Source organism: Methylobacterium sp. WL64, from assembly GCF_008039945.1.
Lineage (GTDB): Bacteria > Pseudomonadota > Alphaproteobacteria > Rhizobiales > Beijerinckiaceae > Methylobacterium.
The window spans coordinates 1-57671 of the sequence record NZ_VRVA01000010.1 but is presented as its reverse complement, the minus strand read 5'-3'; the positions used below and the strand labels follow the sequence as shown (position 1 = coordinate 57671).

Here is a 57671-nt window from a genome sequence, read left to right as displayed (position 1 = left end):
ATCCGATCTGCGACATCATCGGCGAGCCCGATTGGAAGACCGACCCGAACTACGCCTCCCCGAAGGCGCGCCTGCCGCACCTCAATGAGATCTTCACGCGCATCGAGGCCTGGACGATGAAGATGTCCAAGTTCGAGGCCATGGACATCCTGAACGGGCACGACATCCCGTGCGGCCCGATCCTGTCGATGAAGGAGATCGCCGCCGACGAGGCGCTGCGGGCGACCGGTACTATCGTGGAGGTCGATCACCCGACGCGCGGCCGCTACCTCTCGGTCGGCAACCCGATCAAGCTCTCGGCGAGCCCGACCGAGGTCGTGCGCTCGCCGCTCCTGGGTGAGCACACCCAGGAGATCCTGCGCGACGTGCTCAAGTACTCGGAGGAGGAGGTCGGCGAGATCTCCGGCTCCGGCGCCATCGGGGGCGTACAGAAGATCGCGGCCGAGTAAGGCCCTCAGGCGATTCCGGGCCGAGCGTCCGGGATCGCCGCCGACTGCCCGCTTAACGTCGTAGTCCAACTCAAGAAATCCCGCCTCGCTTCGGGGCCGGACGACGCCAGGGATCGCCCATGCGCATCGCCGTCATCGGTCAGCAGGACTTCGGCAAGGCCGTCCTGGAGGCATTTCTGAAGCGCGGGGATACCGTGGCGGGCGTGTTCTGCGCGCCGGAGAAGCCCGGTGCCAAGCCCGACGTGCTGAAGACCGCGGCGGAGGAGCACGGGCTGCCGGTCTTCCAATTCCCAAGCCTGAAGAGCCCGGAGGCCGAGGCGGCGATGCGCGGCCTCGAGGCCGATATCGGCATCATGGCGTACGTGCTGCAATTCGCGCCGCAGAGCTTCGTCACCATCCCGAAGCACGGCACCATCCAATACCACCCGAGCCTGCTGCCGCGTTATCGCGGTCCGTCCTCGATCAACTGGCCGATCGCCAAGGGCGACCTCCAGACCGGGCTGACGATCTTCCGCCCCACTGACGGCCTCGATGAGGGCCCGGTGATCCTGCAGAAGGTCTGCGAGATCGGCGGGGATGCGACCCTCGGAGACATCTACTTCAACAACCTGTTCCCGATGGGCGTGGACGCCATGCTGGAGGCGGCTGACCTCGTGGCGGCCGGCCAGCATATCGAGATCGACCAGGACGAGGACGCGGCGAGTTACGAAGGCTGGTTCCGTACCGCGGAGGCCGAGATCCGCTGGTCCGCCCATGCCGAGCAGATCTACAACCTGATCCGCGCCGCGAACCCGGCTCCGGGCGCCTGGACCACCCTGGCCGGCAAGAAGCTGCAGATCTTCGATGCGCGCCTGCACCCGGTCCGCCGCCTGGGCGACGTGAAGGGCAAGCCGGGAGAGGTCATCGCCGTGGACGACGACGGGTTCAGCGTCTGCGCGCAGGGCGGCCGGATCGAGGTCCGGAAGGTCAAGCCGGAGGACGGCAAGAAGGTCTCGGCCGCCGAGTTCGCCGCGTCCGGCGGCATCGCGGTCGGGCAGTTTCTCGGGCGCTAACTGCCGACCGAGCGCCGATATCAGTCGGTGGCATTGAGCCCGTAGCCGCGGAAGCGCTCGACGGTGTTGGCGATCTCGTGGTCGGACAGGACGTTCGGAGCCCCGACCTGAAGCGCCACGGCATATTGCCAGCACAGGGTCTCCAACTCGACGGCCAGCCACACGGCCTTCTCTAGGCTGCCGCCGGCGGCGATCATGCCGTGGTTTGCCAACAGGCAGACGTTTCGGCCTTCGAGGGCGGCGAGCGCCAGTTCCGACAGCTCCGCGGTGCCGTAGGGCGCGTAGGGTGCGCAGCGCACGTTGGGGCCGCCGAAGGCTGCGATCATGTAGTGGACCGCCGGGATCTGCCGCCCGCAGAGGGCGAAGGCGGTGCAGTGGATCGGGTGGGCGTGGACGATGGCGCCAACCTCGGGCCGCGCCGCCAGGATATCCCGGTGGAAGCGCCATTCCGAGGACGGCTTGAGCCCCGCCGGGTAGGTCCCGTCGAGGGCCATCGGCACGATGTCGTCCGGGCCCATGCGCGCCGTCGGCACCCCCGAGGGGGTGATCAGCAGGCCGTCGCGGAACCGCACCGAGACGTTGCCCGAGGTGCCCCGGTTCAGACCCTGCGCGTCGAGATCCCACGCCGCCGCGACGACGCCCTCGCGCGCGATCCGTTCGTCCTTGTCCATGCCCGGTCTCCGGTTGCAGCCGGCATCCGGTACGCATGAAGGCCCGGCGCCGTAAAGCGGCGCCGGGCCTCTGAGCGGATGGGTCCTGCCGTTACTGGGCCAGAACCGGTGCCAGGCTCGTCTGCGGGGCCTTGGTGTAGGCTGCGCGCATTGGCTTGAGGACGAACAGGGCCAGGAGCGCCGCCAGGATGTTGAGACCGGCCGCCACCAGGAACACCGTGTGCCAGCTTCCGGTCATGGTCGTGAGCACGCTGGTATAGGGCACGATCAGGGCCGCGGTGCCTTTGGCCGTGTAGAGCAGGCCGGCATTGGTCGCCGCGTATTTCGACCCGAACGTGTCGCCGCAGGTCGCAGGGAACAGCGAGTAGATCTCGCCCCAGGCGAAGAACACCAGGCCGGTGAGCAGCACGAAGGCGATCGGGTTCTCACCGAACTGGCTCAGCGCGTAGATGCCCAGACCTTCGATGGCGAAGGAGATGAACATCGTGTTCTCGCGGCCGATATGGTCCGAGACCCAGCCGAAGAACGGCCGCGTCACGCCGTTGAGCACGCGGTCGAGGGTCGCCGCGAAGGTAAGCGCCGGCAGCGTGATCCCCAGCAGCGAGACCGGGACGTCGGCGATCTTGAAGTCCTTGGCGATCGGGCCGAGCTGCGCGGTGGCCATCAGGCCGCCGGCGGCCATCATGACGAACATCGCGTACATCACCCAGAAGATCGGGGTGCGCACCATCTCGCCAGGCTTGAAGTCGCGCTTGGACTGGCTGACCCGGGCGACGTCCGGGACCTGGCCCTTGGCCGGCGACCGCAGGAACAGGGCGATCAGCATCACGATCACGCCCTGGCCGATGCCGAAGTAGAAGAACGCGGCCTCGTAGCCCTGCGACTTGATCATCGCCTGGATCGGCACGACGGTCAGTGCCGAACCGGCGCCGAAACCCATCGCGGTGATGCCGGCGGCGAGACCGCGGCGGTCCGGGAACCACTTGAGCGAATTGCCGACGCAGGTGCCGTAGACCGCTCCGGCGCCGGTGCCGCCGATCGCGGCCGCAACGTAGAGCATCGTCAGCGTTTCGGCGTAGGAATTCATCACCCAGGCGATGCCGCACAGCAGGCCGCCGAACAGGGTGACGATCCGCGGACCGTACTTGTCCACGAACCAGCCTTCGATCGGGACCAGCCAGGTCTCGGTGACGACGAACAGCGTGAACGCGATCTGGATCGCGGCGCGATCCCAGCCGTGACGCTCCTGCATCGGGTTCACGAAGAAGGTCCAGCCGTACTGCATGTTGGCGATCATGCACATGCAGACGACGCCGAATGCGAGCTGCAGCCATCGGCCCGCCCCAACCGGTTTGCGAATCTCGGACATACGCTTCCCTCCTCGCTGGATTTATTATTCTGTATCTAATCCCGGCGGTGTTTATGCCCGGACACGGCCGCCCTTGTCAGAACAAAGCGAACGGCATGCTTTGAAAAATTCTTGACCGACAGACAAACGAAAACTCTGCCGGTGTTATCACTGACCGTCGCACCCCGTCACCGAATACATGCTGGTGTACGGTATGCCAGAAGGATGGTGCTGGCGGCGGGAGATTCTGTCAATCGATCCTGCACAAAAATACACGAATATGCCGCTGGATTAATGCGCGCCGTCATTCGTATGGGCCAAATCCGGAACTACCGTTCCAGATAGTGCTCCTCGACGACGCACAGGCCGGACTGCGCTCAGGCCCAAGGGTCTGTGGGTCGGCTCGTAATTGACTAGGATCGGGAAAAGGTTTGCGTTAGTTCGTTTTACGAGCGCACGATAGAGAACACGTGCGAGACAATATGGGCGTGGGCCGGCTGGACGAGGCATGTCGAACTCAGAACCGTTGAGCGTTAAACCGATCGTCGCCAGCTCCAGTCTACGGACCTTGGCTTATGAAGCGCTCAAAACTGCTATAACCAACATGGATATCTACGGGCGGCCCGATGAGGTGCGGCTCGATGAGCGGAAACTGTCGCAGGATCTCGGGGTCAGCCGCACACCCGTGCGCGAGGCGCTCACCGTGCTGGAGCAGGAGGGGTTCGTCCGGTCCGAGGCGCGCCGCGGCGTGTTCGTCATCAAGAAGAACAAGGGCGAAATCGTCGGCATGATCCACGCTTGGACGGCGCTGGAGAGCATGGCGGCCCGGCTCGCCTGCACCCGGGCCACCGACGCGCAGCTACGTGCCCTGCGTGAATCATTCCCGGAATTCTACGAAGGACAGCCGTCCGAGCACATCGACGAATATTCGGATGCCAACATCCGCTTCCACCAGCGGATCATCGCGCTCGGACATTGCGAGCCGATTGCGGAGCTCACCAGCAATCTGCTGATGCATGTGCGGGGGATTCGCAGCACCGCGTTGCGGCAGGGCGACCGCGCGCAGCATTCGATCCGCGAGCACGTGGCGATCATCGCCGCGCTGGAGGCCCGGAACGCCGACATGGCCGAGCGGCTCGTGCGCGAGCACGGTCTTGGGCTGGCGCAACACGTCGACACCTACGGCGATTATCTGGACTGACCGTCCGTCCCAAGCGGGGATTGGCGCGACAACGCTTAGCGGTCCGTTCAACGCCACGGCACGCTACAAGCGACCTCAATCCTCAGCCGTGCCTGTGATTGCAGCCGCGCTTGCGTTGCAACACGTCGCTCGCGGATCGCACGAGGCTGTCGCTTAGAAAGTGGCGATCCCCTTCGGAAATGCTTCGGCCGGTCGGTTTCACCGCCTCGGCGAGGGCATGCGCTCGCGACATATTGGGCATTCGGTATTTGGCATACCAGTTTGCGTTGCGGCATGGCATTTCTTGCATCGCACCATTCAGCGTCCAGCCGAGCCGTACCGGAGCCTTCCGATGATCGCCAACTTCGTCGTCGTATTCACCGCCTTCGCCGCCTGCCAGGCCCTCCTGGCCGTCAAGCTCGCCGACGTACTGAGCCCGGCGTCCGATGCCGGCAAGCCCGTCGCGCAGCAGACCCGACAGGACGGCGCCGTCAGCCTCGCGTAAACACTGTTTTTCGGCGCCTATACGCCGGCAGATTGCGTAGGGTTAACACTTTGCTCAAAGGTTTCCGTTAACGTCAACATATCGTTGACCATGCGGACCGGGGAGCAACCGCGTTGGCCCTCGGCATACAAGCGCAGACCGCAAACAGCCCGTTCGTGCTGTTGATTTCGGATCGCCCGACCGAGCGGGCGGCCCTGGAGCGCGCCATCGCGCTGGTCATGGATTGCCGGGCGGTTGCCGCCGGCTCGGCGATCCCGGCGGGGCGCCCGCACCTCATCATCCTGGATTTGCATCCGGCGCAGGCCGCGGCTTTCGAGCCGGCCCTGACCCATCGCGGCCGTCCGATCCCGCGCCTGGTCCTGGTCCGCGGCGAGCCGCTCAGCCCGGCGCCGCATCTTCGGCAGTTGCCCGCCGCCGCACCGCGCCAGCTCGTGCTGGCCAACGTCTTCGCCATGATCGAGGCGGTGACGCGCTCGGTGGAAACCCGCATGCAGCGCCTCGTCGGCCGCGTCACGGATGCCACCGGGATCGTGGCCGAGCTGTTCGACAGTGCGGCGCTCGGGGCGGGCCTGCAGCGCGCCGATGTCGAGCGCGGCATCGAACTGGTTCTGGCTGCCGTCTCGGAGGCCGGGATCACGGCCTGGCTCGCCGAAGTCTGGCGCCATGATGTCGGCGTCTACCAGCACACCCTCGGGGTCGCGGGACACGCTGCCAGTTTCGGGGCGCAGATCGGCTTGAGCCGGATCGATCTCGCCCGCCTCGTGCGATCCGCCCTGCTCCACGACATCGGCAAATCGCGGATCCCGACGGAGATCCTGAACAAACCGGGCCATCTGGATCCGGAAGAGCTGCGGCTGATGCAGCGGCATCCCGTGATCGGCGCTGACCTGCTGCGAGCACAGGGCGGCTTCGAGGCCGAGGTGATCGATGTCGTCCTGCATCATCACGAACGGCTGGACGGCAACGGCTACCCGGACCGGCTCTCCGGCCGGACGATCTCCGATCTCGTGCGGATCGTGGCGATCTGCGACGTGTTCTCGGCGCTGACCGAACGGCGCGCCTATCGCCAACCCGCCAGCCCCGCCGAGGCGCTGGCGATCATGGTCGACGGGATTGGCCATCTGGATCCCGATCTTCTGCGCGTGTTCGCACCGGTCATGCTCGGGGGTGACGCGCTCGCGGCATAAGACCCGTGGCCGTCGTGCCACGGTCGGGCTGTTGCGCCTGCGGGCGTCTCCCAGCGCCGCGCTTTCGCCGCAACCGGTCCCGAGGGAGACGCATCCCTCCCGGAACTGCGATCGACCGTGTCCAAAGCTCTCCTTCCTCTCGCCGCGGCCCTGGCGCTGGCACTTGCCGGCTGCGGCGGCCTGTCCTTCACGCCCGAGCCCAATGTCGAGAACGCGACCCATACCGCGATCCTCGACGAGGTCGCGGCGGCGGCCGCGATCTCGGCCTATCGGGTCCAGCACGGATTGAGCCCGGTCGTCGTCGACGGCGGCCTGGTGAAGGCGGCCGCGTTCCAGGCCGGCAACAACGCGCGCAACGGCCAGCTCAGCCACGATGTCGGCGGCAGCTTCACATCGCGGATGGCCTCGGCCGGCCTGGCGAAGTCCTACGCGGCGGAGAATCTCAGCGCCGGCTCGGAGACCTTCGAACAGGTGCTGGCGCGCTGGAAGGCCAGCTCCGAGCACAACAAGAACATGCTGCTCCCGCAGATCCGCAGGATCGGCATCGCCCGGGTCGATGCGCCCAACACCCGCTACAAGCGGTTCTGGGCACTGGTGATGGCAGGAAGCTGAACGATCAGCGCATCGTCATTGTCGGTAAGCCGGCGGCCACCTTAGGATCGATGCGTCAGGCTTCGGCCGGAGCCAGATCGACGATCCGTACTTGCGCCCGCTCGGCACCGCGCCAGCGGTCGCAGGACAGGGTACCGGCGACGTGCATCTCCTGGCCGATGCCCCTCAGCAGGGCTTGGCCCAGCGGCCGCTCGGCGGCCCGGAAGCAGATCGCACCCACGGCCTGTCCGTCGCGACTGCGCAGGCGCGCCCGGACGTGCCCGGTGCCGACCACGGCGGCGTCGACCAGGCGGTGACGGCCGAGCGCGAAGACCGGCTCCGGGGCGCCCTGACCGAACGGTCCGGCGCGCTGGAGCAGCCGGACGGTCTCGGCGGTGGCGCCGCCGGCACTCAATCCGCCGTCGATCAGCAATGCGTCGGCGGCCCGCGAGACGGCGACGCTGGCGCCGAGCAACGCGGCCAGATGTGTCTCGAAGCGGGGGATGTCGTCGGCCCGAAGAGTGACGCCCGCCGCCATGGCGTGACCGCCCCCCTTGCTCGCGAGCCCGGCCTCGACGCAGGCCCGGACGGCCAGGCCGAGATCGGCCCCGGGGATCGAGCGCCCGGAACCGGTGGCGCTGCCGTCGGGCCTGATCGCGAACGCGAAGGCCGGCCGGTTGAAGCGCTCCTTCAGCCGCGCCGCGATCAACCCGACGATGCCCGGATGCCACGCGGCGTCCCCGGTCACCAGGACGGCGCGTGCGGGATCGTGGGTCAGGGCGCGGTCCATCTCGGCTTCAGCCTCCGCCACGGCATGGGCCTCGATGGCCTGACGCTCGCGGTTGAGCCGGTCGAGGTCCGCGGCGATGCGGGCGGCCTCGGCGGGATCCGCGGTGGTGAGCAGGCGCGCGCCCAGCGCCGAATCCCCGATGCGACCGCCAGCGTTGATCCGCGGACCGAGCACGAAGCCGAGATGCCACGCTTCCGGGGGCTCACTGAGCGAGGCGGCGTCGAGCAGAGCCGCCAGACCGGTCCGGCCCCGGTGGCGCATCACCGTCAATCCCTGGGTGACGAAGGCGCGGTTCAGGCCGACCAACGGGACGACGTCGGCGACGGTCGCCAGCGCCACGAGGTCGAGGGCGTCTGTGAGCGCCGGCTCGGGGCGATGCGGCCCGAAGAAGCCGTCCCGGCGCAGGGCGCGGTTTAGGGCGGCGAGCGTCAGGAACACCACGCCGGCGGCGCAGAGATGGCCGAGCCCGGAGAGGTCGTCGAGGCGGTTCGGGTTCACGATGGCCCGGGCCGGCGGCAACACCTCGGCGGCGGCGTGGTGATCCAGGACGATGACGTCGAGACCGGACTTTTCGGCCTCCTTAAGAGGCCCGTGGCCGCTGGTGCCGCAATCGACGCAGACCAGCAGGGTCGCCCCCTCGGCTGCGAGCGCGGTGATCGCCGCGACGTTGGGTCCGTAGCCCTCTGTGATCCGGTCGGGAATGTGGATCGGGGCCCGAAGGCCGAGCTGGCGCAGGTAGCCGGCGAGCATCGCTGCGCTGGCCGCGCCGTCGACATCGTAATCGCCGAACACGGCGACGATCTCACCGCACCGGATCGCGCGGACCAGTCGGCGCACGGCCACATCCATGTCGAGAAGCGTGTCCGGATCCGGCATCAGGTCGCGCAGGCGCGGCGCCAGATGCCGAACGGCCTCGTCCGGGGCCACCTGCCGACCGGCCAGAACACGGGCCAGCAACTCGGGCAGGCCGTGTGCCTGGACCATCTTGGCGATGTGGTTCTGCACTGCCGAGCCGGCACAGCGCTCCTGCCAGCGCCGCCCTGTCACAGATGCGGATACCCCCAGGAACGGCGGCGGTTCGGAGATCAGCGAGGCGGGGGCGGCGGACACGGATGGCACCCTACACCGTGTCGGCCCCGGACGCGCGGGTGCATCAGCAACAGCGGCCGCGATCGAACGGCGAGCCGGTACGACAAAGGGGCGCGCATCACTGCCCGCCCCTCGCCGAAACCACCCTGTAGAGGGCCTCAGAACGCCTTGAGGATGTTGTCGACCACCTTCTTGGCGTCGCCGAACAGCATCATGGTGTTGTCGCGGAAGAACACCTCGTTCTCGACGCCAGCATAGCCGGAGCCCATGCCGCGCTTGATGAACAGCACCGTCTTGGCCCGCTCCACGTCGAGGATGGGCATGCCGTAGATCGGCGAGGCTTTGTCGGTCTTCGCGGCCGGGTTGGTGACGTCGTTGGCGCCGATCACGAAGGCCACATCGGCCTGCGGGAACTCGCCGTTGATATCTTCCAGCTCGAACACCTCGTCGTAGGGCACGTTCGCCTCGGCGAGCAGCACGTTCATGTGGCCCGGCATACGGCCCGCCACCGGGTGGATGGCGTATTTCACATCGACGCCCTCCTTCTTCAGGAGGTCGGCCATCTCGCGCAAGCTGTGCTGCGCTTGCGCGACCGCCATCCCGTATCCCGGGACGATGATGACGCGCTCGGCGTTCTTCATGATGTAGGCGGCGTCGTCGGCCGAGCCCTGCTTGACCGGGCGGGTCTCGACCTGGCCCGGACCGGCTGCGGCGGTATCGCCGCCGAACCCGCCCAGGATGACCGAGATGAACGACCGGTTCATCGCGTGGCACATGATGTACGACAGGATCGCGCCCGAGGAGCCGACCAGGGCGCCGGTGATGATCAGCGCGAGGTTGCCGAGGGTGAAGCCGATGCCGGCCGCGGCCCAACCCGAGTAGGAATTGAGCATCGACACGACGACCGGCATGTCCGCGCCGCCGATCGGGATGATCAGCAGGCCGCCCAACGCGAAGGACAGCAGCACGATCAGCCAGAACACCGCCTTGCTCTCGTTGCCGATGAACAGGGCGATCAGCACCACCAGCGCCACCGCGATGCCGATGTTGATCAGGTGCCGCTGGGGCAGCATGATCGGCTTGCCTGACATCCGCCCGTCGAGCTTGGCGAAAGCGATGACCGAGCCGGTGAAGGTGATCGCTCCGATCGCGGCGCCGAGCGCCATCTCAAACAGCGACTGCTTGTGGATGTGGCCGTTCTCGAGGATGCCGACCGCCTGCGGCGCGTAGAGCGTCGCCGCAGCGCCCGCGACGGCGGCAAGGCCGACCAGCGAGTGGAACGCCGCCACGAGCTGCGGCATCGCCGTCATCGGGACGCGCTTGGCGATGACCGCGCCCGCGCCGCCGCCGATGCCAATGCCGAGGATCACGAGGATCCAGGCGCCGAAGCCCGCGGGCGGATGGCCGATCAGCGTGGTGAGCACGGCAAGCGCCATGCCGATCATGCCGTAGAGGTTACCCTGCCGGGACGTGGTCGGGTGCGAGAGCCCCCGCAACGCCATGATGAACAGGACGCCGGAGACGATGTAGAGAAGGGCGGAGACGTTCTGGGACATCGTCTCAGGCCTTCTTCTTGTACATGCCGAGCATGCGCTGGGTCACGAGGAAGCCACCGAAGATATTCACGCTGGCCAGCACGATGCCGATGAATCCGAAGGCACGGGCCCAGCCGGTGCCTTTCTCCAGGAGCGGCACGCCCGCCGCCAACAGCGCACCGACGATGATCACCGACGAGATCGCGTTGGTGACCGACATCAGCGGGGTGTGCAGCGCCGGGGTCACCGACCAGACGACGTAGTAGCCGACGAGAATCGCCAGCACGAAGATGGCGAACTGGAAGACGAAGGGGTCCACGGCGCCGCCGGTGGCGGCGCTGATCCCGTGGCCCATCCCGGCCGCGATGGCCTGGGCTTGGTCAGCGGCGTTGCGGGCGACATCGGCGGCTGCACGCGCCGCGTCGGCCAGGACGCGGGTCTGATCAGCGGCCTGATCGGGAGGGACAACAAGGTTTGCCATACTGCTTCTCCTCGCGATCGGTCTTCAGCGGGCGTCGGATGGGGCCGGGGCGGGCTCGGCCTTACCCGTTTCCGACTTGGCCAGACCCACGGCCGCAGCCTCCGAGGCCGGTCCGTCGGTCTTGGCCTGGAACGAGGCGTGGACCACGGAACCGTCACGCGTCAGGTTGGTGGCCTTCACCAACTCGTCGTCCCAGTTGATCGCCAGAGCCTTCGACTCCTTGTCGATCAAGGTCTCGACGAAGGCGTAGAGGTTGCGTGCGTAGAGACTCGACGCCGTGGCGGCGAGGCGCCCCGGCACGTTGGTGTGGCCGACGATCTTCACGCCGCGATCGGTCACCACGACCTCGCCCGGTTTGGCGCCCGCTACGTTGCCGCCGCGTTCGACCGCCAGATCGATGAGGACCGAGCCCGGCTTCATCGAGGCGACCATGTCCTCGGAGACCAGCTTCGGGGCCGGACGGCCCGGGATCAGCGCGGTGGTGATGACGATATCCTGCTTGGCGATGTGGCCTTTCACCAGCTCGGCCTGCTTGGCCTGGTAGCCCGCCGACATCTCCTTGGCGTAGCCGCCTGCGGTCTCGGCCTGCTTGAACTCGTCGTCCTCGACCGCGACGAACTTGGCTCCGAGCGACTCGACCTGTTCCTTGGTGGCGGGGCGCACGTCGGTGGCGGTCACCACCGCGCCCAGACGCCGGGCCGTGGCGATCGCCTGGAGGCCGGCGACGCCGACGCCCATGATGAACACGCGGGCCGCAGGCACGGTGCCGGCCGCGGTCATCATCATCGGCATAGCGCGGCCGTATTCGGCGGCGCCGTCGACGACTGCGCGATAACCGGCAAGGTTCGCCTGCGAGGACAGTACGTCCATCACCTGCGCGCGGGTGATGCGGGGCATCAGCTCCATGGCGAATCCCGAGACGCCGGCATCGGCCATCGCCTTCAGCGCGGCCTCGTTGCCGTAGGGATCCATGATCGCGACCACGGTGGCGCCGCGCTTGAGCATCGACAGCTCGTCTTCGGCCGGCCGCCGAACCTTCAGGACGAGGTCGGCATCCCGTGCCGCGTCTGCGGCACTGCCAGCGATCTCGGCCCCGGCCGCCTCGTACTCGGAATCCAGGACTCCGGCCTTCTGCCCGGCCCCCGCCTGCACGGTGATGTCGACACCGAGCGCCTTGAACTTTTTGACGGTCTCCGGGACCGCGGCCACCCGCGGCTCCGCAGAGTCCGTCTCAGACAGCACAGCGATGCGCATGCGAGGCTTCCCCTGGATAAGCTTGGCCTCCCGAATGCGCGAACCGGCACGGCTTTTCGAGACGCGAAAGAAGATTGCGCTGATGGAATAAGTGGGAATGTAACCCGCGGCCTGCCGACGAGACGGCCGCGCTTCAACGCGTCATCAGACAGCTCGTCCGATGGGGCGAGCCGTTATCTTTTGCGAACTCAGGCGAAGGCCAGGTAGAGGAACAGGAGAATCGCCACCACGAGGGGGCCGCGCCAGCCGATCGCGGGGGCAAGCGCCCCAACGGCGCCGGCCACGCCCGACACGATCACGCTGAGAATCGCCAGCAGCCAAGCTTCGCGGATACCGCCCACTGCAAGGGCCAGCACCCAGCAGATCACCACCCCGGTACCGATCTCGACGAAGCGAACGAAGCCGCGATAGGTCTGCTCGTGGGTGCTTGCGTCCATCGCCGGGCTGTAGGTGTGCCCGCCCACCGTCTCACTCTCGGCCATCGTGCGCTCGTTTCCCTTGGATGCGACTTCTTGTGGTCGCATTGGGATGTAGCTCAAGCGTTTTCCTGCCGCAATCGGACGCACGCAAGTTGATTGGCCCCTCGGTGGACTCCCGTGGAGCCAACTAGGCCGGCATCGGCAATCCGGCCTGGGTCAGGATCTGAGCCTGCCGCTGCGCCAGCTCCTCCAGCGAGAAATGCTCGATCTCGGCCTCGAACAGCTGGTGATAGTTCAGCTCCGAGCGAAGATGGAGGAACACCGCGCCGAGGCCCACGGCGGCGCGGTCCATGAACACGAATTCCTGCGGCACCGTCACCGGACCCCGCTCCTTCAGCGCCTGGTGGACCTGGAACGCCTGGCGCCGGCCGTATTCACCCGGCTTGACCCCATCGGCCACGGTGCGGGTGCGATCCTCCAGGAGCGGGCCGTAGATGAACCGCGCCCAGATGTTCAGGATCTCGATCTTTTCCTTGTCGAGGTTCTTGAAGCCCCAAACCTCGTAGGCGTGGACGATTCGGGCGGCGTCATCCTCCAACAGGCCCCGATACAGATCGACGACGCCGCCGACGAAGCGGGGATGGAAGATCCGCACGCAGCCGTAATCCAGCAGGTTGATGCCGGCCGCCTCACCGCCCTCGGAGAAGACGGTGTAGTTGCCGAGATGCGGGTCGCCGTGGATGACGGCCGCGCGGCTGAACGGATGCCACCACGCCTTGAACATCGACTGCGCGATGCGGTTGCGGACCTCGACGGGCTCCTCGGCAAAGCTCAGGATCTTGTCGCCGTCGAGCCAGCTGAGGGTGAGCAGGCGCTTGGTCGACAGGTCCGGATAGACCCGCGGTACGCGCACCGCGTCGATATCCTTGAGGACCTCGCCGTAGAGGCTGGCGTGCTTCGCCTCGTGCTCGTAATCGAGTTCCTCGCGGACCCGGGCGCCGATTTCCTTGGCGATCTCGCGGGTATCGAGCCAGCTGTTCATGCGCCGGTGGAGCGCGAAGGCGATCTCGAGTTGCTTGAGATCGGCCTCCACGGCCGATTGCATGTCGGGATACTGGAGCTTGCAGGCCAGCAGCTCGCCGTCCGTCGTCGTCGCCCGGTGTACCTGACCCAGCGAGGCGGCGGCTGCGGGCTTCAGGTCGAAGCTGCCGAAACGACCCTGCCAGGCGATGCCCAGCTCGGATTGCATCCGGCGCTTCACGAACGCAGCGCCCATGGGCGGCGCGTCGGCCTGTAGCTTTTGGAGCTCCGCCGCGTATTCGGGTGGCAGCAGGTCGGGAATGGTGGCCAGAAGCTGCGCCACCTTCATGATCGGGCCCTTCAGCCCGCCGAGAGCCTGCGCCAGGGCCGCTGCGCTGGTCGTCCCCTCCTTGCCGAACAGCCGGGACATCGCCATCCGGGCGGCGACGCCACCGACATTGGCGCCGACGCTGGCGTAGCGCCCGGCGCGGGCGGAAAAGCGATTGGCTTCGCGGTCGGTCTCGGCCATTGTCCAGGATCTTCCTCGGTGCAGGTCCGGACATAAGCCTTCGGGGCCGGCGCGCCAGAGCGCCGGGTCGCTGCGCCGCGGCGTCTCAAGTGGCCGGCCAGTTATCCCGGATCCAACGGGTCAGGCCGGATTCGTCGATTTCGCCCGCCGCGAGGCCGAGGATAATGGCGGTCGCTTCCGCTTGGTCCGGAGCAAACCGCACATTGTTCAGCAGTAAGAAGCCGAGCATCGCCAAGAACCCGGCGCGCTTGTTACCATCGACGAACGGATGATTGCGGACGATGCCGAAAGTATAGGCTGCAGCAAGTTCTGGAAGCTTCGTACCTTCGTAGCGCCACCGGTTGATCGGTCGGCCCAATGCAGATTCGAGTGCGCCTGGATCCCGAATCCCGGACGCCCCGCCGAAGATGCGGAGCTGTTTCGCGTGTGCGTTGATGACGTCAGCGGTCGTCAACCATTCCGGTTCGTCATCGGTCCGATTCTCGATCATTTCGCCAACTCGGCGAGAGTGTTCCGGTAGCGATCCATGATGTCATCCATGATCGCTGCCACCTTCTCGGCGTGGCTTCCGTTTGGCTCAGCGGGCATCTCCCAGATCGTGCCGGACTTGACGAATTTCGCTTTCCGGACGCGGCCACGGCGCTTTTCGCCACGCGCGTCCCGGGCGATGCGGAATCCTCGTGCCGTTAGTAGATCGCCGATCAATGCGCCGGTCGATTGGATCGCGTGATTACGTGTCGCCGGATCAAAACTTTCGATGATCGGCTCGATGTCCCAAACCACCGCCTGCACGGCCGGGATCTCCAGGCGGCTCAGCAGTTCGTATTGCGGGATTTTTTCGGGACCGGTCAGGATCCTCCTGATGGCGGCGGCTTCGGGACGGTCGAAGAAGGCGGCATGACTTGCGTTCATGAGAATCTCCTAGAGACTCATGTAACGGCTTAGCGGCGTCAGTCAACGTTGCGCAGCGCGACGTTGACTGACGCCGCTAGGCAATCAGTCCATCCCTTCCAGCTCGACGATCATCCCTTCGATCATCCCGAGCCCGATCTGCCAGAAACCCGGGTCCCGGGCGTCCAGGCCGAATGGTGCGAGCAACTCGCCATAGGGCTTCGAGCCGCCGGCTGCGAGCAACGCGAAGTAGCGGTCCACGAAGCCGGATTCGGCCTTCGCGTAGACTCCGTAGAGCGAGTTCACGAGGCAGTCGCCGAACGCGTAGGCGTAGACGTAGAACGGCGAGTGGATGAAGTGGGGGATATAGGCCCAGAACGGCTCGTAGCCGGCATCGAGGGTGATGGCCGGCCCCAGCGATTCCGCCTGGACCGAGAGCCAGAGGGCGTTGATCTGGTCGCTGGTCAATTCCCCCTTGGCGCGGGCGAGGTGGACCTTCCGCTCAAACGAGTAGAACGCGATCTGGCGCACCACCGTGTTGATCATGTCCTCGACCTTCGCGGCAAGCATGGCCCGGCGCTGCGTCGTGTCAGTGGTCTCGGCCAGCAGCTTGCGGAAGGTCAGCATCTCGCCGAACACGCTGGCCGTCTCGGCGAGGGTCAAGGGCGTTGGTGCCATCAGGGCGCCGTTCGGACCGGCCAGCACCTGATGGACGCCGTGACCGAGTTCGTGGGCGAGCGTCATCACGTCCCGCGGTTTTCCCTGATAGTTCACGAGGACGTAGGGGTGCACAGAGGGCACGGTCGGGTGCGCGAAGGCGCCCGGCGCCTTGCCGGGCCGCGTCGGCGCGTCGATCCAGCGCTCGTCGAAGAACCGCTTCGCGATCCCGGCCATCTTCGGCGAGAACGCGTCGTAGGCCGACAGCACGGTGTCGCGCGCCTCCGTCCAGGGAATCGTACGCTGCTCGACCTTCGGGAGCGGCGCGTTGCGGTCCCAGTAGGGCAGCGCATCCTGGCCGAACCACTTGGCCTTGAGCCGATAGTAGCGGTGCGAGAGGCGCGGATAGGCCGCCTGCACGGCGTCGACCAGGGCGGCGACCACCTCGGGCTCCACCCGGTTGGCGAGGTGGCGCGCATCGGCGACGTCCTTGAACCCGCGCCAGCGGTCGGAGATCTCCTTATCCTTCGCGAGGGTGTTGGTGATCAGCGTGAAGACACGGAGATTGCCACGCAGAACCTCGCTGATCGCGCCCGCGGCCTCGCGGCGCACGGCGCCGTCCGGATCCTGCAGCCTGTTGAGCGTCGGTTCGAGCGGCATCTGCTCGCCCTGGACGGTGAAGCGCAGGGCCGCGATCGTCTCGTTGAAGAGCCGGTCCCAGGCGGCGTTGGCCGTGACCGACTTCTCGAGGAACAGCTTCTCGGTGCGGTCGTCGAGCTGGTGCGGCTTCTCGCGCCGCAGATCCTCGATCCAGGGCGCGTAATGCGCCAGCGGTCCCTGGGACATCGCGGCATCCATCACCGCATCGTCGACCCGGTTCAGTTCAAGGGCGAAGAACAGCAGGTCGGCCGAGGCATCGGTCAGGCGCTCGCGGGTGTCTCCGTAGAACTTGGCCCGCGCCTCGTCGGTCGTGTCCCCGGAATAGATCAGGCCGGCGAACGACATCAGCTTGCCGAGCAGATCCTCGATACCCTCGTACGCCTGAACCGCCTCGACGAGGCGGTCGGACGCATTCGGCGCAGCGGCCAGCTCGACGATCCGGCCGGCATAGCGCTCTGAAAATCCGCGGCACATCTCCTCGGCTCGGACCATGTCGGCTGCGAATTCCGGGGCATCGAGACCGGAATAGAGGTCCGACAGGTCCCATTCCGGGAGATGGCCGAGGTCGACGGCCTTGGCGGCGGCGCGTGCGGCGCTCACGCCCTCCGGCAGACGGACGTTCACCGGCGAAGCGGTGGTGCTCGGCATCATATCTCGCGATCCTCTTGGGGGCTCAGCCTCGTACCGTGATATCGAGCGCGCGGCCACGCGTTCAACGGCACGGGTCGCCCCGACGCGATGACGACCGAATGCAAACGTCGTTAAGCGCCACTTTACGTCTCTCCGGCACTCTACGGTTCGAAACGAAACAGTCGCCGACTCGGGCGGTGCGGTGCGGGCCTGTCCCGAGCCGTGTCCAGGCCTGACTCGCCGATCAGGGAGCCGCCATGTCCACCACCGTTCTCATCGTGGACGACGATCCGGTTCAGCGGCGCCTCGCCGAGGCGGCGGTGCGCCGGTTCGGTTTCAACGCGCGCGTGGTCGAGACCGGTGCCGACGCGCTGACCGTGCTGAAGACCGAAGGTGCGGACGTGGTCCTCCTCGACCTGGTGATGCCGGGTCTCGACGGGCTCGGCGTGCTCGCCGAGATGCGCAGCAGCGGGCTCGACACGCCCGTCATCGTGCAGACCTCGAACGGCTCGATCGACGCCGTGGTCAACGCCATGCGGGCGGGCGCCGTCGACTTCGTGGTCAAGCCGGCCGGGGCCGAGCGCCTCCAAGTCTCGATCAAGAACGCCCTGCGGGTGGACGTGCTGGAGGAGGAGGTGCGCCGCATGCGCCGCCGCGCCTCCGGGGCGCTGACCTTCAAGGACCTGACATCCAAGAGCCCCGACATGGAGCGGGTCATCCGCCTCGCCGAGCGCGCGGCCAAATCGAACATCCCGGTTCTGATCGAAGGCGAGTCCGGCGTCGGCAAGGAGGTGCTGGCGCGGGCGATCCAGGGGTCGGGCGACCGGCGCGGCAAGGCGTTCGTCACCGTCAATTGCGGTGCCATCCCGGAAAACCTCGTCGAGTCGACCTTGTTCGGGCACGAGAAAGGCGCCTTCACGGGCGCCACCGAAAAGCATGCCGGCAAGTTCGTCGAGGCGTCGGGGGGGACCCTGTTCCTCGACGAGATCGGCGAATTGCCCCTCGACGCACAGGTCAAGCTGCTGCGCGCGCTTCAGGAAGGCGAGGTCGACCCGGTGGGCGGCAAGCGCTCCGTGCGCGTCGACATCCGCCTCGTCTCCGCCACGAACCGCTCGCTGCTCGACCTCGTGAAGCAGGGCAAGTTCCGCGAAGACCTCTATTACCGCCTCAACGTCTTCCCCATGACGCTGCCGCCCCTGCGCGCCCGACGTGAGGACATCCCGGATCTGGTGCGCTCGTTCTGCGCCCGGTTCTCAGCCGAGGAGGGCAAGCGGGTCCGTGCGGTCACCCCGGAGGCGATGGCGCTGCTCACCCGCTATCCTTGGCCCGGCAACGTCCGCCAGTTGGAGAACGCCCTGTTCCGCGCCGTGGTGCTTGCCGATTGCGACGAACTGACCGTGGCCGAGTTCCCGCAGATCGCCGCGCAGGTCGAAGGTTTCGACGTCCGCATCCCGGCAGCGCCCACCCAGCCGCAGATGCCGGCCTACGCCCCCGAGCCGGTGCGCGAGATCGTCCGGGTCGAGGTCCGCGACCCGCATGCCATGTCGCTGGTCACCGAAGAGACCGGCGAGATGAAGACCATGGATGTGCTGGAGGCCGAGATCATCCGCTTCGCGCTGCAATTCTATCGGCAGCGCATGTCCGAAGTGTCCCGCCGCCTCGGAATTGGCCGATCCACCCTCTACCGCAAGCTGAAGGACCTCGGTCTGGAAGGCGACGAGAAGACCGAGGACGCCGCCTGACCCGCGCTGGGTGCGCTAGCGCACTGCGCGGTTCCTGGAGCGACGGCCGGACGAACGACTTCCCGGCTCGGTCGAACCCATGAGCGTGACCAAGCGACACCATGTCGTTTGCTATTCCAACCAGATGTCACGACGCAGAAACTGAAGACTAGACGACGAAGACTGCAGTTGCTCAACGCCACGCTTGAGCGGATAATCACAATCTGAGCGTGCGGCCCTGCCGCCGCGTCCCGGGAGATCACGATGCGCGTCCCGCGCTCCAGCCTCGTCGCGCTGGCCGCCCTACTGACCGGATCGCTGGCATCGGCTGGCGCGCTCGGCGCCGAGACGGTTGCGCTGGACCCGCAGGTCCTCGGCACGCCTGCGCACCCGGTCGAGCCCGCGCAAGCGGCACCGACCGGCTCCGATCCAGTGTCGACCGCCCTGCCCGATTACAAGCCCGAGGCGCCGAAGCCCGAACCGGCTCCGGCGCCGGTGGTGACGGCGCCCGTTGCGCCGGCCGATCCGCTCGGCGCCGCGATCTACGCAAGGTTCGCCGACACCGCACCGCTGCTGCTTCGCCTCACCGGCAAGGACCGTGAGGGGATCCGCGCGTTCTACGAGGCGCGGGCCGACAAGCCGCTCTGGATCGCCGACGGGGGCTGGACCGAGGCGGCCAAATTGGTTTCGGCGCGCCTTGCCGCTGCCGCTGAGGACGGGCTCGACGCCAGGGCCTACACGGTCCCCACCCTTGCCGGAACGCCCGACGCGAAGGCGGTGGCCGATGCCGATCTCCGGCTTTCGGCGGCGGCTCTGCTGTACGCCAAGGACGCCCGGGGCGGCCGCATCAACCTCGCCTCGATCTCTCGTCTCATCACCCCGCAGCTCGATCTGCCCGATGCCAGCGCGGTGCTGACCAAGCTGTCCGAGGCGGGCTCCAAGGCTGGCGAGGCCCTTGAGGCGTACAATCCCTCCACGGCCGGCTATCAGGCTCTCAAGACACGACTCGCCACGCTGCGCGGGCCAGCCCCCACGGCTGTGAAGCCGTTGCGCCTGGCCCCGGGGCCGGCCCTTAAAACCGGCATGCGGGATCCGCGCGTGCCGCTTCTGCGTACCTATTTCGCTCTCGAGACGCGCCCGCCCGGGACGCTCGACCGGGCGCCGGGCGAGCCGGAGGAGTATGATGCGGCGGTGGCCGATGCGGTGGCGAAGTTCCAGCGCGGCCGCGGCCTGCCGGGGAACGGCGTGCTGAACGTGCAGACCGTCCTGGCGCTCGCCGATGCCGGCCGGCCTGCTCGCGCGAGCGGCGGCGAGGCCGAGGTGATCGTCAACATGGAGCGTTGGCGCTGGCTGCCGGGCGACCTCGGCCCCGACTACATCCTGGTCAACATCCCGGAATACCGCCTGCGTGCCTATCGGGGCGGCAGCCTGCGCGACGAGGCCCGCGTGATCGTGGGCAAGCCGGAATCGCGCACGCCGCTCTTTTCCGGGTTGATGGAATACGCGGTGGTGAACCCGTCGTGGTACGTGCCGCCCTCGATCCTGAAGACCATGGCGCCGAAGCTCGCAGGTTACGGCGGCAAGACCTGGGGCGGATACGAGGTGGTGCGCCACGGCGGCCACATCTCGCTGCGTCAGCCCCCGGGCGAGCGCAACGCGCTCGGCTTCATCAAGTTCATGTTCCCGAACCAGCACGCGGTCTACCTGCACGACACGCCGAACCGGTCGCTGTTCTCCGCGGCGAAGCGTGATTTCAGCCATGGCTGCGTCCGCGTCGACGACCCCTTCCGCTTGGCCGACGCCGTGCTGCCGGACTGGTCCGAGGCGCGGCTCAAGAAGCTGATCGGCAAGGGCGAGCGCACGATCCGGCTGCCCGCGAAGCTGCCGGTGCATCTGGCCTACTTCACCGCCTACGTGGACGACGGCGGCACGTTCCGCACCCTCCCCGATCTCTACGGGTACGACGCGCCGATGCGCGCCGCGCTCGGCCTGCCCGGTGGCGGCGGACCTGCGATCGCCAAGCTCCCGGAGGAGAAGGCGCGCAGGAAGCCCGAGGCCGCGCCGGTGGCCCAGGCCCATCCGGCCCCGCGCCGTGAGGCCGCGCGCGCCCGCCGCTACTCCGACGTTCAGCCCAGCGACCGTTACGACGACTATGATTCGCCGCGTCGGAGCGTGCGCCGGGCCGCCCGCGCGGACGGTGCGCCGGAATACGGGGAGCCCGGGCTGTGGACGCCCGCCCCCGCGCCTGTGTCGCGGGGCTGGTGGTAGGCGCGCCACCGAACCGCGCCTTCAACTCACAGGTGCGCGGCCGCACAGCCGGGCACGATTTCGCCACGGTCCAGCCTTAGCCGTTCCCATCGCAGACTCGGCGAAGGGAAGCGATGTCGGCCGTCACCGGCCAGCCGCCGCGACCAGACATCCGCCGAGCACCCTATGCGGGTTCGGGAGAGGATCAGGACCACCGTGCCGAGCCTTCGCAGAACCGCCCGACACCTCGTCCTCGCCTTGTGCGGCACGGCCCTCGGCTTAATCGCCGGAACGGTCGAGACCGAGAACGCGGTGGCCAACGGCGATACCCGCACGCTCACGATCTACCACACGCATACCAAGGAGAGCGCGACCATCACGTTCAAGCGCGATGGTCGGTACGACCGCGCGGCCCTTGAGCAAATGAACTGGCTCCTGCGCGATTGGCGCGTCAACGAGCCGATCAAGATGGACCCGCGCCTGTTCGACACGGTCTGGGAGGCCTACCGGCAGGTCGGCGCGACCCAGCCGATCCACGTCGTCTCGGCCTATCGCTCGCCCGGCACCAACGCGATGCTGCGCCGCCGCTCCCGGATGGTCGCCGAGTTCAGCCAGCACATGCTCGGCAAGGCGATGGACTTCTACCTGCCTGAAGTCTCGATCGACCGGATTCGAGAAGTCGGGCTGCAGATGCAGCGCGGCGGCGTCGGCTGGTATCCGCATGCCGGCACGCCCTTCGTCCATCTCGACGTCGGCTCCGTGCGGATGTGGCCGCGCATGACCCACGACCAGCTCGCCCGTCTGTTCCCGGACGGCAAGACCGTCCACCTCGCGAGCGACAACCGCCCGTTCCCACGCTACGAGGAGGCGAAAGCCGAGATCCTGGCGCGCGGCGGCACCGTTGCCGGCCTCACCACCCAGATGGCGAGCGGCGAGGAGGAAGACGGGCCGGGCCTGTTCGGCTTCCTGGCGAGCCTGTTCGGTGGCGGCTCCTCCACACCGGAGCCAGTCGCGCCACCGCCGCCGGCACCCGTTGCGAAGAGAGGCCGCCAGGCCCCCGTCGTCGCGGTGGCCAGCGCAGATCCGCAGGATCCGGTCGGCACCCGCGCCGCCCTCGCCTACGCCGCACCGAACGCAGACGACACGCTTCGCAACACGCTCACCCGCCAGGACCAGGCCAGGACCGCTGTAAGCCCGCCGGTAGATGCCCGGGCCCTGCTCACCGTGGAGAAGCCGTCTACGGGCGCCGACGAGGCCGTGGCGGGGATTCTCGCACCCCTGCCGCCGCGCCGGCCCTCCGGGTTCGCCGTCGTGGCCGCGGCCGCCATCACCATGCCGTTGCCGCCGCCGCGTCCTATTCAGTTCGCCTCGCTCGCGGGCGGCATGGCCAACCTGTCGGCTCCGACCGCAACGCGGGCTCTGGCAAAGGATGCTGCCGTCGAGCCGGCCCCGCGGCGCCCCCTGGTGGCGGCCGATGCAGACGCGAAGGCGCAGTTGCGCTCCCTGTTCGAGGCGGCGTCCACCGGTCCGGTCACCGCGCCGGCAAGCCGCAACGCCCCGGTTCGCGTCGCAGCCACGCGTCTACGCGAGGCCGCTCCGGATGCAGTCGTGGCGGCAAGGCCGGGACCGGTGGCGACCAAATTCAGCGCGAAGAGCCCCGGCGACGAACTCACGGCGGCGCGGTTCACCGGCTCCGCTACGCGCACGACGGCCGGAACGCGCTGAGACCGGGATGGGTGGAAAAGCCTGAGCTCAGCGCAACGGCTTCGAGAGGTTGATCGCCAGGGCGGAGACCAGGGTCGCGGCGTAGCCGTCGTCCTGCGTGTCGGCGATACGCTCGGCCTCGCCGCCGCTATTGGCCGCGACCGACATCATCAGCATCACGGCGGTGGTGATCGCCCCGAGGCCGGCGACCGTGGCGACGTAGGCCCGCACGGCCGCCCGCGGGACGGGAGCCGCCTGGCCGGCGTCGACGTAGAGCGAAGGTGGGCTGCGGGGAATCATGGCTGGTGATTCTGGCGCCTGACACTGGGCCCGGCACGGAGCGATGTGCATCACGCGCGACCGGCCGGATCAATTAGTAAACGTGCCGTTCTAGGCCCGGTTCAACAGCCGCAAACGCTTTTTCAACAGTGTTTCATCGGTCCTGGTTGACGGCCGGTATCGACGGCGGCGACCCGCCCCCGATACCGGCCGCGGATAGCCGGCTTAGCCTTCCTTGCCTTGCACCTTGCAGAGGGCTGCCTGGGCCGCCGCGAGGCGGGCGATCGGCACCCGGTAGGGCGAGCAGGAGACGTAATCGAGCCCGACCTCCTGGCAGAAGCCGATCGACGCCGGGTCGCCGCCATGCTCGCCGCAGATCCCGAGCTTGATGTCCGGACGCGTGGCCCGGCCGCGCTCGACGCCGATGCGGACCAGCTCGCCCACGCCCTCCTGGTCGATGGTGATGAACGGGTCGGCCGCCAGGATGCCCTTCTGTGTGTAGGGACCCAGGAAGGTCGCCGCGTCGTCGCGGGAGATGCCGAGCGCCGTCTGGGTCAGGTCGTTGGTGCCGAACGAGAAGAACTCGGCGGTCTGGGCGATCTCACCGGCCTTGAGTGCCGCCCGCGGCAGCTCGATCATGGTGCCGACCTGGTAGTCCAGGGTGGCGCCCTTCTCCTCGGACACCGCCTTGGCCATGGCGTCGATCCGCGCCTTCACGATGTCGAACTCCATGCGGGTGAACACCAGCGGCACCATCACCTCGGGGGTGACGGGGCTGCCGGTATCGGCGGCGGCCTGCACGGCGGCCTCGAAGATCGCACGGGCCTGCATCTCCGCGATCTCCGGGAAGGCGATCGCCAGGCGGCAGCCGCGGAAGCCGAGCATCGGGTTGTGCTCGGACAATTCCCGCATCCTGTGGCGGATCTTGTCCTCCGATACGCCGGTCGCCTTCACGACCTCGGCGACCTCGGCATCGGTATGCGGCAGGAACTCGTGCAGCGGCGGATCAAGCAGGCGGATGGTCACCGGCAGGCCGGACATGATCGTGAACAGCTCGACGAAGTCCTGGCGCTGATAGGGCAGGATCTTCGCGAGCGCCGTCCGGCGGCCCTCGGCGTCGTCGGCCAGGATCATCTCGCGGACCGCGATGATGCGGTCGCCCTCGAAGAACATGTGCTCGGTGCGGCACAGGCCGATTCCTTCCGCGCCGAAATTCCGCGCGGTGCGGGCGTCGGTCGGCGTGTCGGCGTTGGCCCGCACCTTCATGCCGCGGAACTGGTCGGCCCATTCCATCAGGGTCGCGAAGTCGCCCGACAGCTCGGGCTCCAGCATCTTCACCTCGCCCTGGATCACCTGGCCGGTGGAGCCATCGATGGTGATCCGGTCGCCGGCCTTGAGGGTGGCGTCGCCGACCTTCATGGTCTGGGCCTTGTAGTCGATCCGGATCGAGCCGACGCCGGAGACGCAGGGCTTGCCCATGCCGCGGGCGACCACCGCCGCGTGGCTGGTCATGCCGCCGCGGGTGGTCAGGATACCCTCGGCGGCGTGCATGCCGTGGATGTCCTCGGGCGAGGTCTCGATGCGCACGAGGATGCACTTGCGCTCGGCCTTGCGCAGGGCCTCGGCGTCCTCGGAGTTGAACACGATCTCGCCGGTGGCCGCCCCGGGGGAAGCCGGCAGGCCGGAGGCGATGACCTTGCGGTCCGCCTTGGGGTCGATCGTCGGGTGCAGCAGCTGGTCGAGGGCGGAGGGCTCGACCCGGCCGATCGCCTCCTCGCGGGAGATCAGCCCCTCGCCGGCCAGATCCACGGCGATGCGCAGGGCCGCCTTGGCCGTGCGCTTGCCGTTGCGGGTCTGGAGCATCCAGAGCTTACCCTTCTCGATGGTGAACTCCATGTCCTGCATGTCGCGGTAATGCGCTTCCAAGATCCCGTAGATCCGTGTCAGCTCCGCGTAGCTCTCGGGCATGGCCTTCTCCATGGAAGGCTTGTCGCTCTCGGCCTCGATCCGGGCCTTTTCCGTGATATTCTGCGGGGTGCGGATGCCCGCGACCACGTCTTCACCCTGGGCGTTGATCAGGAACTCGCCGTAGAGCGCCTTCTCGCCGGTGGAGGGATTGCGCGTGAAGGCGACGCCGGTGGCCGAGGTGTCGCCCATGTTGCCGAACACCATGGCCTGGACGTTGACGGCCGTGCCCCAGCTTTCCGGGATGCTGTTCAGCTCGCGGTACTTCTTGGCCCGCGGGATCATCCAGGAGTTGAACACCGCGCTGATCGCCCCCCAGAGCTGGTCCTCGGCGACCTGCGGGAAGTCGGAGCCGTGCTCGTCGCGGACGATCTTCTTGTAGGTCTGGATCAGGGTCTTCCAGTCCTCGGCGCCGAGCTCCGTGTCGAGGTCGTAGCCCTTGCCTTCCTTGTAGTGCTCCAGCGCCTCCTCGAAGGCGTGATGCTCAACGCCGAGCACGACGTTCGAGTACATAGTAATGAAGCGGCGGTAGGAATCGTAGGCAAAGCGCTCGTCGTCGGCCTCCTTGGCCAGCGCCAGCACGGTCTGGTCGTTGAGGCCGAGGTTCAGCACCGTATCCATCATGCCCGGCATCGAAGCGCGGGCGCCGGAGCGGACCGAGACCAACAGGGGGTTCGCTGCGTCGCCGAACTTACGCCCGGTGAGGGTGCCGATCTGGTTCAGCGCGGCGGCGACCTGCTCCTTCAGCTCCGGCGGATAGGCCTTGCCGTTGTCGTAGTAGGACGTGCAGACCTCGGTCGTGATGGTGAAGCCGGGGGGGACGGGCAGGCCGAGGTTGCACATCTCGGCCAGGTTGGCGCCCTTGCCGCCGAGGAGGTCGCGCATCTGCGACTTGCCCTCCGCCTTGCCGTCGCCGAAGGCGTAGACCCACTTCGCGCTGCCGGTCGCCATGTCGAACCCGTCCGTGTCTGATGCCCGGCACAGGCCGAGCTGATGGGCGCGGGTTGGACCATCCCGCAACGCAACGCAAGATGAACGCATTGCGGGCTTGTGCGCGCACGACTGACGCGCAGCGAAGTCTGTCAGGAATCGCGTGTGCAGACCGGCTTTACGAGAAGCCGCGCAGCAGGCCGAGACCAATCACGCCGACGACGATCAGGTAGATCGCCACGATGTAATTGAGCAGACGCGGCGCGATCAGGATCAGGATGCCGGCCAGGATCGCGATGATCGGCTGAAGGTTTGAGATGGTGATCGTCACGGGCGCCTCCAGGGGCCGAGCTCGGCCGTACACAATCGACGTCCCTACAGCGCGGCGGTTCCCTGTAGCTGGAGCGCGACGAAGCGCCGGATCGTCTCCGGCGCCTCGTGCGGTCGTGTCAGGGCTTCGACGGCTTCAGGGCCGGCGTATTGGTACCCGGGATCGGATCCTTCGCCTCGCCGGTGGGCAGGCTCGCCTCGATGGTCGGATGCGAGAGTTCCGGATAGGGGCCGATCACGTTGGCTCCGTTGAGCGGCTTGTTGGCGCCGTTGTGGCAGGTGGCGCAGTTGATTTTCGGCACGTCACCCATCGCGCCGAGCCTGTTGCGCGGGAAGGTCGAGGTCAGCGGTTCCATGAAGTCCTGGTTCAGGTCCCGCACCATGCGGATGCCATACCAGGCATGGACCCGGTTGGGCGTGCTGGTGTCCCATTGCGCAACCGACCGGGTGTTGTGGCAGAAGGTGCAGTTCACGCCGAGCGATTGCGACATGCTGATCATGATCGCGAAGGTCTTCTCCGCGTCCTGGATCGGCTTGCCTTTGGTCACGGGCAGCACCGTGGTGCCGTTGACCCGCACCGCGTCCTCGGACGTGTCCTTGTGCTGGTAGAACGCCTGGTAGACGTCGTAGGGCAGCGAAGTGTTGCCAACCTCCGCGGACGCCATGTTCTGGCTGTTGTTGCGCGGGATGAACCGGCCCTCGCCCTGGACGGGACGGTCGAACCAGATGTTGGCCGGAACCGGATTGCCCCGGTGGCAGGTGTAGCAGGTCACGCCCGCCTCGTGGACGTGGTTCTCCTTCCAGGACGTATTGATCGTCTGGGTCATCTGCAGCATCCGACGGGCGACCCGCTTCTGGTACAACTCGTCGGAGGCCATGTTCTCGGTGCTATGGCAGTAGGTGCAGCCCTGCTGGGGCGCCACCCACTCGGTGATCGACACCATCAGCCGGTTGAACTGCTCGGCCGAGAGATCGCCCAGGACCTGCACGTTCTCGTAGACCGCCGAGGCCTTGTCGCCGCCGGCCTCGGCCGGGTCGGCGGGGGCCGGGGCGACGTTGGCCGCCGCGAGCGCCTCGTTGCCGGCCCGGGTGCGGATCAGGTCCATGCCGGTGCCGCGGAAGCCGGTCTGCTTGGCCGCCATGGGGGGGTGGGTCCAGCCCGCGCCCCCGAACATCGCGATGGTGAGGAACAGGGCGAGGGCCCCGCCGACCACCGCCAGAATCGTCTTCATGACGGCCTCCTCACGGCTTCATGCCGGGTGCGAGATGGGCGGGGTCGACGATCGGGCCGTAGACCTGCGGATAGGACGGGGCGACGCCGTGCTTGACGGCCCAGAGATACCAGTTGTCGACCACGGTGCCTGTGAGCAGGATCCCGATCCCGCCGGTCAGCGTCGTCAGCACCGCGAACCACCAGGCCCAGCGGTGGATCGATTCCATCGTGGCGTTGAAACCCATGGTCCAGCGCCAGAACAGGGCGGCGCGCTCGGTGGCGGTGCCGCGATCGACGATCTGGTCGATCTCACGGTCGGCACCGTAGCGGGAGCAGGCCAGGATGGTGCCCCCGTGCATCGCGAACAGCAGCGTCGATCCGTACAGGAACGTGATCGAGAGCATGTGGAACGGGTTGTAGAACAGGTTGCCGTAGCGGAGCGAGAACGCCGCGGTCCAATCGAGGTGGGGGAAGATCCCGAACGGCACCGCCTCGGACCAGGAGCCCATCAAGAGCGGCCGGATGAAGCCGAGCACGAGGTAGAGCCAGATCGCCGAGGCGAACGCCCACGGCACGTGGGTGCCCAGCCCGAGCGCCCGCGCCCGGCGGTAGAGGTGGACCCACCACAGCAGGATCGAGGCGGTGAGGAAGAAACCGGCGATCAGCCACCAGCCGCCCTCGTTGAGCGGCGGCAGGACCTTGAGCCCGTATTTCGGCAGTGGCGGTTCCAGGGCGAGCCAGGGCAATTGCCGCACGAACTGAACCGGATCCCAGTTCACCGAGGCCCACATGTTCAGCCCGATGATCTCGAAGGCGATCAGCCCGCAGACCATCGACAGCGCCGCGACGTAGCCGATGTAGATCGGACCGACCTGGCTGTTGCCCAGCAAGCCGAACAGGTAGCTGTTGAACGGCTTGCCGACCCGCTCGTTCGAACTCACCGGGACGCCGTTCTCCGGCTCCAGCGGGCGCACCTGAACCTGTGTGAAAATATTTTGGTAATAGGTCATCGCCCGCCCTCCCCCCGGTGGGCCGCATGGTTCATGCGGAGCCGGCCTGGATCATTGGTATCGGTTCGCCCGATTCTCGGCGGGCGACGGGAATCTCAGCGCCAGACCGGCAGGTTGAGCCACCAGCCCCACCATTGCGGCCAGCCCTGCGTCCAGAACGGCCCGCTGATCACGATGCAGACCGCGCTCCAGAAGCCCGCGGACAACGCCAGGAACAAGCCGAGGCGGTGGATGCCCAGCGTGCCGATCGAGTAGCCGATCGTGTCGCGGAAGAACGTGTCCTCATGCTCGGGGGTCTTCACGGTCTCGCCCTTCTTCGGGTTGGTCGCCGAGAGGATGAGGCCGCCGTGCATGGCGAGCGCCAAGGTGGTCGTGAAGAAGAAGGTCACGGCCAGCATATGCGCGGGATTATAATGGAAGTGTAGGTACTGATATCCGGTGTTCGACACCCAATCGAGGTGACTGAGGATGCCGTACGGGAACCCATAGCCCCAGGCGCCCATCAGGAACGGCCGGACCACGACGAGGGTGAAGTAGGCGAAGATCGCCATGCCGAAGGCCGCCGGCACGTGGTAGCCGATGCCGAGCTTCCGGCAGATCTCGACCTCGCGCATCATCCAGGAGACGAACGACCCGAGCGCGCAGAACGTGATGATCTGCCAGAGGCCTCCCTCTTTCAGCGGCGCGAGCTTCAGCCCGTAACTGATGTCGGGCGGCGCGATGTTGATCTGCCAGACGTTCCAGGTCGGCCCGATCGCTGCGCCGTAGATCACCAGCGCGGTGCCGAGCACCGTGAAGAACAGCCCGGTGACGCCGAAGAATCCGACGAAGAACGGCCCGACCCAGAAGTCGAACAGGTCGCCGCCGAGCAGCGTACCGCCCCGGATCCTGTACTTTCGCTCAAAGCTCAGCATCGCCATGGCGGACACTCCTCAGCCCGGCCGCAATTTTTTGGGATTTTTTGGACCGCGGCCCCTTGGAGCCGCGGTCCCGGCCAGCCTGGGTCAGGCGGGCATGCTGGGCAGCACGAGCGTGATGTTGCTCGCCGCCTTGTTCTGCCGCGGACCTTCCAGCCAGTTGAACCGGTCGGTCGAGAGCAGGATGAAGTGGATCAGCAGCGCCAGGATGAAGAGGAAGGTGAACAGAGCCACCAGCGTGCGCCGCGGATCGAACAGCAACCAAACCTTATGCATGCGATCCTCCTCAGCCGATCATCGTGACGAAGGCGCGGGCCGCATCGGTGACGCCTTCGAGAGAGGCGTAGCCTTGCGGTCCGGGAAGCCACGGACGCCACATCCACACGAGGATGTGGGCGACCACGGCGATCGCCGTGAAGATGAGGAAGCTCGTCAGGAAGATCGCGTGGAACTCCTTGGCTTCCGGTTCCGTCAGCCCGGACAGGCTGCTCGGTCTTTCTGTTGCAACGGGTCCACCGGCCATCGTTCAGACCTCCGTGTGTTGGCCGCACTCCTTGCGAAGGGCGACGGGTGCTGCCGTGGTGCTCAAGGCGGTCACGGCTTGACCTCCCCCCGCGTCACCGGACGGAAGCGTCTCGATCAGGGCGTTCAGCCCATGAAGGCAAAGGGGATCGCCTGAACGGCCATGGCGCGCGCCTCGCCGAAGACGGAGCGGCGCGCCGGCGCGAACGCGGGGCGCGAGGCCCCATGGGCCGGCCGGACGCGGTTGAAGGCGGCGGCGGCGAGGAAGCACGGGTAGGTCACGGCCAGGATCAGCCGGAACTGCAGCGCCTCTTGGTGCAGGCGCGCGGTCGGGACCATCGTACGCATCGTCAGGTCTCCTCTCAGGGGAACGGAAAGGCGGCTCATGCGGGGATTCCCCCGGCAAGGTCTGCGCGCGCGCGCGCCACGTGGGCGGGGGCGACGGCGGTGGATTCAGCGGTGCGTGCGGCGCGCTCGGCGGCGTCGCGAAGGCGTTTGGCGGCGGAGATACGGGCCAGAACGGGCTGCGCCTCGACCAGCTCGTCGAGGGCGGCGCGCGCCGCCTCGTCCCACGGCAGCTCGCGATGGATGCGGGCCGGTGTGGCCTCGACCTTGTCCATGTCGCGGGCGAGCGGCAGGATGTGGAAGAGGGTATCGAACAGCGCGTTGCAGACTTCCTGGACCAGATAGGTCGCCCCGGCGTAGCCCATGAACGGCGTGCCGGTATGCCGCCGGATGATGGCGCCGGGGAACGAGGCCGGGATGTAGGTGGCCCGGGCGCCGCATTCGGCGAGGTACATCCGCTCGTTGAACGAGCCGAACAGCACGAGCGGCGTCTTCTCCGCGACGGCCTTTCGCACGGCCTCGTTGTCGGGCTTCTGCCCTGCCGACCGGCTGAAGGCGAAGTTGCAGGGCAGGCCCATCTCGTCTTCGAGGAAGTGCCGGACGCCGCGGGCGTAGGTCTCGGTTGCGGCGATGCCGAAGCTGGCCGTGCCGAAGAAATCCTGCGTGACCGAGCGCCACAGATCCCAGACCGGCTTGATCGTGGTGTGGCGCTCGCGCTCGATGAATGGCTCCGGGTCGAGCCCGAGGATCGCACCGAGCGAGCGGAGGAACTTTGTGGTCGATAGAATGCCGATGGGTGCCTGCAGGTAGGGCCGCTCCAGATCCTCGCAGAGGAGACGGCCGAACTCGCGGTAAAGACAGATATTGGCGTCGGCGTTGACGAGCTTGGGCACGTCCGCGAGGTGCGAACCCAGCGGGAAGGTCAGGTTCACGTCGGCCCCGATCCCTTCCACCAGGCGCCGGATCTCGGCGAGGTCGGAGGGCATGTTGAAGGTGCCGTAGGCCGGCCCGATGATGTTCACCCGCGGGCGCTCGCCGGGCTTCTTCTCGGGGCGCACCGGAATGCCTTTCTTGGCGAATCTCTTCGCTCCGTATTCCTGCCAGAGCCAGCGAATGGCGCGGTCGGCCGCCTGCCACTGGTCCTCGTCGATGGTGCGCGGCAGGAAGCGCTGGAGGCCGGTGCCCTCGGGCGTCACGCCGCCGCCGATCATCTCGGCGATCGAGCCGGTGACCACCACGCTGGGCTGGCCCGGATCGAGGGTGGCGTGGGCGCGCTTCATCGCGCCCTCCGTGCCGTGGCGCCCGAGCTCTTCCTCGGCGAGGCCCGTGACGACGATCGGCAGCTCGTGCGGCGGCAGCGCGTCGGTGTAATGCAGCACCGAGGTCACCGGCAGGTTCTCGCAGCCGACCGGGCCGTCGATGACGACCTGCAGGCCCTTGATCGCCGTGAAGACGTAGACGGCGCCCCAGTAGCCCCCGGCCCTGTCGTGATCGAGGATCAGCATTACACCATCTCCCCGATCGGCTTCATCGGGCCTTCGATCTTCGGACCCTGCCGCCGCTGCGGCGTGTCCTGCCAGACGCCGGCGGAGAAGCCGGTGCCGACGCCCTCGAAGAAGTCGCGCATGGCATCGAAGCGGGGCTTGTTGGCCAGCGCGGCGTTGATCACCCGCGCCAGGGAGCCGGCTCCTGCCGCGCCCATGAGCGGGCGCGCCGAGATCAGGTTGGTGAAGTAAAGGGCGGGCGTGCCGCGCTCCTTGGCCTTCTGCACCACCGGCGTCGTGCCGATGGCCAGGTCTGGCTTCAGCGCGTCGAGGGCATAGAGGTCGTCCTCGAGGGAGGCCCGATAGCGAACTTGGGTACCGCGGGCTTCCAGCCAGTCGCGATCGGCCTCGGACCACGGCGTGCGCGGACAGGCGGTGCCGACATACGGCACCTCGGCCCCGCTCTCGATGAGGAGCCGTGCCACCAGCAGTTCCGAACCCTCGTAGCCCGAGAGCGTGATCCGGCCCTTGATCGGCATTGCGGCAAGCGCGCCGCGGATGCCGGGCAGGAGCTGGTTCTTGGCCGCCTCGACGGTGGCCCGGGCGACGCCGCAGGCCTCACCGATCCGGTCGAGCCAGTCGGCGGTGCCGTCGACACCGACCGGCGCGGAGCCGATGACCGGCCGGCCCGCCGCTTCGAACTCCCGGATCGAGGCGGTGTAGAACGGGTGGATCGCGGCGACCGCGGCGCAATCCAAGGCGGCGTAGAGTTCGCGCCATTCGCGGGTGGGGACCACCGGCCCGGCCGCGAGGCCAAGAGGCTCCAATAGCCCGGCGATCACCACCGGGTCGGCCGGGAAGATCTCGCCGAGCAGCGCCACGCTCGGGCGTTCCGACCGGCCGCCGCGCGGGGTCGCGACCGGACCCTGCTCAGCCTCGGTGCGGGCGACCTTCAGCATCGCGCCCGCGAGCACGTCCTTGGCCTCGGCATGGGTCGGAACCCCGAAGCCCGGGACGTCGATGCCGATCACCCGGACGCCGTCGATCTCCTTCGGCAACAGGCGGAGGGGGACGCCGGAGGCGGTGGGCACGCAGAGGTTGATGACGACCACGGCGTCGTAATCCGCGGGCTTGGCCGTGGCGAACACCGCATCGCGGATGTCCTCGAACAGCTTGCCGGTGACCAGCGTCTCCGAGTTGAACGGCACGTAGCCGACGCTGCGCCTGGCACCGTAGAAGTGCGACGTGAAGGTCAATCCGTAGACGCAGCAGGCCGACCCGGACAGGATCGTGGCGGTGCGCCGCATGCGCAGGCCGACGCGGAGCGAGCCGAAGGCCGGACACATGCTCTGCGGCTGATCGTGCGGACCTTGCGGATAATCCTCTCGCAGCTGCGCGAGCGTGTCCGACATGCCGGCTGCCTCGGCGGCCGCCCGCATCGCGTCCTTGCCGGCATGGCAGCCGAGCCCGTCGCCCTGGGTGGCCGCGAGGTCGACGGGTGCGGATGCCTTGCGGGCGCGCAGATCGGCGATATCGAGGGAGACGGCCATGCCCTAGACCTCGTCGTAGACGACTTCGAGGGACGGCTTGGTCACGTGGGCGACGCCGCACATGTCCTCATGGGTCGCCGGGACCAGGACCACGTCGCGGCCGGTCACGTCGCTCGAGAACAGGCTAAGCAGCCCATCCTGCGTGAGCGGAGTCGGCCGGTGCGGCGCCGCCGTCGCGACGTTGGCGGCCAGGTCCGAGAACAGGCTGCCCCAGCGGCTTTCCGGCCGGCCGATGATCTCGTAATTCGCGCTCTTGCGGCGGATGTCGTCGTCGGCCGGGATCGAGGCCAGGACCGGGATGCCGGCGGCGTCCGCGAAGGCTTGGGCCTCGCCGGTGCCGTCGTCCTTGTTGATCACCAGACCGCCGACGCCGACATTGCCGCCGAGCTTGCGGAAATACTCGACGGCCGAGCAGACGTTGTTGGCGACGTAGAGCGATTGCAGATCGTTCGAGCCGACGACGATCACCTTCTGGCACATGTCCCGGGCGATCGGCAGGCCGAAGCCGCCACAGACGACGTCGCCCAGGAAGTCGAGCAGGACGAAGTCGAAGCCCCATTCGTGGAACCCGAGCTTCTCCAGCAGTTCGAAGCCGTGGATGATGCCCCGGCCACCGCAGCCGCGCCCGACCTCGGGGCCGCCGAGTTCCATGGCGTAGACGCCGTCGCGCTTGAAGCAGACATCGCCGATAGCGACCGGCTCGCCGGCCAGCTTCTTACGCGTCGAGGTCTCGATGATGGTCGGGCAGGCCTTGCCGCCGAACAGCAGGGAGGTAGTGTCGCTCTTCGGGTCGCAGCCGATCAGCAGGACCTTCTTGCCCTGCTGGGCCATCATGTAGCTGAGGTTGGCCAGGGTGAACGACTTGCCAATCCCGCCCTTGCCGTAGATCGCGATGATCTGCGTCTCTTTCTTCACCGGCGCGGTGGAGACCGCATCCGGCTCGATCGCCGCCTCGGCGCGGAGTTGGGTGGCCTGGTCGAGGGCGGCCTTGTTGAGCTGAACGTTCACGCGGCGTCCCTCCAGTCGAGAATCATCTTGAGGCAGGCGGGATCGGCGAAGGCGGTGCGGTAGGCGTCCTGGGCTTTGGCCGCCGGGGCGCGGTGGGTGATCAGCCCATCGAGGGACAGTCGGCCGCTCTCGATCAGCGCCGTCACCGAGGCGAGATCGTCGGGGCGGAACTCCGCCGAGATCCGGATCCGTGCTTCCCGCATGAAAGCGGGCGGGAACGCGAAGGACAGCGGCGCCTCGTAGAATCCGGCAAGCACGATCTCGCCGCCGGGGGCGAGGCGGGCGATCAGCCCGTCGAGGCCGGATGCGTCACCGCTGACATCGGTGATCACAGCGTAGTCGCGCCGGGCATCCTCGTCCGGCGCCAGAACCGCGTAGCCGGCGGCACCGTCCCGCCGCGTCGGGTCCATCTCCCAGACGGTCGGCTCCGCGCCGGCGGCGACGGTGAGGCGAGCCAGCAGCCGCCCGAGCACGCCGTGCCCGACGATCAGCGGTGTGGCTCCGGCGACGAGGCCGCCGAGCGCCCGGTAGGCCGTAGCGGCGAGCGCGATCAGGCAGGCCCGGTCACCCAAAGCCGGATCCACCGTCACGAGACGAGAGGCGGGGGCCACGAGATGGGAGGCGGCGCCACCGAACAGGCCGCGGACGGCGCCGAAGCAGCGGGCACCCGGAACGAAGACGGTTTGGCCGACCCGGACTGGCGCGTCGGCGGCGGCTTCGACCACCGTACCGACAGACTCGTAGCCCGGAACCAGCGGGTAGCCCATGCCGGGGAACGGCGGCATGCGGCCCGACCACAGGAGGCGCTCGGTACCGGTGCTGATGCCGCTCCAGCTAACCGCGATGATCGCGTCCGCCGCTCCGGCGGGTGTCAAGGGCAGGCGAGAGACCGCCAAGCGCTCCGGACGTTCGAGGATCACGGCGAGAGCGTCCATAACTGGAATATTCCGCCCGCTGTTTGTGCGACTCTCGCTTATGCGGAACCGCGATGTGTCATCCTAGATAGACACATTGCTGCGTCAAGTCATTCTTACTTTAACGCGCGTCTTTCTGCCCGACGATCAAGCGGGTGAGCAGCGGACGGCGCGTCCGAAGTTCCCGTGAGCTCGTGAAACCAGCCGTGCGTAGCATCGCCCGGAGTTCCTCGGCCCGGCGCGGCCGCCCCGAGCCCATGGCGAGGAGGTAGAAGCCGAAATACGCGTCGCCGACCGGTTCGGCGCCGGGCGTGCCGGCCATGGGCTCGGCCAGGATCAGGGTCCCGCCGGGGGGAAGCGCCGCATGCGCCGCGGCGAGGAGCGCCAGGGCCGGGCCATCGTCGTGATCGTGGACGATCCGCACCAGGGAGATCGTGTCGGCACCCAACGGTAGGCCGTCGTGGAAGCTACCGCCGCGGCAGGCGATCCGCTCGGCCAGGCCCGCCTGCGCGAGCCGATCGTAGGCGCGGCCGGACACCGCCGGAAGGTCGAACAGGGTCAGGGCCAGGCCGGGGTGCCGGGTCGCGACGGCCTGCAGGAAAGCGCCCTCGCCGCCGCCGACATCCATCAGGTGCCGGCTCCCGGACAGGTCGCAGGCATCGAGCACGTCGTCGGCGATCAGCGCCTGCGAGGAGCCCATCAGACCGCCATAGGGCGCCACCGCGTCGGCGTCGGCGGCCTTGCCGGCGGCGTAGGGCCAATAACGCGCAAGCTTCGTCGGCTCCGCCGTCCCACGCAGGAGCGCTACCGGATCCGCGAGGTCGGCGTAGAGCAGCGCGTGGTGCTCGATCATCGCGGCGATACCGGGATTACCGGTCAGGGCGGCGCCGAGATCGGCGAGGCCGAAGCGCTCGTCGGGGAGCGCCCGGACGAGGTCGAGGGAGACGGCGGCGCGCAGCAGGCGGCGCGCGTTCTCGACCGGGAGATCGAGGCGGAGCGCCAGCACGTCGAGGGCCAGCGGTCCCTCGGCCAGGATCCGGAACAGGTCGAGGCGGACGCAGGCCGTCAGCACCTGGGCGTAGACGAAGCCGGCGCAGAGATCGAACAGCGCCCGTGTGTTCTTCCGGGCGATGCCCCGGGTCAGCGGGAAGCCCGCTGCCCAGCGTTGGAAGCGTGGGCTCGCCACCAAGCGGTTGCGCATGCCGAGCCAGCGGTCTCGGAGCGTGGGCGCAGCCGCCAAGGCTGCGCCGGGGCGCAAGACCGAGCCGGCGGTCAGGCCGCCACCGCGCGCAGGCTCGCGGGCAAGAACAGCCGCGCCTGCGCCTCGATCTCGGCGGTGAGTTGGGCCACGCCCGGGCAGGCCGGGATCGCCGCCACCGCTTCCCGGGTGAGCCGGGACAGGCGGTCCAAGGCGCCGTCGGTCCCCAGCAGGGCGGCGGCGTTGGGACGGCCTAGGGTGGCGTCGCGGCCGGCGGGCTTGCCGATCTCCTCCTGGCGGCAGGCGACGTCGCGCAGGTCGTCGGCGACCTGGTAGGCCTCGCCCAGGCATTCGCCGAGGCGCCGCCAGGGTTCCGGATCGGCTCCCGCGGCGGCGGCGCCCAGCACGGTGGCGGCGGCGAACAGGGCACCGGTCTTGGCCTGCTGGTAGTCGCTCAGGCTGATATGCGCTTCGGATTCCCAGGCCTGACCGGCCGCGATGCCGCTGGGAGAGCCGGCGGCGCGCCCGAGGAGGCCGACGAGGCGGGCGAGCCGCACCGGATAGGGGCCGGCGGCCCGGGCCAGGGTCTCGAAGGCGAGCACGATCAGGGCATCGCCGGCCAGCACCGCGACCGGCTCGCCGAAGGCGATGTGGACGGTGGCTTTCTGCCGGCGCAGGGGGGCGTCGTCGAAGCAGGGCAGGTCGTCGTGGACCAGCGAGGCGCAGTGCAGCAGCTCGATCGCCGCGGCGGCGGCCTCCGAGGCGGACGGATCGTCGTCGCCGCAGGCACGGGCCACCGACAGGCACAGGCGGGGCCGGATGCGGTGTCCACCGGGAAAGACGGCGTAGCGCAACGCCTCGGCCAACAGGGGCGGCGCACCCGGCGCCTCGGCATAAGCCACGGCGCGATCCAGCGCCTGTTCGATCCGCCGACCCGACTCCATGGCGCGCCTCCCGTGTTATGATCGGTTGTCAGCGACAAGTGTCATTTCTTATTGACACTGCGATGACCCGAGATCAATCCCAATCGGTGGCGTAAGCGCGAGGGTGAACGTGGCGCAGGAACGCGTCGTCGTGATCGGGGCCGGGATCGGCGGTCTGGCCGCCGCCTTACGGTTGGCGCATGCCGGCCTATCGGTAACGGTGGTTGAGCGCGCCGCACGGCCCGGCGGCAAGATGGCCAACGTTCCGGTGGGCCCACTCTTCGTGGAAACCGGTCCGACCGTGTTCACGATGCGGTGGATCTTCGAAGACCTGTTCGCCGAAGCCGGCGCAGACTTCGCGGACTACGCGCAGTTAACGCCCGCGCATCTCCTCGCTCGGCACGCCTGGTCGCGAACCGCGCGTCTAGACCTGTTCGCCGATCCGGACGCCTCGGCGGCGGCGATCGCCGAGTTCGCCGGCCCCCGGGAGGCCGACGGCTACCGCCGGTTCTGTGCCCGCTCGGCCGAGGTCTACCGGACCCTGGAGGGGCCGTTCATCCGCGAGGGCCGGACCAGCCCGACCGGCCTGGCGCAGAGGGTCGGGATCTCGGGTCTCGGCGACCTCTGGCGGATCCAGCCGTTCGCGACGCTGTGGTCGGCGCTGGGGACGTACTTCCGCGATCCGCGGCTGCTGCAGCTGTTCGGGCGCTACGCCACCTATTGCGGTGCCTCGCCGTTCACCGCGCCCGCGACCCTGATGCTGGTGGCGCATGTCGAGCAGGCGGGGGTCTGGACCGTGGCCGGCGGCATGAGCGCGCTCGCCGGGGCGGTGGCGGACCTCGCCACGCAGCGCGGCGCCACGTTCCGATTCGGCGCGCATGTGGACCGGATCCTCACCGAGGGGGGCCGGGTCTCCGGCGTGGTCCTGTCCGACGGCGAGCGGATCCCGGCGGACACCATCGTCTGCAACGCCGACGCGGCGGCGCTCGGCGCCGGGCTGTTCGGCCCGGAAGCCGCGCCGATGGGCGAGCGGCTGGCGCCGGCCGAGCGCTCGCTCTCCGCCGTCACCCTGTGCCGGGCCGCGGTCCCGCGGGGATTTCCGCTGGCCCACCACAACGTGTTCTTCTCGGACGACTACCGGGCCGAGTTCGACACGATCCTGCGGCAGCGCCGCCTGCCCGACGACCCGACCATCTACATCTGCGCGCAGGACCGGACCGAGGCGGGCGCCGCGCCCGCCGGGCCGGAACGCCTGCTGATGCTCGTCAACGCTCCGGCGGACGGCCGCGAGCGCCCGCTGACGCCCTCGGAGATCGCCCGATGCGAGACGAATCTGAACCGCCGGCTGGAGGCCTGCGGGCTGACCTTCGCGGACACCCTGCCCCCGGTGGTGACGAGCCCAGCCGGGTTCGAGAGCCGGTTTCCCGGGAGCGCGGGGGCGCTCTACGGCCGGGCGCCGCAGGGCTGGGCCTCGACCTTCAAGCGGGCGGGCGCCCGGACGGCGTTGCCGGGCCTGTACCTCGCGGGGGGCACGATCCATCCCGGCCCGGGCGTGCCGATGGCGGCGCAATCGGGCCGGCTGGCGGCGGCGGCGATCCTGCAGGACCGCGATTCGACGGCCCGGTCACGCAAAACGGCTACGCGTGGTGGTACGTCGATGCGGTGAGCGACGACGGCCGCCAGGGGCTGACGATCATCGCGTTCATCGGCAGCGTGTTCTCGCCCTACTACGCCTGGAGTGCCGACAAGAACCCGTTCGCGCATTGCGCCATGAACGTGGTGCTGTACGGCGACCGCAGCCGCTTCGCCATGACCGAGCGCGGCGCCGGGAGCCTGTCGCGCAGCCGCCACCACATCGCCATCGGCCCCAGCGCGATGGAATGGGACGGCACCGCCCTGACGGTCCGGATCGACGAACGCGGCGCTCCCCTGCCCCACCGCATCCGCGGCACGGTGCGCCTGGAGCCGCGGGGCTTCACCCCCGGGCCGTTCCACCTCGATCCGGGCGGGCGCCACCGCTGGTGGCCGATGGCACCGTCCTCGCGGGTCGAGGTCGCCTTCGACCGGCCAGGCCTGCGCTGGACCGGCAGCGGCTATTTCGACACCAACGATGGCGACGAGCCCCTGGAATCGGCCTTCACCCGCTGGACCTGGTGCCGGGCCGACCTGCCGGACGGGGCGGCGATCCTGTACGACGTGCGCCACCGCGGCGGCGGCGGCCAGAACCTGTCGCTGCGCTTCGACCATGACGGCAGCCGCCGCGAGATCCGCCCGCCGCTCGCCGCGGCGCTTCCGGCCACCGGGTTCTGGCGGATGCCCCGGGACACCCGCAGCGACGACGGCCGGTCCCGGGTGCTCACCACCTTCGAGGACACGCCGTTCTATTCCCGCTCCCTGCTGGCCTCCACGCTCGGCGGCGAGCCCGTGCGGGCGGTGCACGAGAGCCTCTCCCTCGACCGCTTCCGCAACCCGCTGGTGCGGCTGATGCTGCCCTTCCGGATGCCCCGTCCGCATGAGGGGTGACGTTTTCCGGATCGGACTGCGTCGGATCTGGGTCGGCGCCGGCTCGACGGGCACGTCATCCCGAAGCCGCCAAACGAAGCCCGGGACTCAGAACCGTCGACGCGCCAAGTCCTTGCACAAAAGATGTTTCTGGATTCCGGGCTCGCCTGCGGCGCCCTGGAATGACGGTCTGGGTTATTCCGTATCAGGTATCGATCCTCGGGAGATGCCTCGTCCGACCTGTATGTCCCGGAGCCCGTATGGGAGAGCGGCTACGTCGCGTTCCGGCATCGACCCCGAACCGTCGGGGGACGTGCCCTCCCGGCTCGCCCCCGGACGGACCTTGCGGGGAGCGCCGCGTCGTCCGTAAGAATCTCGAACCTATAGGGTTGCGGGAGAGGGTCGGAATCTCTCTCCGTTGGACCGGCCCATCGATGAGAACCGCACGGTCGACCCGTCTCGCCGGTTGTTCCCCCGCTACAACCGACCCAAAGCCTTCGCCTGCGGCGCGTGGAGGCTTGTCCAGAGCGAGATGCCCTTCGACCAGGACGGCATGCCCTCGACATGGACCGATGCGCCGTCGTGTGCGTAGGCCTTCGCCTTCTCGAACTCGCCCCAGGCTTTGACGAAGTGATCGACCACGCGATTGCCGGTCTCGACGCCTGACGCCGCGCGGCCCGTGTGCAGCGCCGTCGCGAGGCCCTGATACCGGACCTGCGCCGCAGCGCGCTTCTGCGCCCAGTCGAGGGAGGCCATCTCCTCCGGGCCGGCTCCGTCCAGGACGGTGACCGTCGCCCTGGCGGCAGCCATTTGATCGGTACCGCGGGGATTGGCAGCCTTGGACGCACGCGCCTCGATCGACGTTACCTCGTCTTTGGCCGCCTTCGCCTCCGTGGCGGAGAATAGGCCGCCGTGATCGGTGGCGATGGCGTAGAGGGCCCGGCGGTCGAGAACCTGGATGCGGATCGCGCCGTGCCAATCCTGGTCCGAGGTGCCGGCATCGGCGACCTTGCCAAGTTTCAGATAGCCGGCATCCAGGAATTTCCGGGCGTCGACGGCGACCTGTGAGGCGGATGTCTGGCCCGCGTTCCCCGCGGTGGACGCACGCGTGGCTGTCGCCCTGGCGTATCGATCCGAGCTGGTCGGCGTGGCGGATTTCGCCGCCCCCGCGTGGGAGTGGTAAGAACTGGCTACGGATCGAAAGAAGGCTGAGAACATAGCGATTCGCCCTATGAGCTCAGCGCGAGATCAATAGTCCGATCCGAGAATCGATGAGCTGAAATAAACTCGGATCCGTCGAAATTTTGACTTCGATAAATTTTGGGCTTCGTTCGACTTTGTTTCTGTAACGCAAGACTTCCGGCCACGACGTCGCGTCGCTGTCAAGCGCGGGGTCACGGCGCGGGTGCTGGCGGCGGTCCGCTCAGGCCAGGGCACGTCCCCGTCCGCCTGGGTATCCCCACGGGCGGATCCGTTCGGCGATGCAGGCCAGGGTCGCAAGGCCCAGCGCGAGCCCGAGCGGGAATCCCGTCAGCCCGGCGCATTCGCGCAGGAGCGCGAACAGCGGTGTCGCCAGCAGGAGCGCGCGCTCGTGGCGGCGCAGGCCGCCGGCGCGGTGCGCGGCCAGCACCAGCAGCAGCGTCGCCGGGACCAGCGGGACGAGGTCGTAGACCGGCAGGTAGGGCGAGAGCAGCGGCGCGGCGGCGAGCAGGGCGGCGGCCCGGAGGTCGGCGGCGGCCGGCAGCGTCCAGGCGCGGATCGCGAGGGCGAGCGCCAGGGTGGCGACGAGCGCCTGCAGGGCCCAGGCGGCGGCGATCGGGCCGCCCAGCAGCCGGACGGCCCCGAACGCGCTGGCGTTGAGTTCGAGCCCGGCCGCCGCCTGCTGGAGAATGATGCGGTTGGTTTCCGACAGGGTCCCCAGGAAACCGATCCAGGGCGCGGTGCCGAACAGGGCCAAAGCGGCCAGGCACAGGGCCAGTACCGTGCCCAGGCAGGCAGCCAGGCATGTGCCGCGGCCGGTGATCAGCAGCAGCAGCGGCGCCAGGGCGGCGAAGTGCGGCTTGTAGGCCAGCAGGCCGAAGCACAGGCCCGCGAGCCAGGGGCGGCGGTCGACCAGCACGGCCCCGACGGTCATGAGCGAGGCCGTGAACAGGCCGTTCTGTCCGTAGGTGAGGTTGCAGAACACCAGCGGATGGGCGAGCGCGATCCAGGCGGCGTCGCGCCGGCCGGCGGCGAACCGCATCGCCCCGGCGAAGACCGCCAGCGACAGGGCGGTCCAGAGCCAGAACGCCGGCTGCGGCTCCAGCGTCGCGAAGGCGGCGGCGGGAATCAGGAACACCGGCGGGTAGTGCCACGCGAACCGGCAATCCGGCCCGAACGCGGCCTTGAGGTTCTCAAGATGGACCGGGAGATCGTAGGGCTCGCCGCCCCGCCCCTCGAGCGCCGACCGGCCGGCCACCCAGATCTGGCTGAAATCGTTGCCCAGCATGTCGCCGTACCAGTTGCGGCGCGGCTCCGGGCCGGTGCCGAACACGACCGCGACGATGAGGAGCGTCAGCGGCACCAGCACCCAGGCGGCCCGCTGGGCGAAGGCGAGGAGCCGCGCGTCGCTGCCGACGAGGTCCTTGAGATCGGCCCGGAGCGCCGCGAACCGCGACGCCGGCGCTTCGATCGGGATGGGCGCGGACATGGCGGCCTTCGGCAGGGTGCTGGAGCGCGAGCCGCCGACGTAGAGACCGGTTCGGCGTAAGCGAGCGCGTTGCTTCAAGGACTGGGAGCCACTTCTAGGCGACGGCGGTTCCGGCGCCGTTAACGGCGGGGTTTGCCGAACGCGGCGGCTTGTGCGAGACGAGCGCGGCTGCGACATTCGCGCCGTCAACGGGGGCGGCGATGACGATGCGAGCGGACGAGGCCTCCCCCGCCCCCCGGATCCTGATCTACAGCCACGACACGTTCGGGCTCGGCCACCTGCGGCGCTCGCGGGCGATCGCCAACGCCATCGTGGCCAGCAGCCCCGGTGCGCGGGCCATGATCATCTCGGGCTCCCCGGTGGTGGATTGCTACGCGTTCGCGCCCGGCGTCTACACCGTGCGGCTGCCCCCGGTGACGAAGTTCTCCGACGGCGGATACGCGAGCCTCGACGGCACCACGCCGCTCGCCAGCACCGTGGCGCAGCGCACCGCGATCATCGGCCGGACCGACGCGAGCTTCGAGCCGGACCTGATCCTGGTGGACAAGGAACCCGCGGGCTTCCACGGCGAACTGATGCCGGTGCTGGAGCGCGCCGCGGGCCGGGGCACGCGCCTGGTGCTCGGCCTGCGCGACGTGCTCGACGACGCCGACCGCCTCGTGCCCGAATGGGAGCGCAAGGGCGCCGCCGAGATCATGGCCCGGTTCTACGACGAGATCTGGGTCTACGGCCTCAGCCGGATCCACGAGCCCTTGGCGGCCCTGCCGATGGACCCCGAGATGGCCGCGCGGATCGCCGAACGGCTGATCTATACCGGCTATCTCCGCCGGGAGGTCCCTGCGATGCAGGCCGGCCGCGAGGAGCCGGCCGTCGCCCGCGCGCCGTTCGTGCTGGTCACGCCCGGCGGCGGCGGCGACGGCGCGGCGCTGATCGACTGGGTGATCGCGGCCTACGAGGCCGATCCCGGCATCCCCCTGCCCTCGCTGATCGCGTTCGGTCCGTTCCTCGACGATTCGACCCGGGGCGGCTTCACGGCCCGTATCGCTCGGCTCGGGGGCCGGATCGCGGCGATCACTTTCGACAGCCAGATCGAATTCCTGATGCGCAAGGCCGCCGGGGTCGTCGCGATGGGCGGCTACAACACCTTCTGCGAGATCCTGTCCTTCGACCTGCGGGCGATCCTGGTGCCCCGGACCGAGCCTCGCCGGGAGCAGGCGATCCGCGCGCTGGCGGCCGAGCAGCTCGGCCTCGCCCGGGTCCTGCTGGAGGCCGACGGCCGCGCCCCCGAGCGGATGGCCGCCGCGTTGCGCGCCCTGCCGGACCAGAGCGAGCCGTCGCGGGTGCTGGTCCCGGGCCTGCTCGACGGGCTCGACGCGGTCGCGCGCCGGGTCCGGGCCCTGGCCGCGCCGGGCGTGCTGCGGACCCGCGCGCGGGCCTATTCGTGACCGAGACGCGCATCGCGGTGGTGCTCAAGGGCTACCCGCGGCTGTCCGAGACCTTTATCGCCCAGGAGCTGCTGGCACTGGAGCGGCGTGGCCTGTCCCTGGAGATCTGGTCCCTGCGCCGGCCCACCGACCGGGCCCGCCACCCGATGCACGCGGCAATCCGGGCGCCGGCCACCTACCTGCCCGAATATCTGCGCGACGCGCCCCTGCGGGTGTTGCGCGGTCTCGGCTCGGCCCTGACGCGGCGGCGCCTCCCGGCCCTGCTCGCCCTGTTCGCCCGGGACCTTGTCCGCGACCCATCGGCCTCGCGCCTGCGCCGGCTCGGGCAGGCGCTGGTTCTCGCGCGGGAGCTGCCGGCCGAGGTCGGCCACATCCACGTGCACTTCCTGCACACGCCGGCGAGCGTCGCCCGCTACGCCGCGCTGCTGACCGGGCGGCGCTGGAGCTTCTCCGCCCACGCCAAGGACATCTGGACCACGCCGGCCTGGGACCTCACCGAAAAACTCTCCGACGCGGCCTGGGGGGTGACCTGCACCCGCGACGGGCTCGGCCGCCTCGACGCGCTGGCGCCGGGCCGGACGCGGCTGGCCTATCACGGCCTCGACCTCTCGCGCTTTCCCGCCCCGCCGCCGGCGCGGGAGCCCCGCGACGGGACCGACCCGGCGGCACCCCTGCGGCTGCTCAGCGTCGGCCGGCTGGTCGCCAAGAAGGGCCACGACGACCTGATCGACGCGCTGGCGGCCCTGCCCCCGGGCCTGCACTGGCACCTCGACCTGATCGGCGGCGGCGACCTGCGTGGCGCGCTCGAAGCCCGGATCCGCACGCTCGGGCTCCCGGACAGAGTCACCTTCCGGGGCGCCCAGGCGCAGCCCGCCGTGATCGCGGCGATGCGCGCGGCCGACCTGTTCGTGCTGCCGACCAAGCCCGCCCCCGGCGGCGACCGGGACGGGCTGCCGAACGTGCTGATGGAGGCCGCGAGCCAGGCGCTGCCGATCCTGGCCACCGCCTTCGCGGGCACGCCGGAATTTCTGACCGACGGCAGCCACGCCGTCCTGGTCCCCCCGGGCGACCCGGCGGCGCTGTCGGCGGCCCTGGCGCGGCTTTCCGCCGACCCGGCCCTGCGGCTCCGGCTCGGCGCCGCCGCCCGGGTGCGGCTGGTTCAGGACTTCTCCGAAGACGCCGCCATCGACCTGATCGCGGAGGCCCTGTGCACCTCCGCGGGCCTCGCCGCGCCGGTGAAGGTCCGCGAACCGGATATGGCCGCGTGCGGGTCCTGATCGCGGTCACGCATCTCCTCGGCGCCGGGCATCTCACCCGCGCCGCCGCGCTGGGGCGCGCCTTCGTGGCCTCCGGCCACGACGCGCTGCTGGTCTCGGGCGGCGTCCCGGCCCCGATGGTGCGGCTCAGCGATGTCCGCCTGGTGCAGCTGCCGCCGCTCCGCGTCGCCGGCACCGACTTCGCCCGGCCCCTGGGACCGGACGGCAGCCCGGCCGATCCAGCCCTGTTCGCGCGCCGCCGCGCCCTGATGCTGGACGCGCTGGCGGATTTCGCCCCCGACGCGGTCATCACCGAGCTGTTCCCGTTCGGCCGCCGGGCGCTCGCCGCCGAGTTCCTGGCTCTGGTCGAGGCGGCGCAGGCGCGTCGGCCGCGCCCACGGGTGCTGGCCTCCCTGCGCGACATCCTGGTCGCCTCCGCCAAGCCGGAACGGATCGCCGAGGCGCATGAAAGGGTCGCGCGGCTCTACGATGCCGTGCTGGTCCACGGCGACCCGGCGCTCGTGCCGCTCGACGCCTCCTGGCCGCTCGATGCCGGAACCGCGGGCAAGATCCGCTACACGGGCTACGTCGATGACGGCTCCCGAACCGTCCCGGCGGCGACGCGCACCGGCGTGCTGGTGGCGGCCGGGTCCGGGCCGGCTGGCCTCGGGCTGTTGAGCGCCGCGGCTGCCGCGGCCCGGATGCGCCCGTCGCTCGGCTGGCGGATCCTGGCGGGGCACGGCGTGCCGGACCCCGAACTCGCCGCGATCGCCCATGGCTTGCCCGAGGGCACGATCGGGCGCGCCCGGCCCGATTACCGGAGCCTGCTCGCCGGGTCGGCCCTGTCGGTGAGCCAGTGCGGCTACAACACCGCCCTCGACCTCCTGGCGACCGCGACCCCGGCGGTGCTGGTGCCGTTCGAGGCCGGCGGCGAGACCGAGCAGCGGCTGCGCGCGGAATGCCTCGCAGGGCGCGGGCTGGGCCGGGTCCTGCCGGAATCCGAGTTGACCGTCGAATCGCTGCTGCGCGCGGTGGATGCTCAGCGCCAAGCCACGCCGCCTGGGCCGCATGGGATCGATCTCGGCGGGGCGGCGCGGACGGTCGCGATCGTCGAAGATTTGTTCAGGCTCCACGGGCGGCCGGAGGTGCTCGGTCAGGCGCCGGTCCCCCCTCCCGCACGGGAGGAGGGTTTCGTCGCGCCCTTTGAGAGCCGAGGTTTGAACGTCGTAGCCCGCAATGGGGGGAGGGAGAGCGCCCGGTTGGGCTTCGTCGCCCTCCGAAACGCCCTCGACGAAGCCGCGGCAGGCGGCCGGGGTGTGCGATTCTGGTGGCGGGACGACGATGCCGTGGCGGCGTCCCCTGCCCTGGACCGGCTGATCGCCCTCGCCGAAGCGCACGGCGCGCCGCTCCTGCTCGCCGCGATCCCGAGTGGGATCGAGCCGTCCCTCGGAGAACGGCTCGCCGTGGCAAAGTCCGTGAGCGTCGCCGTGCACGGACTAGCCCACCACGATCACGCCCCGCCGGGTGAGAAGGCCGCCGAGTTCGGCCCGCACCGTCCGCTCGACGCGCTCGTGGCGGATGCCGCGGCCGGGTTGCGGATCGCCCGCGCGCGCCTGGCCGAGGCGCTGCTGCTGCCGGTCTTCGTGCCGCCCTGGAACCGGTTCGCCCCGGACCTCGCCGCCGCCCTGCCGGGGCTCGGTTATCGTGGGCTCTCGGCGGTGCCGGGACCGGCGATCCCGGGGCTCGTCCGGGCCGACGCCACGCTCGACCCCATCGATTGGCGCGGCACCCGCTCGGTGCGCGACCCCGACACGCTGCTGCACGACCTCGCCGCCGGCATCGCCCGCGATCCGTCCCGCCCGGTCGGCCTGCTTACCCACCACCGCGTCCACGACGCAGCGATCTGGGCCTTCGTGGCCGACCTGCTCGCGGTCCTCCGCGACCATCCGGCCGTGACATGTCTCGATCCCCAAAGCCTATTTTCCGGTGCCATGGTGGAAACCGGCGCTGCGGCATCTAATCTTCCGGTCTCACCCGCTGCGAGGACAGGTTGAGCCCGCTGTTGTCCATCCGCGACCTCGCGGTCACCTTCCGCACGGAGACGGGACCGTTCGCGGCGCTGCACGGCCTGTCGCTCGACGTGATGCGGGGGCGCACCCTCGCGCTGGTCGGCGAATCCGGCTCCGGCAAGTCGGTGACCGCCCAGGCGATCATGGGCATCCTGCCGAGATCGGCCGCGATCGCCGGCGGACAGATCCTGTTCCGCGACGGGCCGGCGGAGATCGACATCGCCCGGCTGGACACCGAGGGCTCGGCGATGCGGGCGATCCGCGGGCAGCGGATCGCCATGATCTTCCAGGAGCCGATGACCTGCCTGTCGCCGCTCCACACGATCGGCGACCAGATCGGCGAGGCCCTGCGCATCCACACCGGTGCGGACCGCCGGGAGGCCGATGCGCGCACGCAGGAAGCCCTGGCCCGGGTCGGCTTTCCGGACCCGAAGCGCGCCTTGAGGACCTACCCGTTCGAGCTGTCCGGTGGCCTCCGCCAGCGCGCCATGATCGCCATGGCGCTGATCCTCAAGCCCGCCCTCCTGGTCGCCGACGAGCCGACCACGGCGCTCGACGTCACCACTCAGGCGCAGATCCTCGCCCTGCTCGCCCGGCTCCAGGACGAGACCGGCATGGCGATCCTGCTGATCACCCACGATCTCGGGGTGGTCGCCAACATCGCCCACGACGTCGCCGTGCTGTACCGCGGCCGCCTGGTCGAGGCCGGCCCGCGCGAGACCGTGATGCGCAACCCCGGTCACGCCTACCTTCGCGCGCTGCTCCAAGCCGTGCCGCGGTTCGACATGGCGCCGGGCGAGCGCCTGACCCCGATCCGCCCGGCGCGCGCCGAAATCCCCCCGGTCCGGACGCCGGTGAAGCCCGCCGGGCCGCTGCTGCGGGTCGAGGGCGTCAGCAAGAGCTTCACCCTGCGGGCCGGACGCCTGTGGCAGAAGCCCCGGATCGTCCGCGCCGTCTCCGACGTGTCGCTGAGTCTCGCGGCCGGAGAGACCCTGGGGCTGGTCGGTGAATCCGGGTCCGGCAAGACCACGGTCTCGAAGATGATCATGCGGGCGCTGCCGCCCGATTCCGGCAAGATCCTGTTCGATGACGGGGGTGGTCCGCGGGACGTCCATGCCCTGTCCGGCGACGCGCTGTTCGCCTACCGGCGCACGGTCCAGTTCGTGTTCCAGGATCCCTACGCGTCGCTCGATCCGCGGATGACCGTGCGGCAGATCCTGTCCGAGCCCATGGAGATCCACGGCGTGCCCGCCGCCGAGCGGCGCGCGCGCTGCCGGGAGCTGATGGCGATGGTCGGCCTGGAGGCCAGCGGCCTGGGCCGCTACCCGCACGCCTTCTCGGGCGGGCAGCGCCAGCGGATCGGCATCGCCCGCGCCCTGGCGCCGCGGCCGAGCCTTCTGGTGCTGGACGAGCCGGTCTCGGCGCTGGACGTCTCGGTGCAGGCGCAGATCCTGAACCTGCTCAAGGATTTGCAAGCGGCCCTCGGGCTGTCCTACCTGATCGTCTCCCACAACCTGGCAGTGATCGACTACATGGCGGATACGATCAGCGTGATGTGCCGGGGCCGGATCGTCGAGGAGGCGCCCCGCGCCGCCCTGTTCCGCCGCCCGGTCCATCCCTACACCCGGGCGCTGCTCGCCGCCGTGCCCGACCCGAGCCTCGACCGCCCGCTCGACTTCGCCGCGATCACCGGCGACCAGAACGACCCGACCCGCTGGGCGGAACCCTACCGGCTCGGCCCCGACGAGGCCGGCGCGATGCGGGTGATCGAGGCGGGCCACCGGGTCCGGTTCGGCGCCGCCCAGGACGCGGAGGCCGCGTGATGCAGGGCCGCCCGCCCGTGATGCTCGAACGGCTGCGCCGCAAGGTGCTGGCGCCGCTGTTCGACCGCCTCGGCTACGACCTCGTCCCGGCCGCTCCCGACTGGAGCCACCGCCCGACCTCGCCGCGCGAGGTGACGATCCTGCTCGAATCGGCCGCCGCGATCCTGGAGCGGGATTTTTCCGCCGCCGGCCTCGCGTCGGACGGCGATCTCCTGGACTGGGTCCGGGAGTTCTGGTCCCTGATCCCCACCGCCCCCGTCCGGCAGCGCCGGGGCGGCAGCGGCTTCAACGGCGCGCTCCAGCTCTACGTGACGATGCGGGCGCTGAAGCCGGATGTCGTCATCGAATCCGGGGTGTTCCGCGGGCTCACCACCTGGGTCATCCGCATGGCGCGGCCCGGTGCCCGGATCTTCTGTCACGACCCGAACCTGTCCGGGCTGCAGTACCGCGATCCGCAGGCACGCTACAGCACCGCCGACTGGTCCACGGTGGACTGGTCCGGCATCGATCCCGCCGTCACGGTGGCGTTCTTCGACGACCACGTCGCCCAGGGACGCCGGGTCGTGGAGGCGCAATCCCGCGGCCTGACCCGGCTGTTGTTCGACGACGACGCCGCCGGCCACCGGATCCACGCTCATGGCGGCCCCGCGCACCCGACCATCGCGATGATCACCAGCCCGGACCCCGGCTCCGAGCCGATCCGCTGGACCCGCAACGGCCGCCCGTTCGAGCAGCCGGCCAACGATCCGCTGGTGCGCAAGGCCGGCCGGCTGATCGCCCGCGCGCATGCCTTCGACGACCTGCACCGGGCCACGGGGTACTCGCCGGCGCGGCTAACCTACGTGGCGCTGCATCCGGTGGCGGGGGGCGGGTTGTGAGCGCTTTCGAGACCCGCGGGGGCCTCCCTGGCCGACTGAACTCTGGCGTGTCCGAACGAGGCGCGGGCCCCTTCTCCGGCACGGGAGAGGGGGGCGGTCGCGGCCTTCTCCAACCGGCACGCGAAACCGATCGCGGCTTTGCGGGGGGAACCGGCGTCTCCCGCCGCGCGCTGATTGCCGGTCTCGGTGCCGCGGCCCTGCTCTACCGCCCGGGCAAGGCATTCGCCGAAAGCCCGCCAGCCGACGCCCCAGCCCCGCCCGAAAAACCCTTCGTGATCGACCTCGCCGCCCGGGGCCGCCGCACCGGCACCGCCGGCGGGACGATCCGGACGCTGATCGCGAAGGCCCGGGACGTCCGCTACCTCTCGGTCTACGGCTACACGCGGCTCGTCGGCTACAATGCCGCCCTGCAGCTGCGGCCCGACCTGCTGGAGCGGATCGACGTGGAGGGCGGGGTGTTCACCTTCACGCTGCGCCAGGGCCACCGCTGGTCGGACGGGCATCCGTTCACCAGTGAGGATTTCCGCTACTACTGGGAGGACGTCGCCAACGAGAAAGCCCTGAGCCCCGAGGGGCCGCCGGTGTTCTTCCTCGTGGACGGCAAGCTCCCGAAGGTCGAATTCCTCGACCCGGTGACGATCCGCTTCAGCTGGGACCGGCCGAACCCGATGTTCCTGCCGGCGCTCGCGGCGCCGCGCGATCCGCTGATCTACCGGCCGGCGCACTACCTCAAGACCGTCCACGCCCGCTACCTCGGCAAGGAGGCGGCCGACGCGAAGGCCAAGGCGCTGAAGCTGCGCGGCTGGGCGGCCCTGCACAACCGCCTCGACGACAATTACGAGCTGAACAACCCGGATTGCCCGACCCTCCAGGGTTGGGTGCCGCGGACCCGCTCGCCGGCCACGCGCTTCCGGTTCGAGCGCAACCGCAGCTACCACCGGGTCGACACCGCGGGGACCCAGCTTCCGTACGTCGACGCGATCGTGATGGACGTCGCCTCGCAGGGACTGCTGGTCGCCAAGACCAATGCCGGCGAGGCCGACCTGATGTTCCGCGGCCTGTCGATGCCGGATATCCCGAGCCTCAAGGAGGGCGAGAAGGCCCACGGCTACCGCACCAACCTGTGGCCGGTGGCCCGCGGCTCCGAGATCGCGCTCTACCCGAACCTCACCACCCGGGATCCCGGCTGGCGGGCGCTGAACCGGGACGTGCGCTACCGGCAGGCCCTGTCGCTCGCCATCGACCGGCGGACGCTCAACAACACGCTGCTGTTCGGGCTGGGCACCGAGGGCAACGACACGATCGTGGCCGACAGCCCGCTCTACACGCCGGAGCTGCGCACGCTCCACGCCGGCTACGACCCGGCCGGGGCCGCACGCCTGCTCGACGCGATCGGGCTCACCGGCCGCGACGACTCCGGCATCCGCCTGATGCCGGACGGGCGCGCCATGGAGGTCGTGGTCGACAGCGACGGCGAGGCCGAGATGGTGCTGGACGCGCTCCTGCTCATCACCGAGTTCTGGCGCGAGGTCGGCATCCGCCTCGTGACCAAGCCGCAGGAGCGGACCAACCTGCACCGCCGCTCGATCGGCGGCATGACCGTGCTGGTCGCAGCTCAAGGCCTCGACCTCGCGGTGCCGACCGCGATCATGCCGCCGACCGAGCTGAGCCCGGCCCAGCCCGAGCACTATGCCTGGCCGCTCTGGAGCGCCAACGTCGAGAGCCGGGGCAAGTCCGGCGAGGCCTGCGACGTCCCGGAGGTCCAGCACCTGCTCGACCTCGACCGGGAATGGCGCCACACGGACGACGCCGAGCGGCAGGCCGCGATTTGGCGCGAGATGCTGATGAACCACGCGCAGAACACCTGGGTGATCGGCACGGTGGCGGGCGCGCTCCAGCCCGTGGTCGCGGCCGACCGCCTCGCCAACCTGCCCGGGCGCGCCCTGTACGCCTGGGATCCCACGGCCCTGATCGGCGTGCAGCGCCTCGACGAGGTGTTCTGGGACAAGGGCGCCGACACGCGCGCGGAGGTCCGGTGATCATCCAGATCCTCCGCCGCATCGTCACCATGGCGCTGACGCTGCTCGTCATCTCCGCCTTGGTGTTCCTCATCATCAAGCTGCCGCCGGGCGACTACCTGACCAACCGGATCATGGAGCTGCGCGCCACCGGCGAAGCGGGCTCCGTGGCCAAGGCCGAGTTGCTGATCCGCCAATACGGGCTCGATCGGCCGGTCTGGGAGCAATACCTGATGTGGATCGGCCTGATGCCGGGACCGGTCGGGTTCTCGGGGCTGCTCCAGGGCGATTGGGGCTGGTCGTTCGAGTACGACAAGCCGGTGGCGGACGTGGTCGGCGACGCCCTGTGGCTGACCCTGCTGATCAACCTGACCGCGGTGGTCTTCGTTCACGTGGTCGCGATCCCGGCGGCGATCTATTCCGCCACCCACCGGCACACAGTCGGGGACGCGGTGGTGACGCTGCTCGGCTATGTCGGGCTCGCCGTGCCGGGGTTCCTGCTGGCGCTGATCCTGCTGTTCTACGCCAACCGCTGGTTCGGCCTGTCGATCGGCGGCCTTTACGATTCGGCGCTGACCAACCAGCCCTGGGACTGGCCCAAGATCCGCTCGCTGCTGGCGCATCTGGTGGTGCCGACCCTGGTGATCGGGCTAGGCGGCACCGCCGCGATGATCCGCCGGATGCGGGCGAACCTGCTGGACGAGTTGGCCAAGCCCTACACGGTTACCGCCCGGGCCAAGGGCCTGCCGCCGATGCGGGCGCTGCTGAAATATCCGTTCCGGATGTCGCTCAACCCGTTCGTGGCCGATATCGGCAACCTGCTGCCGCACCTCGTCTCGGGCTCGGTGCTGGTCTCGCTGGTGCTGAGCCTGCCAACGGTCGGGCCGCTCCTCCTCGACGCGCTCCGCAGCCAGGACCAGTTCATGGCCGGGTTCATCCTGATGTTCGTCGCCGGACTCACGCTGGTCGGCATGCTGATTTCCGACCTGATCCTGGTCTGGCTCGATCCGCGCATCCGCATGGGCGCGCGGTGATGGGCGCGCGGTGACGGAACCGGTGATGCCAGAGACGGCCCGAGGCCACTTCGTCGATCCGGCGCCGTTCGAGCCACAGGCGGTGGGCGAGAACCCCGCCGGCGGCGCTTCGGCCTGGCGGCTGATCGTCCGGAAGTTCCTGCGCCACCAGATCGCCGTGGCCTCGGCGCTGATCCTGCTGGCGCTCTACGCGACGGTGCCGTTCGTGGAGATGCTGGCGCCCTACGGCCAGGCCCGGCGCAACGGCGACTTCCTGCACGCACCGCCGCAGGGCGTGCACCTGTTCCACGACGGCCGATACGTCGGGCCGTTCGTCTATCCCTACCGGGCGCATCTGGACCTCGACACGTTCCGGCGGGACTACGTGGTGGATGCGTCCCAGCCGCAGCCCCTGCGCGTCCTCTGCCGGGGCGATGGCTATGCCTGGCTCGGGCTGATCGCCACCGACATCCACGTCGTCTGCCCGCCGGAGGCCGGTACCCTGTTCCTGCTCGGCACCGACCGGCTCGGGCGCGACCTGTTCTCCCGCATGATCTACGGGGCGCGGATCTCGCTCACGATCGGGCTTGTGGGCGTTGCGATCTCCTTCACGCTCGGCATGCTGTTCGGCGGGATCGCGGGCTATTTCGGCGGGGTGGTCGATGCCGGGGTGCAGCGCCTGATCGAGGTGGTGCGCTCGCTGCCCGAGCTGCCGCTCTGGCTCGCCCTGTCGGCGGCGCTGCCGCCCAACTGGAGCCCGCTGCTCGTCTTCTTCGGCATCACCGTAATCCTCGGCTTGCTCGACTGGCCGGGCCTCGCCCGGGCGGTGCGCGGCAAGCTGCTGGCCCTGCGCGAGGAGGATTTCGTCCAGGCCGCGGAGCTGATGGGCGCCTCGCCGGCCCGGGTGATCGGCCGCCACCTGATCCCGAACTTCATGAGCCACCTGATCGCCTCGGCGACCCTGTCGATCCCGACCATGATCCTGGGTGAGACCGCCCTCTCCTTCCTGGGCCTGGGCCTGCGCCCGCCGGTGACGAGCTGGGGCGTGCTGCTCAACGAGGCGCAGAATCTGGCGGCGGTGCAGCTCTATCCCTGGCTGCTGCTGCCGGTCCTGCCGGTGCTGGTGACGGTGCTGGCCTTCAACTTCATGGGCGACGGGCTGCGGGATGCGGCCGATCCGTATCATTGAGGGTGGGTCGGGGCCGCGGACCGAGGTGTTCCGGGGCATAGATGATCCCCTCGGCCGAACATGTACCGGAATCTGGGACCACTCGAGGACCGGTCGTCGCGCTGCGCCATGCCGGAATAAGCCGATGGGCCCGACGAAGCGCAGGCATACAGGAAGGTGACTCTTCCAACCTGTCGTTTGGAAGAATGGCGTGACCGGTCGAGTCCCACCGGTCGACCTCGCGAAGCAATACCGAGGATCGAACCGCCATTGGGTCGCTGGTTGAGCAATTTTGCCAAAAATCGCTCAGCATGTGTTCAGTACGAAACAATCTTAGATGAGACCAATTCGCCGAGCATAATCTCGGCGGATGCTCTAATCTTCGTCGCTTCGCGGCAGGAATGCTTCGTTATCACCAGAAGTGCGACGTGAACCATTGATATTCGGAAGGACCATCCATGCGAACCGTCGCCTGTATCGCCGCCCTGGTCGTTTCAACGGCTTTTCCAGCCCTGGCCCAGGACTTCCACAGGCAGCGCGAGCTCAACATCCTGAAGGACATCGAGTCGAGCCAGCGGAAGCAGCTTGAGCTTGCCCGCGCGCAGGCCCGGCGGGACAAGGACCGCGCTCGGCGCGAGGAGAAGGTGTTCGTCAACGCGCAGCGGGACGCGCGGAGCGCCCGCCGGTTTGACCGGCACTGATCGACCGGCCGGTCCATCCCGATACCGCCCTACCCCGCCAACGGCAGCGGCGCGATCCGGGCCGGCGCCGCGGCGCTCTTGCGCTCCAGCAGCCCGGGCGGTGGGACCGGCGCGTCGATCGTGCAGATCACGCCGGTCTCCTCGTAGGTCAATGCCACCTCGCCGGCCAGCTCGCGGGCTAGGCTGCGCTCGATCAGGCGGGAGCCGAAGCCGGTGCGCGTCGGCTTCTTCACCGGCGGGCCGCCGCGCTCGGCCCAGCGCAGGTACAGGCGGATTTCCGCTTCGCGCCGCACCGTCCAGGAGATCTCGACCGTGCCCCCCTCGACCGAGAGGGCGCCGTACTTGACCGCGTTGGTGCCGAGTTCGTGCAGCGCCATGGCGATCGATAGCGCGAGCCGCGGCGGCAGGCGCAGGGCTGGGCCGATCACGGCGAAGCGCGACGCGTGTCCGTCCCCGGATTCGAGCGGCCGGATCGCGTCCGCCACGACGGCCGACATCTCCGCGCCCTCCCAGCTCTCGCGGGTGAGCACGTCGTGGACCCGGGCGAGCGCCAGAAGCCGCGCCTCGAATGCCGCCCGGGCGGCGTCGGCCTCCGGGCCTTCCAGACCGCGTAAGGATTGGCCGGCGATGGACTGGACGGTGGCCAGGGTATTCTTCACCCGGTGGTTCAGCTCGTGGATCAGGAGCAGCAGGTGCTCCTCGGCGAACTTCGCGTCGGTGATGTCGATGTTGCAGCCGGTGTAGCCGAGGAAGTTCTGGTCGTCGTCGAGGCGCGGCACGCCCTCGCACCGGAGCCAACGCACGGCCCCGCCCCGGTCGATGACCCGCACCTCGGTGCGGAACGGCGCGCGGGCCTCGAAGGCCTCTGCGAACGCCGCGCGGAAATGCTCGAGGTCGTCCGCGTAGACGATCCGCTCCCAGCCCTCGTTGGTGAGCTCGGCCGCCGGGATCCCGAACATGTGCTCGAAATGCAGGTTGGCGAAGCTGACCCCGCCGGATTCGTCGGTCATCCAGATCAGCGCCGGTGCTGAATCGGCCATGTGGCGGAACCGCGCCTCGCTCTCGCTCAGCGCGGTGAGGCCGCGGCGGGTATCGGCCAGCGCCCGGTCGCGCTCCGCCTCGCGAGTGCGCAGGCGCAGGGACGCGTCCGACAGCACCGCCCCGAGCCGCTGGATCTCGTGGACCGGCGACGGCACCCGGGGGATCGCCTCGCCCCGCGAGAGCGCCGGGCCCGAGGCCGCCAGCAGCCGCAGCGGTCGCGACACCCGGGACCAGAGGTTGACCGCCAGGACCGACGACGTGGCGAGCACCAGGAGGCCGAACCCCGCGAACGCCCAGATCCACCGGCGCACCCGGGCGTCGACGAGCGCCTGCGGGATGCTGGTGGCGACCATCCAGCCGGTCAGGCGCGAGCGCGCCTCGATCACCACAACGGGCTTATGCTGGCGGTCCTGGCCCTCCCACACCCCCGGCGTCGCGGTCTGGACCTGGCGCAGGCTCGCGAGCCGGGGCTTGCCGACAACCGCATCCGGGTCCGGCAACCGGGCCAGGACCGTCCCGGCCCGGTCCGAGATACCGGTGGTCCAGCCGGGTACGACCTCGCGGGACAGAATGCCCTGGAGGCGCGACAGCGGCACCGTGAAGCTCAGGAGGTAGGCGACCTCGCCCTCGACCATGACGGGCACGCCGACCGCGTAGGTGGCCTCGTTCGGGGTCGGGCCCGGGACGTAGCCGCTGACCATGGCGCGCTGGGCGCCCTGCGCCAGTTCCGGATCGAACGGGAGCGGCATCATCGGCATCGGCGCGCCCCGCGGCACGCCGGTGTTCACGACCTCCTGGCCGTTCGGGCGCCGCAGCAGAACGTCGAGGTCGATCGACTCGCGCACCAGGCGCGCCTGCGCGTCGAACGCCTCGAAGTCGCCCTGCCGGATCCGCGGCGAGGTCGCCAGCGTCTGGAGCACCGAGACGAGGCCGGCGGTGTCGCGGTCGAGCGACAGGCCGATGCCGCGCACGTTCTCGCGTGCGTCCTGCTCGAACCGCGCCCGCTCGGCCGAGGCGTAGCGCATCAGCAGGATGCTGGTGAACAGCAGCCCGGGGCCGATCAGCGCCACAACCAGTGCGATCAGGTAGACCTGCGTGGAGAACCCGTTGCGCCCGAACCGGTGCATCCGGCGCGACAGCCACGACCGGCGCGCGGGAAGGACCGCCGGGAGGTTCGCGCCCTCGGCGTCCTGTTCCGGGCTCAAGCGGCGCCCGTCCCCGGCACGCGGTGCCCCGCGGGCTCCTCGCCGTTCCCTCGCTTCATGACCGGTCGATATGGCCTAGATCGCGCCCCGGGTCGAGGTGGTCGCGCACCCGTTGCTTGAGGGCTTTGACGTCCGGAAACCCGCCGTCGCGGACCCGCTCCCATAGGAGGATCCCGGCGATCTCGATCCGGAACGCACCGCCCGTGGCGGGCACGAGGGCTACCTCGCCGAGATCGTCGCGGAATGTCGAGAGCAGCTCCTGCGCCATCCAGGCGGAGCGCAGCAGCCAGTTGCACTGCGTGCAATAGGTGATCGCGACGCGCGGCCCGGCCGGGCGCAGGCCGTCCTCCCTGGTCACGTCGCTGTCGGACGGATCGCCCGCTTGCTTCTCGTGCATGCGGCCACAGCGCATTGCGGCGCCGTCCTTGTCAACCTCGCCCACCGGAACGGCGCGCGCGGCGCTTGACGTTTCGGGTCGGCGCGCCCTAGAAGGCCCGGCATCCGGTCGCGGCCTGCTTCAGGCACGTACGACCGCGGTGGTTCCGCCCCCGGGCGGCACACCGGCACGGACGGTTAGCACAGCGGTAGTGCGTTCCCTTCACACGGGAAAGGTCGCAGGTTCGATCCCTGCACCGTCCACCATTCTTCCCTCCCCCGCTGCCCAC

50 protein-coding genes and 1 tRNA gene (1 of these 51 running past the window's edge) are annotated in these 57671 nt (G+C 69.3%); 21 read left to right on the top strand and 30 right to left on the bottom strand.

Annotated features, from left to right (window positions below):
• Both frc and FV242_RS07680 read left to right on the top strand, forming a co-directional pair.
• Positions 1–449, top strand: partial view of a formyl-CoA transferase gene (gene frc / locus FV242_RS07685; protein WP_147854566.1) — the 3' portion only. The gene continues 829 nt to the left of window position 1, outside the view; 449 of the gene's 1278 nt are visible here — the last part of the coding sequence; its start codon lies off the left edge, out of view; it ends in the stop codon at positions 447–449.
• Between the two features lie 119 nt (positions 450–568).
• Complete coding sequence (locus FV242_RS07680; RefSeq protein ID WP_147906704.1) at positions 569–1501, top strand: methionyl-tRNA formyltransferase; 933 nt, start codon at positions 569–571, stop codon at positions 1499–1501.
• A gap of 20 nt (positions 1502–1521) precedes the next feature.
• Here the strand turns inward: FV242_RS07680 and FV242_RS07675 are convergent, their stop codons facing one another.
• Both FV242_RS07675 and oxlT read right to left on the bottom strand, forming a co-directional pair.
• Positions 1522–2172: a class II aldolase/adducin family protein gene (locus FV242_RS07675; RefSeq protein WP_147938516.1), complete on the bottom strand. Its 651-nt coding sequence runs from the start codon at positions 2170–2172 to the stop codon at positions 1522–1524.
• A gap of 91 nt (positions 2173–2263) precedes the next feature.
• Complete coding sequence (gene oxlT / locus FV242_RS07670) at positions 2264–3541, bottom strand: oxalate/formate MFS antiporter (RefSeq protein ID WP_147906702.1); 1278 nt, start codon at positions 3539–3541, stop codon at positions 2264–2266.
• 487 nt (positions 3542–4028) lie between these two features.
• Here oxlT and FV242_RS07665 point away from each other — a divergent pair, with 487 nt between their 5' ends.
• The 4 genes from FV242_RS07665 to FV242_RS07655 all read left to right on the top strand — a co-directional run bounded on the left by FV242_RS07665 (position 4029) and on the right by FV242_RS07655 (position 7004).
• Complete coding sequence (locus FV242_RS07665) at positions 4029–4721, top strand: GntR family transcriptional regulator (RefSeq protein WP_147938515.1); 693 nt, start codon at positions 4029–4031, stop codon at positions 4719–4721.
• 331 nt (positions 4722–5052) lie between these two features.
• Positions 5053–5205: a hypothetical protein gene (locus FV242_RS34410; RefSeq protein WP_187193691.1), complete on the top strand. Its 153-nt coding sequence runs from the start codon at positions 5053–5055 to the stop codon at positions 5203–5205.
• Between the two features lie 113 nt (positions 5206–5318).
• Positions 5319–6392: an HD-GYP domain-containing protein gene (locus tag FV242_RS07660; protein WP_147938514.1), complete on the top strand. Its 1074-nt coding sequence runs from the start codon at positions 5319–5321 to the stop codon at positions 6390–6392.
• Positions 6393–6509: 117 nt separating this feature from the next.
• The gene (locus FV242_RS07655; RefSeq protein WP_147938513.1) at positions 6510–7004 is read left to right on the top strand and encodes a CAP domain-containing protein; all 495 of its coding nucleotides are present in this window, start codon (positions 6510–6512) and stop codon (positions 7002–7004) included.
• A 55-nt stretch (positions 7005–7059) separates the two neighbouring features.
• On the opposite strand, the gene recJ is transcribed toward FV242_RS07655, so the two are convergent.
• The 9 genes from recJ to FV242_RS07610 all read right to left on the bottom strand — a co-directional run bounded on the left by recJ (position 7060) and on the right by FV242_RS07610 (position 16959).
• Entirely contained in the window at positions 7060–8883 is a 1824-nt protein-coding gene (gene recJ, locus FV242_RS07650) for a single-stranded-DNA-specific exonuclease RecJ (protein ID WP_147938512.1), read from the bottom strand.
• Positions 8884–9020: 137 nt separating this feature from the next.
• The gene (locus FV242_RS07645; protein WP_147906697.1) at positions 9021–10418 is read right to left on the bottom strand and encodes an NAD(P)(+) transhydrogenase (Re/Si-specific) subunit beta; all 1398 of its coding nucleotides are present in this window, start codon (positions 10416–10418) and stop codon (positions 9021–9023) included.
• A 4-nt stretch (positions 10419–10422) separates the two neighbouring features.
• A complete protein-coding gene (locus FV242_RS07640; protein WP_147906696.1) occupies positions 10423–10878 on the bottom strand; it encodes a proton-translocating transhydrogenase family protein in 456 nt (151 codons plus the stop codon).
• A 24-nt stretch (positions 10879–10902) separates the two neighbouring features.
• Positions 10903–12132, bottom strand: coding sequence for a Re/Si-specific NAD(P)(+) transhydrogenase subunit alpha (locus tag FV242_RS07635; protein WP_147938511.1), 1230 nt, complete (start codon positions 12130–12132; stop codon positions 10903–10905).
• A gap of 188 nt (positions 12133–12320) precedes the next feature.
• Complete coding sequence (locus FV242_RS07630; protein ID WP_147906694.1) at positions 12321–12614, bottom strand: aa3-type cytochrome c oxidase subunit IV; 294 nt, start codon at positions 12612–12614, stop codon at positions 12321–12323.
• Positions 12615–12738: 124 nt separating this feature from the next.
• Complete coding sequence (locus tag FV242_RS07625; RefSeq protein ID WP_147938510.1) at positions 12739–14100, bottom strand: AarF/ABC1/UbiB kinase family protein; 1362 nt, start codon at positions 14098–14100, stop codon at positions 12739–12741.
• 85 nt (positions 14101–14185) lie between these two features.
• The gene (locus tag FV242_RS07620) at positions 14186–14590 is read right to left on the bottom strand and encodes a type II toxin-antitoxin system death-on-curing family toxin (RefSeq protein ID WP_147938509.1); all 405 of its coding nucleotides are present in this window, start codon (positions 14588–14590) and stop codon (positions 14186–14188) included.
• A complete protein-coding gene (locus FV242_RS07615) occupies positions 14587–15012 on the bottom strand; it encodes a hypothetical protein (protein ID WP_147855379.1) in 426 nt (141 codons plus the stop codon). Before FV242_RS07615 ends, FV242_RS07620 begins: the two co-directional genes overlap by 4 nt.
• 84 nt (positions 15013–15096) lie before the next feature.
• Entirely contained in the window at positions 15097–16959 is a 1863-nt protein-coding gene (locus tag FV242_RS07610; protein WP_147938508.1) for a M3 family oligoendopeptidase, read from the bottom strand.
• Positions 16960–17195: 236 nt separating this feature from the next.
• On the opposite strand from FV242_RS07610, the gene FV242_RS07605 reads away from it, so the two are divergent.
• From FV242_RS07605 to FV242_RS07595, 3 genes are all read left to right on the top strand, one after another.
• The gene (locus FV242_RS07605; RefSeq protein ID WP_147906690.1) at positions 17196–18680 is read left to right on the top strand and encodes a sigma-54 dependent transcriptional regulator; all 1485 of its coding nucleotides are present in this window, start codon (positions 17196–17198) and stop codon (positions 18678–18680) included.
• 243 nt (positions 18681–18923) lie between these two features.
• Positions 18924–20927, top strand: coding sequence for a murein L,D-transpeptidase (locus tag FV242_RS07600; protein ID WP_147938507.1), 2004 nt, complete (start codon positions 18924–18926; stop codon positions 20925–20927).
• A 195-nt stretch (positions 20928–21122) separates the two neighbouring features.
• On the top strand, positions 21123–22631 hold the full coding sequence (locus tag FV242_RS07595; RefSeq protein WP_147938506.1) for a DUF882 domain-containing protein: 1509 nt from the start codon (positions 21123–21125) through the stop codon (positions 22629–22631).
• Positions 22632–22658: 27 nt separating this feature from the next.
• On the opposite strand, the gene FV242_RS07590 is transcribed toward FV242_RS07595, so the two are convergent.
• The 15 genes from FV242_RS07590 to FV242_RS07520 form a co-directional block, all read right to left on the bottom strand.
• Positions 22659–22910, bottom strand: coding sequence for a hypothetical protein (locus FV242_RS07590; protein WP_147855265.1), 252 nt, complete (start codon positions 22908–22910; stop codon positions 22659–22661).
• Between the two features lie 204 nt (positions 22911–23114).
• Positions 23115–25805, bottom strand: coding sequence for a pyruvate, phosphate dikinase (gene ppdK, locus FV242_RS07585; protein WP_147938505.1), 2691 nt, complete (start codon positions 25803–25805; stop codon positions 23115–23117).
• 157 nt (positions 25806–25962) lie between these two features.
• Positions 25963–26115, bottom strand: coding sequence for a DUF3096 domain-containing protein (locus tag FV242_RS07580; RefSeq protein WP_147855263.1), 153 nt, complete (start codon positions 26113–26115; stop codon positions 25963–25965).
• A gap of 118 nt (positions 26116–26233) precedes the next feature.
• A complete protein-coding gene (gene pufC, locus FV242_RS07575) occupies positions 26234–27346 on the bottom strand; it encodes a photosynthetic reaction center cytochrome PufC (RefSeq protein WP_147906686.1) in 1113 nt (370 codons plus the stop codon).
• A 10-nt stretch (positions 27347–27356) separates the two neighbouring features.
• A complete protein-coding gene (gene pufM / locus FV242_RS07570) occupies positions 27357–28337 on the bottom strand; it encodes a photosynthetic reaction center subunit M (RefSeq protein ID WP_147906685.1) in 981 nt (326 codons plus the stop codon).
• A gap of 95 nt (positions 28338–28432) precedes the next feature.
• A complete protein-coding gene (gene pufL, locus FV242_RS07565) occupies positions 28433–29257 on the bottom strand; it encodes a photosynthetic reaction center subunit L (protein ID WP_147855260.1) in 825 nt (274 codons plus the stop codon).
• Between the two features lie 84 nt (positions 29258–29341).
• Positions 29342–29530, bottom strand: a complete 189-nt coding sequence (gene pufA / locus FV242_RS07560) for a light-harvesting antenna LH1, alpha subunit (protein WP_147906684.1) — start codon at positions 29528–29530, stop codon at positions 29342–29344.
• Positions 29531–29540: 10 nt separating this feature from the next.
• A complete protein-coding gene (pufB, locus tag FV242_RS07555; RefSeq protein ID WP_147906683.1) occupies positions 29541–29777 on the bottom strand; it encodes a light-harvesting antenna LH1, beta subunit in 237 nt (78 codons plus the stop codon).
• A 125-nt stretch (positions 29778–29902) separates the two neighbouring features.
• Entirely contained in the window at positions 29903–30124 is a 222-nt protein-coding gene (locus FV242_RS07550; protein ID WP_187193692.1) for a hypothetical protein, read from the bottom strand.
• Between the two features lie 35 nt (positions 30125–30159).
• On the bottom strand, positions 30160–31626 hold the full coding sequence (gene bchZ, locus FV242_RS07545; RefSeq protein ID WP_147938504.1) for a chlorophyllide a reductase subunit Z: 1467 nt from the start codon (positions 31624–31626) through the stop codon (positions 30160–30162).
• Positions 31626–33155 carry a chlorophyllide a reductase subunit Y gene (gene bchY / locus FV242_RS07540; protein WP_147938503.1) on the bottom strand — a complete coding sequence of 510 codons (1530 nt, stop codon included), beginning with the start codon at positions 33153–33155 and terminating at the stop codon, positions 31626–31628. Before bchY ends, bchZ begins: the two co-directional genes overlap by 1 nt.
• A 3-nt stretch (positions 33156–33158) precedes the next feature.
• On the bottom strand, positions 33159–34163 hold the full coding sequence (locus FV242_RS07535; protein WP_147938502.1) for a chlorophyllide a reductase iron protein subunit X: 1005 nt from the start codon (positions 34161–34163) through the stop codon (positions 33159–33161).
• The gene (gene bchC, locus FV242_RS07530) at positions 34160–35098 is read right to left on the bottom strand and encodes a chlorophyll synthesis pathway protein BchC (protein WP_147906679.1); all 939 of its coding nucleotides are present in this window, start codon (positions 35096–35098) and stop codon (positions 34160–34162) included. Before bchC ends, FV242_RS07535 begins: the two co-directional genes overlap by 4 nt.
• A gap of 100 nt (positions 35099–35198) precedes the next feature.
• Positions 35199–36278, bottom strand: a complete 1080-nt coding sequence (locus FV242_RS07525; protein WP_147938501.1) for a methyltransferase — start codon at positions 36276–36278, stop codon at positions 35199–35201.
• Between the two features lie 71 nt (positions 36279–36349).
• Positions 36350–37219: a polyprenyl synthetase family protein gene (locus tag FV242_RS07520; protein ID WP_147906677.1), complete on the bottom strand. Its 870-nt coding sequence runs from the start codon at positions 37217–37219 to the stop codon at positions 36350–36352.
• A gap of 109 nt (positions 37220–37328) precedes the next feature.
• Between FV242_RS07520 and crtD the strand changes: the two genes are divergently transcribed.
• Both crtD and FV242_RS07510 read left to right on the top strand, forming a co-directional pair.
• The gene (gene crtD / locus FV242_RS07515) at positions 37329–38864 is read left to right on the top strand and encodes a 1-hydroxycarotenoid 3,4-desaturase CrtD (protein ID WP_147938500.1); all 1536 of its coding nucleotides are present in this window, start codon (positions 37329–37331) and stop codon (positions 38862–38864) included.
• Positions 38861–39721, top strand: coding sequence for a carotenoid 1,2-hydratase (locus tag FV242_RS07510; protein ID WP_147906675.1), 861 nt, complete (start codon positions 38861–38863; stop codon positions 39719–39721). Before crtD ends, FV242_RS07510 begins: the two co-directional genes overlap by 4 nt.
• A gap of 456 nt (positions 39722–40177) precedes the next feature.
• On the opposite strand, the gene FV242_RS07505 is transcribed toward FV242_RS07510, so the two are convergent.
• Positions 40178–40918, bottom strand: a complete 741-nt coding sequence (locus FV242_RS07505; RefSeq protein ID WP_147938499.1) for a hypothetical protein — start codon at positions 40916–40918, stop codon at positions 40178–40180.
• 205 nt (positions 40919–41123) lie between these two features.
• A complete protein-coding gene (locus FV242_RS07500) occupies positions 41124–42389 on the bottom strand; it encodes a glycosyltransferase family 87 protein (protein ID WP_147938498.1) in 1266 nt (421 codons plus the stop codon).
• A gap of 206 nt (positions 42390–42595) precedes the next feature.
• Between FV242_RS07500 and FV242_RS07495 the strand changes: the two genes are divergently transcribed.
• The 9 genes from FV242_RS07495 (at position 42596) to FV242_RS07455 (ending at position 54760) form a co-directional block, all read left to right on the top strand.
• Positions 42596–43834, top strand: coding sequence for a glycosyltransferase family protein (locus FV242_RS07495; protein WP_147938562.1), 1239 nt, complete (start codon positions 42596–42598; stop codon positions 43832–43834).
• A complete protein-coding gene (locus FV242_RS07490) occupies positions 43831–45111 on the top strand; it encodes a glycosyltransferase (RefSeq protein ID WP_147938497.1) in 1281 nt (426 codons plus the stop codon). The genes FV242_RS07495 and FV242_RS07490 overlap by 4 nt, the downstream gene beginning before the upstream one ends.
• Entirely contained in the window at positions 45099–47144 is a 2046-nt protein-coding gene (locus tag FV242_RS07485; RefSeq protein ID WP_147938496.1) for a glycosyltransferase, read from the top strand. Before FV242_RS07490 ends, FV242_RS07485 begins: the two co-directional genes overlap by 13 nt.
• The gene (locus FV242_RS07480) at positions 47141–48982 is read left to right on the top strand and encodes an ABC transporter ATP-binding protein (RefSeq protein ID WP_147938495.1); all 1842 of its coding nucleotides are present in this window, start codon (positions 47141–47143) and stop codon (positions 48980–48982) included. The genes FV242_RS07485 and FV242_RS07480 overlap by 4 nt, the downstream gene beginning before the upstream one ends.
• Positions 48982–49860: a hypothetical protein gene (locus FV242_RS07475; protein WP_147938494.1), complete on the top strand. Its 879-nt coding sequence runs from the start codon at positions 48982–48984 to the stop codon at positions 49858–49860. Before FV242_RS07480 ends, FV242_RS07475 begins: the two co-directional genes overlap by 1 nt.
• 47 nt (positions 49861–49907) lie before the next feature.
• Positions 49908–51899 (top strand): ABC transporter substrate-binding protein, encoded by a 1992-nt coding sequence (locus FV242_RS07470; RefSeq protein ID WP_246692631.1) that lies wholly within the window; start codon positions 49908–49910, stop codon positions 51897–51899.
• The gene (locus FV242_RS07465) at positions 51896–52912 is read left to right on the top strand and encodes an ABC transporter permease (RefSeq protein WP_147938492.1); all 1017 of its coding nucleotides are present in this window, start codon (positions 51896–51898) and stop codon (positions 52910–52912) included. The genes FV242_RS07470 and FV242_RS07465 overlap by 4 nt, the downstream gene beginning before the upstream one ends.
• A gap of 25 nt (positions 52913–52937) precedes the next feature.
• Entirely contained in the window at positions 52938–54080 is a 1143-nt protein-coding gene (locus FV242_RS07460; protein WP_147938491.1) for an ABC transporter permease, read from the top strand.
• Between the two features lie 437 nt (positions 54081–54517).
• A complete protein-coding gene (locus tag FV242_RS07455) occupies positions 54518–54760 on the top strand; it encodes a hypothetical protein (protein WP_147938490.1) in 243 nt (80 codons plus the stop codon).
• 29 nt (positions 54761–54789) lie between these two features.
• Here FV242_RS07455 and FV242_RS07450 read toward each other — a convergent pair whose 3' ends face one another.
• Together FV242_RS07450 and FV242_RS07445 are read right to left on the bottom strand one after the other, a co-directional pair.
• On the bottom strand, positions 54790–57006 hold the full coding sequence (locus tag FV242_RS07450; protein WP_147906664.1) for a sensor histidine kinase: 2217 nt from the start codon (positions 57004–57006) through the stop codon (positions 54790–54792).
• A 55-nt stretch (positions 57007–57061) separates the two neighbouring features.
• Complete coding sequence (locus tag FV242_RS07445; RefSeq protein WP_246692404.1) at positions 57062–57403, bottom strand: SelT/SelW/SelH family protein; 342 nt, start codon at positions 57401–57403, stop codon at positions 57062–57064.
• A 170-nt stretch (positions 57404–57573) separates the two neighbouring features.
• On the opposite strand from FV242_RS07445, the gene FV242_RS07440 reads away from it, so the two are divergent.
• Positions 57574–57648 (top strand) — tRNA-Val (locus FV242_RS07440).
• The last annotated feature ends 23 nt before the right edge of the window (positions 57649–57671 follow it).

What these genes read in the sequence shown, in the direction of transcription:
- bchY (WP_147938503.1), bottom strand. Translation starts at nt 33,155, where the DNA reads ATGGCCGTCTCCCTCGATATCGCCGATCTGCGCGCCCGCAAGGCATCC.
- FV242_RS07610 (WP_147938508.1), bottom strand. Translation starts at nt 16,959, where the DNA reads ATGATGCCGAGCACCACCGCTTCGCCGGTGAACGTCCGTCTGCCGGAG.
- FV242_RS07675 (WP_147938516.1), bottom strand. Translation starts at nt 2,172, where the DNA reads ATGGACAAGGACGAACGGATCGCGCGCGAGGGCGTCGTCGCGGCGGCG.
- FV242_RS34410 (WP_187193691.1), top strand. Translation starts at nt 5,053, where the DNA reads ATGATCGCCAACTTCGTCGTCGTATTCACCGCCTTCGCCGCCTGCCAG.
- FV242_RS07590 (WP_147855265.1), bottom strand. Translation starts at nt 22,910, where the DNA reads ATGATTCCCCGCAGCCCACCTTCGCTCTACGTCGACGCCGGCCAGGCG.
- FV242_RS07505 (WP_147938499.1), bottom strand. Translation starts at nt 40,918, where the DNA reads ATGTTCTCAGCCTTCTTTCGATCCGTAGCCAGTTCTTACCACTCCCAC.
- pufL (WP_147855260.1), bottom strand. Translation starts at nt 29,257, where the DNA reads ATGGCGATGCTGAGCTTTGAGCGAAAGTACAGGATCCGGGGCGGTACG.
- ppdK (WP_147938505.1), bottom strand. Translation starts at nt 25,805, where the DNA reads ATGGCGACCGGCAGCGCGAAGTGGGTCTACGCCTTCGGCGACGGCAAG.
- FV242_RS07635 (WP_147938511.1), bottom strand. Translation starts at nt 12,132, where the DNA reads ATGCGCATCGCTGTGCTGTCTGAGACGGACTCTGCGGAGCCGCGGGTG.
- FV242_RS07615 (WP_147855379.1), bottom strand. Translation starts at nt 15,012, where the DNA reads ATGAACGCAAGTCATGCCGCCTTCTTCGACCGTCCCGAAGCCGCCGCC.
- FV242_RS07475 (WP_147938494.1), top strand. Translation starts at nt 48,982, where the DNA reads ATGCAGGGCCGCCCGCCCGTGATGCTCGAACGGCTGCGCCGCAAGGTG.
- FV242_RS07665 (WP_147938515.1), top strand. Translation starts at nt 4,029, where the DNA reads ATGTCGAACTCAGAACCGTTGAGCGTTAAACCGATCGTCGCCAGCTCC.
- FV242_RS07600 (WP_147938507.1), top strand. Translation starts at nt 18,924, where the DNA reads ATGCGCGTCCCGCGCTCCAGCCTCGTCGCGCTGGCCGCCCTACTGACC.
- oxlT (WP_147906702.1), bottom strand. Translation starts at nt 3,541, where the DNA reads ATGTCCGAGATTCGCAAACCGGTTGGGGCGGGCCGATGGCTGCAGCTC.
- pufA (WP_147906684.1), bottom strand. Translation starts at nt 29,530, where the DNA reads ATGCATAAGGTTTGGTTGCTGTTCGATCCGCGGCGCACGCTGGTGGCT.
- FV242_RS07630 (WP_147906694.1), bottom strand. Translation starts at nt 12,614, where the DNA reads ATGGCCGAGAGTGAGACGGTGGGCGGGCACACCTACAGCCCGGCGATG.
- FV242_RS07460 (WP_147938491.1), top strand. Translation starts at nt 52,938, where the DNA reads ATGCCAGAGACGGCCCGAGGCCACTTCGTCGATCCGGCGCCGTTCGAG.
- FV242_RS07680 (WP_147906704.1), top strand. Translation starts at nt 569, where the DNA reads ATGCGCATCGCCGTCATCGGTCAGCAGGACTTCGGCAAGGCCGTCCTG.
- FV242_RS07495 (WP_147938562.1), top strand. Translation starts at nt 42,596, where the DNA reads ATGCGAGCGGACGAGGCCTCCCCCGCCCCCCGGATCCTGATCTACAGC.
- bchZ (WP_147938504.1), bottom strand. Translation starts at nt 31,626, where the DNA reads ATGCTGATCCTCGATCACGACAGGGCCGGGGGCTACTGGGGCGCCGTC.
- pufB (WP_147906683.1), bottom strand. Translation starts at nt 29,777, where the DNA reads ATGGCCGGTGGACCCGTTGCAACAGAAAGACCGAGCAGCCTGTCCGGG.
- bchC (WP_147906679.1), bottom strand. Translation starts at nt 35,098, where the DNA reads ATGGACGCTCTCGCCGTGATCCTCGAACGTCCGGAGCGCTTGGCGGTC.
- FV242_RS07625 (WP_147938510.1), bottom strand. Translation starts at nt 14,100, where the DNA reads ATGGCCGAGACCGACCGCGAAGCCAATCGCTTTTCCGCCCGCGCCGGG.
- FV242_RS07455 (WP_147938490.1), top strand. Translation starts at nt 54,518, where the DNA reads ATGCGAACCGTCGCCTGTATCGCCGCCCTGGTCGTTTCAACGGCTTTT.
- pufC (WP_147906686.1), bottom strand. Translation starts at nt 27,346, where the DNA reads ATGAAGACGATTCTGGCGGTGGTCGGCGGGGCCCTCGCCCTGTTCCTC.
- FV242_RS07520 (WP_147906677.1), bottom strand. Translation starts at nt 37,219, where the DNA reads ATGGAGTCGGGTCGGCGGATCGAACAGGCGCTGGATCGCGCCGTGGCT.
- FV242_RS07640 (WP_147906696.1), bottom strand. Translation starts at nt 10,878, where the DNA reads ATGGCAAACCTTGTTGTCCCTCCCGATCAGGCCGCTGATCAGACCCGC.
- FV242_RS07500 (WP_147938498.1), bottom strand. Translation starts at nt 42,389, where the DNA reads ATGTCCGCGCCCATCCCGATCGAAGCGCCGGCGTCGCGGTTCGCGGCG.
- FV242_RS07605 (WP_147906690.1), top strand. Translation starts at nt 17,196, where the DNA reads ATGTCCACCACCGTTCTCATCGTGGACGACGATCCGGTTCAGCGGCGC.
- FV242_RS07645 (WP_147906697.1), bottom strand. Translation starts at nt 10,418, where the DNA reads ATGTCCCAGAACGTCTCCGCCCTTCTCTACATCGTCTCCGGCGTCCTG.
- FV242_RS07445 (WP_246692404.1), bottom strand. Translation starts at nt 57,403, where the DNA reads ATGCACGAGAAGCAAGCGGGCGATCCGTCCGACAGCGACGTGACCAGG.
- FV242_RS07550 (WP_187193692.1), bottom strand. Translation starts at nt 30,124, where the DNA reads ATGCGTACGATGGTCCCGACCGCGCGCCTGCACCAAGAGGCGCTGCAG.
- FV242_RS07620 (WP_147938509.1), bottom strand. Translation starts at nt 14,590, where the DNA reads ATGATCGAGAATCGGACCGATGACGAACCGGAATGGTTGACGACCGCT.
- FV242_RS07525 (WP_147938501.1), bottom strand. Translation starts at nt 36,278, where the DNA reads ATGCGCAACCGCTTGGTGGCGAGCCCACGCTTCCAACGCTGGGCAGCG.
- pufM (WP_147906685.1), bottom strand. Translation starts at nt 28,337, where the DNA reads ATGACCTATTACCAAAATATTTTCACACAGGTTCAGGTGCGCCCGCTG.